Genomic DNA, 40,596 nt, shown 5'->3' with positions numbered 1-40,596 from the left:
ACACTGCCACTACCGCCTCAAACAACCCGGCGAAACAGCCAGCACCCGCCACCACCAACCCGCCACCATCCGCCTCTTCCCGCTACCCACCACACCCACAAGATCGACTTAAGCTACGTGGCATTGCGCCTGGGGGCTGGCCAGGCGGCACGCCGAGAAGCTGCGCCGCCTGCACGCCGCCGCCCCGGCAGACGACTGCCGGACGGGCTCGGCGCCCGAACCGGCGCCATCGGCCATTGCGCCTGAGCAGGTCGAACCGCTCGCGACCGACACCAGCCCGAGCGAACCAGGGCCGGGCGAGGGCGACGTCTCGCCGGACCGGGTGCAGGGCTCTGATCGACCTGGGGTGGTCGTCGGACGCCGGTTCGCGCCCGCTGCGCGACGACCGCCTCGGACCGTCGGCGCGCCGCCGCGTGGATCTGCGGGGCGCGGGAACATAAAACCGCCGGCAATTGTCAGAGGCAAATGTGTCCGCCGGCAACTATCCGAACGGACCGCCGATTGCTCAGAGCGTGTTTGAGAAAGCGCGCCGGGGCCGGTGGCCGCGGTGCTGCCCCGCACGGTCTGAGACCGGCGCGCCGGCACGCTAGCGCGTCTAGGTCTGGGTTCCTCCGCCGTAGACAAAGCGCTCCGCGTTGGCGGGGATCCAGGGCCTGGCTGAGTCGCCCAGCCGGCGTCGTAGCGCCGCACCACCTCGGCGAACTCCGCCGACGGCCGGTACTCGTGCGCGGTCACGTAGCGCCGGACCAGCGCCGGCGCCGCGAATATCACGCCCGGCCCGGCCGGCACCCGGATCTCGTGGTAGGCCAGGAAGCCCTTGCCCGGCCGCGGATCGACGATGGCGTGGCTCTCGCCGGGCGGGCAGAACGGGACCCGCCTGCACCCCTTCCACCCATTAGGATGCCGCGATGACGCTCCGGATCGCCACCACGCAGCCGGCGGGAAGCGCTGACGCCAGGGACAACGGTGGGAAGGCTCGTGCGCTGATGCGCCATGCCGCGGCCCAGCACGCCAGACTGATCCACTTCCCCGAGGGCTTTCTCTCCGGCTACGCCAAGGAGCAGATCGCCGACTGGGACGAGGTCGACTGGACTGCCGTCCGTGATGAGCTCGGCAGGATTGCACAGCTGGCGGCAGAGCTGCGGATCTGGGTCGTGATCGGGTCGGCACACCCGCTGACAGCACCGCACCGACCGCACAACAGCCTCTACGTGATCTCCGACCAGGGTCAGATCATCACGCGCTACGACAAGCGCTTCTGCTCGAACACCGAGATCACCCGCTTCTACAGCCCCGGCTTCGAGCCGGTGGTGTTCGATGTCGACGGCTACCGGTTCGGCTGCGCGATCTGCATCGAGGTCAACTTTCCCCAGCTGTTCGCCGAGTACGACCGTCTCGGGGTGGACTGCCTGCTGCTGTCGGCGTGGCCCGTCGACTCGATCTTCTTCCTCAAGGCCCAGGCCCACGCCGCGATCAACAACTACTGGCTCAGCCTGTCGGTCCCCGCGCAGAGCGCCAACCTGATGTCCTCGGCGATCATCGGTCCCGACGGCAGCCAGCTGACGTCCGTCGACGCGGATACCGAACTGGCCGTCACCACCCTGGACCGAAACGCTCCCGAGTTCCACATCGCGCTCGATCTCGCCCGTCCGTGGCGTGCCGAGGCGAACCAGGCAGACATCTACCGGACTCGTCGCGTGGGTGACCCCCGCAGCGCTGATCGAACCTGCATATAGCGAAGGTTCATGATGCAGCGCCCGGCGGCGCCGCTGTGGTGGCGATGGCGCCGGGGGCCTGTTCGCCGAGATCCGCGGCGACGTCATCGCCGGTGTCGGGTTCGACGCGGAAGACCGGGTGGCGCTCGGCGATGGCGGCGAACTCGGCCAGCGGTGCGTCCCGGTCGACCTGGATGTGGGGGCGTGCACCGGGAACCTGCCGGAGGTACTGGCGCAGCAGCGGTGCGCGGTCGGCCGCCGGCAGCTCGACGAGGCGGCACGCGCGCGCCCGACCGTGGCGCAGCACGGCCCGGCCGCCGTTCGCCCGCACGTTGCGGACCCAGTGGCAGTCCGCGCCGAGCATCGGCACCAGATACCACGCGCCGTCCAAGTCGGCGAGGCCCAGCGGGAACCGGGTGATCCGGCCCGTGCGCCGTCCGGGCACCTCGAGCGTGACCCAGCGCCGAGGTGCCAGACCGAGGCCGAAGACGATCGCCCACGCGCGTGCGAACCGGCGGGCGGCGGCGCCGGCGCGGCCGCCGGTGTACATGGCGCGGAGCCGGCGATCGGATATCAGCATGCCCATCGGTCCTCCCCGGAGTCGTTGTCCGCGAGTTGGATGCTCCGCCGGGGCAAGCCGCCGAACCAGGGCGGATGGTCCCGGTGCCGCCAGGACCAGGGGCCCGGGCGCGCGAACGCCGGTCGGCGCGCCGCCAGGGGGAGGGTGACTATCCGCGGAGGGTGAGGCCCGGGAGTCACGGACCGTGCCCACGGCGGGCGTCGCGGTAGCTCGGTTCATCGGGGTTTGGCACGTCGGGACTTGCGACCTTGCCCGGTGCGGGACGTAGTGCCCTCGACTTCCATTACCGGGGGTTCGCGCGCCTGGGCGCCCGCGTCGAGGAGGACGGCGCCACGATCCGGATGAAGGGCGGCGACCTGCGCGGTGCCGAGCTGTATCTGGACACGCCCTCGCACAGCGGCACCGAGAACCTCGTCATGGCCGCCGTCGTCACGCCGGGCCGGACCGTCATCGAGAACGCCGCGCTGGAGCCCGAGGTCCTCGACGTCGTGGGCCTGCTCACCGCCATGGGCGCCCGGATCGGCGGCGCCGGCACCGGGCGCATCACCGTGGACGGCGTCGACGAGCTCCGCGCGGTGGAGTACACGGTGATGCCGGACCGGATCGACGCCGGCGTCCTCGCCATGGCGGCCGCGATCACCGGCGGCGCGATCACCCTGGTCGGCGGCGCCGTGCTCGACCATTTCGGGGTCGCCGCCCACAAGCTGCGGCAGATGGGCGTCGAGCTGCAGCCCGCCGGTGCCGTCACCACCGTCGCCCGCCGCGGTGACCTGAACCCGATCAACATCGTCACCGACCCCCACCCCGGCTTCGCGACGGACCTGCAGCCGCCGCTCATGGCCCTGGCCACGCAGGCCTCCGGGACGAGCTACGTCCGCGAGCGAGTCCACGACGCCCGCTACTCCCTCGTCGGGGAGCTGGTGAAGCTCGGCGCGGAGGTGGCCGTCGACGCCGACCTGGCCGTCGTGCACGGCGGCCGGCCGTTGCGCGGCGCCGAGGTTGTCGCGCACGACCTGCGCACCGGCATCGGCCTGGTGCTGGCCGGGCTGGTCGCGGGCGGGGAGACGGTGGTCACCAACGGCGCCATGATCGACCGCGGCCACGCCGACCTGGTCGGCCGGTTCACCGCGATCGGCGCGGACATCCGTCGCGAGGAGGTGTATCAGCGCAGTCGGTAGCCGCGGCCGACGACGGTGGCGATCGGGTCCGGGTCGCCGAGCTTCTGGCGCAGCGTCTTCAGGGTGGTGCGCACCGCCGTGGTGAACGGGTCGGCGTGCTCGTCCCAGACGCGGTCGAGCAGCCGCTCGGCGCTGACCACCTCCCCATCGGCCCGCAGCAGCTCGGTGAGCACGCCGAACTCCTTGCGGGTCAGCGTGATCGGGCGGCCGGCGCGGCGCACCTCGTGGCGGCCGACGTCGACGGTGAGGTCGCCGTGGTGCAGGACCGTCGCGATGCGGGCCGGCGCGCGCCGGCCCAGCGCGGTCACCCGGGCGATGAGCTCGGCGAAGGCGAACGGCTTGGGCAGGTAGTCGTCGGCGCCGAGGTGCAGGCCCTCGACCCGGCTGTCCAGCGACGCGGCCGCGGTGAGCATGAGGATGCGCGACGGCGAGCCGGCCCGGATGAGCGCCCTGGTGACGTCGTCGCCGTGCAGGACGGGCAGGTCGCGGTCGAGGACCACGACGTCCGGCGCCAGGGCGGCGGCGCGGGCGACGGCGGCGGCGCCGTCATGGACGACGTCGACGACCATGTCGTGCTCGCGCAGGCCGTCGGCGATCAGGTCGGCGAGGACCGGGTCGTCCTCCACGACGAGTACCCGCAGCATCGCTCACCCGGCCGGGAACGTGACGGTGACGGACAGGCCGCCCCCGGCGCGCGGGACGAGGGTCCAGGCGGCGCCGTGCGCGGCGACGACCGCCTCGGCGATCGCCAGGCCCAGGCCGGCGCCGGACGAGCCGGCGGTGCGCCCGCCGCCGCGCTGGAACGGGCGGCGCAGCGACGGCAGGTCGGCCGGGTCCACGACGGGGCCGGTGTTCTCCACGCACAGCCAGGAGCCGCCGGTGGCCAGCCAGACGGCGCCGCCGGGCACGTTGTGGCGGGCGGCGTTCTCCAGGAGGTTGCGCAGCAGCAGGTCCAGCTGCGCCGGGTCGGCCGCGCAGGGTGCGGGGGCGAGGTCGCGGTGCAGCGGCGGGGCGTCGGCCGGCCAGGACGCCGCCGCGCCGGCCGCCGCGCCGGCCAGGTCGACCGGCTCGAGCGCGGCGCCGCGCTGCGTGCGGGCCAGCTGCAGGAGGCTGGTCAGCATGGCGTCGCTGCGCGCCGCGGCCGCGGCGATCGTCTGCAGCGCCCGGCGGTACTCGTCCTCGGTGCGGCTGGGGCGGGCGAGCGCCTTCTCCGCGGCGGTACGGATGATCGTCAGCGGCGTGCGCAGCTCGTGCGAGGCGTTGGCGACGAACAGCCGCTGGCCCTGGAACGCCCGCGCGAGCCGGTCGAGCATCGCGTCGAACGTGTCGGCGAGGGTGCGGACCTCGTCGCGCGGACCGCGCAGCCCGATGCGGGCGTCCATGGTGTCGTGCGACAGCGCGGCGGCGGTGTCGGTGATGTTCCGCAGCGGCCGCAACGCCCTGCCGGCGACCAGCCAGCACAGGGCGAGGGACACCGCGGCCAGCGCCACGAAGACCCCGCCGGTCTCGAGCACGATCGTGCGCAGCGCATCCGTGCGCGCGACCGTCGTCGCCGCCTCCAGCGCGACCGCCGGCCCCGTGCTCGGCTCGAGGATCGTGCCGGGCACCGGCACGAGCGTGCCCTCGGCCGCGGTGACGCTCGCGAGCACCGCGTCGGTCGCGGTGAAGAACTCGCGCCGCACGAGCACGTACATCGCGGCGAGCACGGCCGCGCCGGTGGCCGCGAACACGGCCGCGTACCACAGCGTGAGCCGCCCGCGGATGGTGAGCCTGGTCATCACCCGATTGTCGTCCCGGCCATGTGGCATCCGCGTGTCGTCGCGCGGCACGGTGCCGCTACGTCGCTTGCGCCGGCTCGGGGAAGATCGCGCGGGCCCGGCCGCCGGCGAACCACACGCCGATGGCGAGGGCCGCGGTCGCCTCGAGGTAGGGCGCACGGGCGAGGCCGCCGCACGGGGCCGGGGTGCAGCCCATCGACGCGATCAGCGCCGCGACGCGTTCGCCGGCCTCCGGGGTGGCGGCACAGTAGGGCACTGCCAGCGGCAGGCCCTCGAAGTGCGGCGGGTCGAGCGTCCAGATGCTGTCGTGGCAGAGGTTGAACGCCTTCACCACCGCCGCCCCGGGCGCCGCCGCGGCGATCCGCGCGGCGACCGATTCGCCGGGTGGGATCATGAGCATCGGGCCGTCCGGGCCGGGCTCGAGCGGGTTGGTGCAGTCGAGGACGACCCGCCCGGCGAGCACGTCCGCCAGATCGGCGGCCAGTGGCGGGGCGACCTGGGCGGGGACCGCGAGGAGCACGAGCTCGCCGTGTGTCGCGGCGTCGCGGAGGGTGGCTCCGCCGGAGGCGGGGTTGCGGCCGCCGACGAGGACGTCGTGACCGGCCCGCCGCCAGGCGCCGCCGAGGGTTGCGGCCATGTTTCCGGTACCGAGAATGCCGATGCGCATGACGATCGAGGCTAGGCGGCCCGATGCACACCGGACGGTGTCCATCGGGCGGGCACAATCGGGGTGTGGAGGACGAGTTCACCGCGGATTGCCAGGCCCGAGTCGCGTTCGAGGTCCTGGCGAACCGCTGGGACAGCGTGGTGGTGTTCACCCTGGGCGCCTACGGCCCGATGCGCCCGCACGCGCTCACGGCCCGCATCGGCGGCATCGCGCCGAAGGTCCTCAACGACGCGCTGCGGCGGCTGGAGTACCACGGCCTGGTCCACCGGCGCGCGTACGGCGAGGCACCCCCGCGCGTCGACTACGCGCTCACCGAGGCCGGCACCGCACTCCTGGAGCCGATGCGCGCGATGGGCCAGTGGGCATTGCGCTACGGCGACGCCGTCCTCGACGCGCAGGAGCATTTCACCAGCGAGCGCGCTCATCGAGCGTCCTGAGACCGGTCTCCGAAGGCATCTACGCCTAGCCGCGCGGAGATGTCAGCTTGCTTGCCAGGCGATAGACAGCGGCAACGTGGGTACCGATCTCGGGATCATCCTGCGGATACCGGTCGTTGATACTTCCCATCCCACCAAACGCCTGCCGGAGGTGGGCCAGACCACTCAGGTCGCCCGCCGCGATCCGGTCGTGATCACGCTGAAGCCATTCTGCCCAGTGCTCGTCGCCGACAGCGCGGAGCCGGCCGATCGCAAGTCGCAGCATCGTCAGCAGCAGTTCCCTCAGCGCCTCGGGCGTCGGCATGGTCATCAGAGGAGGCTAACCATCCACGCGTAGCCGAGCTACGGAGCGACATCGCGCTCCGCGTTGGCCGCACCGCCTCGACGATTTCCGCCGGCGGCCGGTACTCGTGCGCGGTCGCGTAGTGCCAGACCCGCGAACATCACGCCCGGTCCGGCCGGCGCCCGGATCGCCCAATAGGTGTCCCGCAAGGTGGGGCCGCGGCCACCCGCCATCAACGCTGACGCTGGCCCGACGACAATTCGGACCACTTCTCAAACACGCTCTGATTAATCGGCGGCCCGTTCGGATAGTGGCCGCCGGACACTTCACGAGCCGTTTTTAATTTATGTCTGCCAATTGCCGAGGGTTGTATGTTCCGGCGCCCGGCAGATCCCCGCGGCGCCGCGCCGGCGGTCCGAGGCGGTCGTCGGGCGGCGGGCGCGAACCGGCGCCCGACGACCACCCCGGGTCTGTCAGAGAGCTGTGCCGGGTCCGTCGAGACGTCGCCCTCACCCGGACCGGATTCGCTCGGGCTGTTGTCGGTCGCGAGCGGTTCGGCCTGCTCAGGAGCGGGTTCACCAGGACGAGGGGCTGACAACCGACGCTCGGCCGATGGTGGAGGGCGCCTTCGGCCTGCCCTTATCAACGGGGCACAGTGGTCCAGGCCAGACCTGGCCTACGGTGATTCCTCCAGGCCGTCTGCCGCGGCTGGGTCCGTGCGGGTCATCAGTCGGTGGTCCAGGCCGTCAGCGGCAAGGTTGATCTCTGTCTCAAGGTCTGCGGCTTGCCTTGCGGCCGGAAACATGACCGCGCGACGGTGGCGGGCCCTCTGTACGGTCGTGGGCATGGTGGGCCGCGCGAAGGGTCCAACCGGCCGGCTTGCGACGGTCGCCGGCCTCGCCGCTGTGCTCGCGGTCATGGCCGGGCTGTTCTGGTACGGCACCATCCATACCCACCACCGCATCCGGGAAGCGGTGGCCTATGACGCCGCGGGGTTCTGCCCGCAGGCCGCCGGTGGGGAATGTGTCGAGGTCGTCGATGCCGTCGTGCACGACCGCGTGGAGTCCGAATCCAGCGACTCCACCCTCTACTACCTCGATGTGAACACGCCCGATGGAAGTCGCGAACGGGTGCGCGTGAGCCACGAAATGTACGACGGCGTCGAAGTCGGCAGCGAGGTGCAATTGTGGCGGTTCCGGGACCGGACCGTCGCCGTCGAGCACGGGGATCTGCACTCGGGCACCTACCTCTCGCCGGGGCCGCCGTACCTCGCCGGCCTCGTGGGCACGCTCTTCTGGGCCGTGGTCTTCTGGGTCGCCGCCATGTTGTCCGTGGCGATGCTGCGACCCGACCGGGGGCAGACCGCCTTCGACGCGGGGTTGCCGTTCTTCGCGGCCGTCGCCGGGGTCGTCGTCCTCGTCGTCGGGTTCGTCCTCGACGAGATCGCCAACGTGGCGCAGTTCGATCCGCGCCTGGTGTACGTGAGCATGCTGCTGGCGCCCGCGGCCGCGATCGTCGTCGTGGTGCGCGCGCTGCTCCGCGCGGCGACTGCCGGGCGGGTCGTGCGCTAGGCGCGCTCGGCCAGGTCCGCGAGCCGGTCGAGCGAGGCCCGGAGCTTGTCGGCGGTCGTCGCCCTCGCGCGCGGGACGCGCTGCTCGTCCGTCAGGTGCGTCCAGTCGTAGGTGTGCGTCACGCGGGTGTGCGACACGTCGATCGGCTCCAGGACCCACCGCCACAGATGCCCAGGCGCCGGTTTGCCCGGCTCGCTCGGCCGCCACGCGATGCGTCGCTGCTCGACGAACTCGACGACATGGTTCTCCCGGACACTGCCCACCGTGAGCGTCATGACGAAGACGTCGCCGACGGCGCGGACCCGTTGCCCGCCCGGCGCTTCCGCCAGGTTGTCGTTGCCGTCCCAGCGCGGCTGCTGCGACGGTTCGGCGATCAGCTCGAAGATCTCCGCGGCCGGCGCGGCGATGTCGCGGCTGGCGGCGACGACGCGCTCGGATTCGTCAGGACCGGTCATCTGCCGATCGAACCACACTGTCGTGGCCGTCACGTGGCCGCACGCCGGCGGCCGCCCGCCGATGGCACGCCGGGGCCGTGGCGTGGTGGAATGCCGGATGCATCTCACGCAGGCGCTGCACACGGCCGTGCAGCAGGACCCGGGCCGGCCGCTGACGATCTTCGGGGATCGGGTTCGGTCGGTCGCGGAGTCGGCCGACCGGGTCGGGCGCCTCGCGGCGGGGCTGCGGGCGCTCGGGGTCGCGCGTGGGGACCGCGTAGCGCTGCTCGGGGGCAACTCGGATCGCTTCCACGAAAGCCTGCTGGGCGTCGCCTGGGCCGATGGCGTGGTGGTACCGCTGAACCACCGATGGACGCCCGCGGAGATCGGCTTCGCGGTGCGGGACTGCGGTGCGACGGCCCTGATCGTCGACGAGGCGCTCGCCGAGGGCGTCCGCGGGCAGGCCGGAACGCTCGCGGCCGTGGTCGTCATGGGCGATGAAGGCGGGTCGTTCGAGGAGCTGATCGCGCGGCACGCGCCGATGCCGGACAGCCGGCGGGGCGGCGACGAGCTGTTCGGCGTGTTCTACACGGGCGGGACGACCGGGCGCCCGAAGGGGGCCATGCTCACGCACGCCAACGTGCTGGCGTCGGCGTGGGGGAGCCTCGCCACCGGGCGGTTCGTCACGCCGGGCGGGCGGCTGCTGCACGCGGCGCCGATGTTCCACCTCGCCGACCTGGCGACGTGGGTCGCGGCGCTGCTCACCGGCGGCACGCACGTGATGGTGCCCGCGTTCACGCCCGAGGGGGTGCTTTCGGCGGTACAGCTGCATCGCGTGACCGACATGCTCCTGGTGCCGAGCATGATCCGGCTGCTGGCCGAGTTTCCGGGCGTGCGGGAGTTCGACGTGTCGAGCCTGGCGCACCTGATCTACGGCGGGGCGCCGATGCCCGGTGCGCTGCTCGAGCGGGCGCGGTCGGTCTTTCCGTTCGCCGGGTTCGTGCAGGCGTACGGGATGACGGAGCTGGCGCCGGTCGCGACGCTGCTGCTGCCGGAGGAGCACGAACACGGCGGGCTGGCCGGGTCGGCCGGGCGCGCCGCGCCGCACGCGCAGGTGCGCATCGTCGGCGAGGACGGCCGGGAGGCGCCGCGCGGGACGGTCGGAGAGGTGGCCGTGCGCGGCGACCACGTGATGCGGGGCTACTGGGGGCAGCCTCAGGAGACGTCCGCGGTACTGCGGGACGGCTGGATGCACACCGGCGACGCCGCCTACATGGACGAGCACGGGTACGTCTTCATCGTCGACCGCATCAAGGACATGATCATCTCGGGCGGCGAGAACGTGTACTGCGTCGAGGTCGAGGCCGTCCTCAACCAGCACCCCGCCGTCGCCGCGTGCGCGGTCATCGGGCTGCCCGACGAGCGGTGGGGCGAGCGCGTGCACGCGATCGTGGTGCCTGCTCCCGGCGGGGAGGTCACCGCCGGCGAGCTGGGCGAGTACTGCCGGGAGCGCCTCGCCGGCTACAAGGTGCCGCGCGGCTTCGAGATGGTCGCCGCCCTGCCCACCTCGGCCGCCGGCAAGGTGCTCAAGCGCACCCTGCGCGACGAGCGGCGCGTGCCGTGAGCGGCCCGGAGCTCGTCGGGCGCGACGAGGACGTCGCGGCGGTGCGCTCCTTCGTGGACCGGGCGTCCACCGAGGGCGGTGCGCTCGTGGTGTACGGCGACGCCGGCGTCGGCAAGTCCGCGCTCATCGAGGACGCCGCCGCCTACGCCGGGGCGAAGGGCGTGCGGCTGCTGCGCGCGACCGGCACCCAGTTCGAGGCCCAGCTGAGCTTCGCCGGGCTGCACCAGCTGCTGTACCCGCTGCTGGGGCGCCTCGACGAGCTCGGCGACGGGCCCCGCGCGGCGCTGCGCAGCGCCCTGGGGCTGCACGCGGGCGGGGTGCCGGACCGGATGGCGATCTCGCACGCGGCCCTGGAGCTGCTGGCCCTGGCCGCCGCGGACGGGCCGGTCCTCGCCGTCGTGGACGACCTGCCGTGGCTGGACCAGGCCAGCGCCCACGTGCTCGGGTTCGTTGCCCGGCGGGCGGCCGGCAGCGGCGTCGGGCTCCTCGCGGCCGCGCGCACCGGCGAGGACGGGGGCTTCGACCGGGCCGGCATCCCCGCGCGCCAGCTGCAGCCGCTGTCGGCCGTGTCCGCGCAGCTGCTCCTCGACAGCCGGTACCCGGACCTCGGCGTCCGCTCGCGCCGCCGGCTGCTGCAGGAGGCGCGCGGCAACCCCCTCGCCCTGCTGGAGCTGCCGATCGCGCTCACCGACCGGGCGGGCGCCGGGCCGTTGCCGCTCACGCACCGGCTCCAGGAGGTGTTCGCCGGCCGCATCCGCGGGCTGCCCGAGGCGACCCGCCGCGCGCTGCTGCTCGCCGTGCTCGACGGCACCGGCGACCTGCGGGTGCTGCGCTATGGGCAGCCCGGCTCCGAGGCCGGCGACCTGGCCGAGGCGGACCGCACCCGGGTGGTCTCCATCGACGGCGCCGCCGCGCGGCTCACGTTCCGCCACCCGCTGATCCGCTCCGCCGTCGTCGAGCTCGCCACCGCCGAGGAGCGCCGCGCGGCGCACCAGGTCCTCGCCGAGCGGCGCGCCGGCGAGCCCGCCCGCCGCGCCTGGCACCTCGCCGAGGCGTGCACCGGGCCGGACGAGGAGGTCGCCGCGCTGCTGCAGCAGGTCGCGCACGCCAACCTGTTCCGCGGCGACTCGGTCGGCGCCATCACCGAGCTGCTGCGGGCCGCCGACATCAGCCCGGCGGGTACCGACCGCTCCAGCCGCCTCGCCGAGGCCGCCTACCTGGGCGCGATCGTCACCGGCGACCTGCGCGAGGTGCCGGCCCTGCTCGACGCCGCGCGCCGGGCCGACCCGCGGCACGGTGGGTCCCTGGCCGGGGCGGTCGCCGGGGCGTATCACCTGCTCAACGGGGCGGGCGACGTCGACAGCGCGCACCGCCTGCTCGCCGGGGCCATCGAGGCGCTGCCCCGGCCGAAGGACGCCGGGAACAAGACGCTCGTCGAGGCGCTGTACACGCTGCTCATGGTCGCGTTCTTCGGCGGGCGGGAGGAGCTGTGGCCGCCGTTGCACGCCGGCGTCGCCCGGCTGCGCCCGCGCCCGCCGCAGCTGCTGTCGGTCCTCGCCGGCACGTTCAGCGACCCGGTGCGCCTGGCCCGCCCGGTGCTCGGCCGGCTCGACGCCGCGATCGAGCGGCTGCGCACCGAGACCAGCCCGGCCCGCATCGTGCGCACCGCCATCGCCGGCAGCTACCTCGACCGCCTCGCCGGTTGCCGCGAGCCGCTGTGGCGGGCGGTGCGCCACGGCCGCGAGGGCGGCGCCGTCACCTCCGCGATCGAGGCGCTGTTCCTGCTCGGCAACGACGCCTACTTCGCCGGCCGCTGGGACGAGGTGATGACCCTGACCGGCGAGGGACTCGAGCTGTGCCGCTCGCACGACTACTCGCTGCTGCGCTGGGTCGGCGAGTTCCTGCGGGCCCTCGTCGCCACCGGCCGGGGCGACCACGCCACCAGCCGGGCGCTCACCGGCGAGATGAGCCGCTGGGCGGCGCCGCGGCGCATCGGGGTCATCTCGGCGTACGTGTCGCACGTCAAGACCTTCGACGCGCTGTCGCGCGGCGACTTCGACGCCGCGTACCGCCACGCGAGCAGCGTCAGCCCGGCCGGGGCCTTCGCCTCGCACGTGCCCAACGCGCTCTGGCTGATCATGGAGCTGGTCGAGGCGGCGGCCCGCTCCGGCCGCATCCTGGAGGCCGCCGCGCACGTCGCCGCCGCGAAGCGGGCCCGCATCGGCGAGCTGTCGCCCCGCCTGGCCCTCACCGTCGCCGGCGCCGCCGCCATGGCCGCGCCCGACCGCGACCACCCCGCCCTGTTCGAGCGCGCGCTGCGCAGCCCCGACGCCGACCGGTGGCCGTTCGACCTGGCCCGCATCCGCCTGGCCTACGGCGAGCGGCTGCGGCGCACCCGGACGCCCTCGCAGGCCCGCGCGCACCTCGAGGCCGCCGCGGACGCCTTCGAGCAGCTCGGCGCCCGCCCCTGGGCGGCCCGGGCCGCGAACGAGCTGCGCGCGACCGGCATCCACCGCGAGCGACCGGTCGAGCTCGCCGCCGGCCTGACCGCGCAGCAGCGCCAGATCGCGCAGCTGGCCGCCGCGGGCCTGACGAACAAGCAGATCGGCGAGCGGCTGTTCCTGTCCGCGCGGACGGTCGGCTACCACCTGTACCAAATCTTCCCGAAGCTCGGCATCACCTCCCGCGCCGCCCTGCGCGACGCCTTGGGCGACCCGCCGCCCGAGTGACCGGTCATGTGACAGAGGCCGCCGCCCCGTGCCAGGGTCCGGATCCGCCGGTCCGGGGCGGGCGTTTGACCTGGGCTGGGGTGGGTACGGCAATGCGGGCCGCAGCCAGAATGACGCCCGCAACAGGGGGAGAAGGACCGACGTGTCGGACAGCAAAGATGCCACCCGGAGTGTCAGCGAGAGCGAGAACCCGGCGATCCCCGCGCCGAGTGTGAAGGCGACCCGGCCGCGCGGCAACCGCGACTGGTGGCCCAACCAGGTGGACCTCTCGGTGCTGCACAAGCCCTCCTCGCGGGCCAACCCGCTCGGCGCGGACTTCGACTACCGGGCGGCCTTCCGCCGGCTCGACGTCGAGGCGCTCAAGCGGGACGTCATCGCGCTGATGACCGACTCGCAGGAATGGTGGCCGGCCGACTACGGGCACTACGGGCCGCTGTTCATCCGGATGAGCTGGCACGCGGCCGGGACCTACCGGATCGCGGACGGGCGCGGCGGTGGCGGCAGCGGGTCGCAGCGGTTCGCGCCGCTCAACAGCTGGCCCGACAACGCCAGCCTCGACAAGGCCCGGCGGCTGCTGTGGCCGGTCAAGGAGAAGTACGGCCGCAGCATCTCGTGGGCGGACCTGCTCGTGTTCGCCGGCAACTGCGCGTACGAGTCGATGGGGTTCAAGACCTTCGGCTTCGGCTTCGGCCGCGAGGACATCTGGGAGCCCGAGGAGGTCTTCTGGGGGCCCGAGGACACGTGGCTCGGCGACGAGCGCTACAGCGGCGACCGCGAGCTCGCCGGCCCGCTCGGCGCCGTGCAGATGGGGCTGATCTACGTCAACCCGGAGGGGCCCTCCGGGAACCCGGACCCGCTCGCCTCCGCCCGCGACGTCCGGGAGACGTTCGCGCGGATGGCGATGAATGACGAGGAGACCGTCGCGCTCATCGTCGGCGGGCACACCGTCGGCAAGGCGCACGGCGCCGTCGACGCGCAGCACCTCGGGCCGGAGCCCGAGGGCGCGCCGATCGAGCAGCAGGGCCTCGGCTGGAAGAACAGCGCCGGCACCGGCAAGGGCGCCGACACGCTGACCAGCGGCCTCGAGGGCGCGTGGACCAACGCCCCGACGACGTGGGACAACGGGTTCCTGGACAACCTCTTCCGGTACGACTGGGAGCTCACGACCAGCCCGGCCGGCGCGAAGCAGTGGACGCCCAAGGACGCGGACGCGCAGGGCACCGTGCCCGACGCGCACGACCCGTCGAAGCGCCACGCCCCGATGATGCTGACCTCCGACCTCGCGCTGCGCCTCGACCCGATCTACGAGCCGATCGCGCGGCGCTTCCACGAGCACCCCGAGCAGCTTGCGGAGGCGTTCGCCAAGGCCTGGTACAAGCTGCTGCACCGCGACATGGGGCCGATCTCGCGCTACCTCGGCCCGTGGGTCGCGCAGCCCCAGCTGTGGCAGGACCCGGTGCCCGCCGCCGACCGCGACCTCGTCACCGCCGGCGACGTGACCGCCCTGAAGGCGAAGCTGCTCGACTCCGGCCTGTCCGTCGCCCAGCTCGTCGCCACGGCCTGGGCGGCCGCCGCGAGCTTCCGCAGCACCGACAGGCGCGGCGGCGCCAACGGCGGGCGCCTGCGCCTCGCGCCGCAGAAGGACTGGGCGGTCAACGACCCCGCCGAGCTCGCGAAGGTCCTGCCGGTGCTCGAAGGGGTACAGCGGGAGTTCAACGCCACCGGCCGGAAGATCTCGCTCGCCGACCTGATCGTCCTCGGCGGCTGCGCGGCGGTCGAGAAGGCGGCCCAGGACGCCGGTTTCGACGTCACCGTGCCGTTCGCGCCCGGGCGTACCGATGCGTCACAGGCCGAGACGGACGTGAACTCCTTCGCCGTGCTCGAGCCGCGCGCCGACGGTTTCCGCAACTACCTCGGATCGGACGAGTTGCTCTCGCCGGAGACGCTGCTGGTGGACCGCGCCTTCATGCTGAACCTCAGCGCCCCCGAGATGACCGTGCTGGTCGGCGGCCTGCGCTCGCTCGGCGCCAACACCGGCCGCGCCCCGCACGGCGTCTTCACCGACCGCCCCGGGACGCTGACGAACGACTTCTTCGTACACCTGCTGCGCTCCGGCACCGAGTGGAAGCCGTCGGCGACCGAGCACGTGTACGAGGGCCGCGACGCCGCCACCGGCAAGCTGCTGCACACGGCGACCGCCGCCGACCTGGTCTTCGGCTCCCACTCCCAGCTGCGCGCCATCGCCGAGGTCTACGCGAGCGCCGACGGCCGGGAACCGTTCGTCCGCGCCTTCGTGGCGGCCTGGGACAAGGTCATGAACCTGGACCGCTACGACCTCGCCTGACCCGATCGACATCGGCCGTTTTCCGGGCCCGGCGGACGGGTACCCAGCGATCCGTGACCGATGTCGTCGAGCCGGCCCGCAGGTGGCGGCCGAGCCTGCTGCTGCGCGGATACGCCCGCCTGCTGGTGCTGCTGCGCTGGCCCGTCGTGCTCGGCTGGCTCGCCGCGGCCGCCGCGTCGGTGGTGTACTTACCGGCGGTCGGGCAGGGCGGCAGCGATCTCGAGCAGCTGGTGTCGGCCGGGAACCCCGCCGTGGCCAGCGAGGTCCGCTCCTACGCGCGGTTCGGCTTCCCGCTGCTGAGCCGCGTCGCCGTGGTGCAGCGCCGCGCCGACGGCCTGCCGCAGGAGGTCCAGCGCCGGGCGGTCGAGCGCGCCCGCGCGGTCAGCGACGGCACGGACACCGCCGCCGGGCCGATCCGGGCCGCGGTGCCGGTGACGAACACCCTCGGGCTGTTCCCCGGCTCGGCCGAGGACGGCACGACGATCGTCACGCTGCTGTTCACCGACCCCGACGTGAGCTTCGCCGACCAGGTCGCCGCGGCGCAGCGATTCGTGGCCGGGCACTACGACGCCGCCGACGCGGTCGTCGGCATCACCGGATCGGTGCCGGCCCGGGTCGAGCAGACGCGCATCGTGCAGTCCTCGGTGCCGGTGCTCGAGGTGATCACGATCGCGGCCGTGTTCCTGATCGTGGCCATCGCCTTCCGCTCACCGGTCGCCTCGCTGCTCGCGCTGGTCGTCGCCGCCGTCGCGACCCTGCTGACGCTGCACGTCGGCGGCGCGCTCGCGCTGCGCCTCGGCGTGCCGGTGCCGCAGGAGACCCAGCCGCTGCTCGTGGCCCTGCTGCTCGGCGTCGTCACCGACTACGTCGTGTTCTACCTGTCCGCCGCGCGGGGCCGGCTCGCCGCCGGCGACTCCCGCCTCGCCGCCGCCCGGCACGCCACCGCCCGGTTCACGCCCATCATCGCCACCGCCGGCGCGACCGCCGCCGCCGGCACCGGCGCGCTGGTCGTCGCCGGCGCACCCACCTTCCGCGCGTTCGGCCCGGGCATGGCGCTGGCCATCCTCATCGGCGTGGTGGTCGCCCTCACCCTGGTGCCCGCGCTGCTGGCGATCCTCGGCCCGGCCGCGTTCTGGTCGCCGCTGCGCCGCCGCACCGCCGCCGAGCCGTTGCCCGCCCCCGCCGGCGGCCGATGGTGGGCCCGGCTGCTCACCCGGCGCTGGTTCGCGCTGCCGATGCTGCTGTGCATCGCCGCGCTGGCCGTCGCCGCGCTGCCGATGCGGCACATGCGCCTCGGCGTGTCGTTCGTCGAGGCGCTGCCGCCCGGCAACCCGACCCGCACCGCCGCGGCCGCCGCGGAGACCGGGTTCGCCGACGGCATCCTGTCCCCGACCGAGCTGCTCGTCGAGGGCGACGGCGTCGCCGGCCGGACCGCGGAGCTCGCCCGGCTGCAGCAGGCCCTGTCCCGCGAGCCCGGCGTCGCCGCGGTCATCGGCCCCGGCACCAAAGGTCTGCCCGACGGCCTCAGCGTCTTCGCGGCCCGCGACGGCGGCGCCGCCCGCTTCCTGATCATCCTGGCCGACGAGCCGCTCGGCGCCCGCGCGGTCGCCACCGCCGGCCGGCTCGACCGCGACCTGCCCGCCCTGCTGCACGCCGCCGGCCTCGACGGCGCCCGCGCCGGCCTCGGCGGCGACACCGCCGTCGCGCGCGTCATCGTCGAGCAGACCGTGCACGACCTGGGCCGCATCGCCCTCGCCGCGCTGCTGGCCAACCTGCTGTTCCTCGTGCTGTTCCTGCGCGCGCTCGTCGCGCCCGTCGGCCTGCTGGCGTGCAGCGTGCTGGCCATCGCCGCGACGCTGGGCCTGACGACGTGGCTGTTCCAGGACCGGCTGGGCGGCGACGGCCTGACCTTCTATGTGCCGTTCGCCGCCGCGGTACTGCTCGTCGCCCTCGGTTCGGACTACAACATCTTCGGCATCGGCCCGGCGTGGCGCGAGGCCCGTTCGAGGCCCCTGCGCGAGGCCCTCGCCCTGACGCTGCCGCATTCGGCCCGCGCGATCCGCACCGCCGCCGTCACCTTGGCGGTGAGCTTCGGCCTGCTCCTGATCGTCCCGCTGCGCCCGTTCCGCGAGCTGGCGTTCGCGCTCGCCGCCGGCGTGCTCCTGGACGCCTTCGTCGTCCGCTCGCTGCTGGCCCCCGCACTGCTGAGCGTCCTGGGCTCGAGCGCCGCGCCGCCCGTTCAGCCCCGCTCGACCGGCGAGGGCAGCAGCTCCTCGACGGTCCCGGCGGCCCTCGAACCGGCCGCACCGAAGAACCCGATCTGAAAACGACGCACCGGCGCCGGCCGCACGCATTGCCCCGGTCCCGACCTCGGCCACCACCGCCATATGGCCGCCTGCCCATCGGCGTTCGTCGTGCCGGGTTCCACCGGTTCGCCCGGTGCCGCCCCGGCGGCCGTGCGCCTATCGTCGCGGGGATGGTCTGAGGCGGCGGAGGACACGGTGGCGCAGTGGGTGTTGCAGTGCAACCCGACGCGATGGCGGATCTACGACTTCTTCGCCGCCGGGCACGAGCTGACGTCGTGGACCGTGACCCGCCACGTCCAGCAGGCCGGCCCGGGTGACCTGTTCGCCCTGTGGGTGACCGGCCGCCCCGGCGGCGTCGTCGCCCTGGGCGAGGTCACCGACACGGCGGTCCCCGCCGCCGAGATGGCCGACGAGGACGACGACGGCTACTGGACGGACGTGGCCGACCGCGGCCGCGACCGCTACGTGCTGCCGGTCCGCATCACCCGGCTGTTCCTGCACGACCCGCTGCCGCGGGACGTGCTGAGCGCCGATCCGCGCTTCGCCGCCGCCGCGGTGCTGCGCGAGCCCGGCTCGGGCAACCTGTTCGCCGTCACCGACGACGAGTGGGCGGCCCTGCACGAGCAACTGGACGGCCGTGCCCTTGCCGGAACGACGACCGCCGACGGCGCCGGTGCGGAACAGGTGTTACGGCGGCGGCTGTTCGGGACGCGTGGGGAGGCGCTGTGCGCGCTGTGCGGGGACGTGTACCCGGTCGGGCTGCTCCGCGCCGCGCACATCAAGAAGCGCGCCGCGTGCACCGAGGTCGAGCGGCGGGACCTCGGCAACGTGGCGATGGCCGCGTGTGTCATGGGGTGTGACGCGCTCTACGAGGCCGGCTACCTCACCGTCGACGCCTCCGGGCACATCGTCACCGCCGCCGGGCCGCACCCGCGGGCCGTCGGGCAGCGGCTCGAGCAGCTCGCCCGGCGGCGTACCGCCGCGCACAACGCCGCGACCGAGATCTACTTCGCCTGGCACCGTGACAACACATTCCTCGACGGGCCGGCCGCACGGCAGGCGACGGCACCGCCCACGGCGTGAGCGCACGGCGTGAGCGAACGAGGCACAATCGGGCGGTGAGCGGCATCGCGCGGTATGACGAAGTGCTCGGACCGCTGCGCCGGGCCTACGACGCCCGCGCGGATTGGCGCGACGGGCTCACCAAGGAGCCGTGGAAGGTCGCGGAGCGGCGGGCGTTCCGGGAGCGGCTCGCGGCTGGCGCGCGGCTGCTCGAGGTGGGCGCCGGCACGGGGCAGGACGCCGCGTACTTCCTGGGGGAGGGGTTCGACGTCGTCGCGACCGACCTGTCGCCCGCGATGGTCGAGCGCTGCCGCGCCAAGGGGGTCGAGGCGCACGTCATGGACCTGCTGCGGCTGGAGTTCCCGGCATCGTCGTTCGACGCGGTGTACACCATGAACTGCCTCCTGCACGTGCCCGACCGGGACCTGCCGGCGGTGCTGGCGGCCATCCGCGGCCTGCTGCGGCCCGGCGGGCTGCTGTTCCTCGCCGTGTGGGGCGGCGCGGGCGGCGCCGAAGGGCCGATCGAGGGCGACGACCACGACCCGCCGCGGTTCTTCTCGTTCCGCACCGACGAGCGGCTGCTGGCCTTCGCCCGCGCGAGCTTCGACGTGGTGGACTTCCACCGGGTCGAGACCGGTGACCGGCAGTGGCTGCAGTCGCTGACGCTCGTCAGGCCCGCTGCAGGCGGGTGATCGCGGCCGCCAGGTCGGCGTTGGTGATCGGGCCCGAGGTGGCGCCGGAGCGGGCCTCGCGCATCGCCTTGTCCAGCTGGGCGCGGCGCAGGGCCTCCTTCAGGTCGGCGCCGGTCAGGCCCGAAGCGGCGGCGCCCAGCGACTCGGTGTCGACGTCGTCGGCGAACATGCGGAAGCCGGGCGTCTCGTGGCGGGCGATCAGGGCGCGGACGAGCTTGGCCAGGATGTCGGCGCGGGCGCGCGGGCCCGGCAGCGGCACCGCCAGCTTGAGGTCGAAGCGGCCGGAGCGGGTCAGCGAGGCGTCGACGCGGTCGGGGAAGTTGGTCGTGGCCACGACGATGACGTTCGGGTTGGCCTCGATGAGGGTGTTCATCTCCTGCTTGAAGATGCCGGCGACCGCGTTGATCATCTGGCCGGCGGCGTCGAACGCGGCGCCGGTGTAGGTGATGATCGAGTCGAACTCGTCGAAGAGCAGGATGGCCGGCGAGCGCAGGGCGCGGGCCTCGGTGAAGATGCGCTGGATGTTCTTCTCCGAGTTGCCGACCCACTTGTCGAGGATCTCCGGGGTGCGGATCTCGCGCAGCTCGGCGCCGATCTCGTTCGCCAGGGCCTGCGCGAGCATCGTCTTGCCGGTGCCGGGCGGGCCGTAGAGCAGGATGCCCTGCGGGCGGGTGGCGCCCCAGCGGGCCATGACGTCGGGGTGGCGGAACGAGACGGCGACGTCGCGGAACTGGGCGACGACGTCCTCGAGGCCGCCGACGTCGTCGAGGCGCACCCCCTCGGAGGCGGCGCCCAGCGCGGCGGGGCTGACGGTGACGGGGCCGGCGGCGCCGGTGACCTGCATGACGGCCAGGACGAGCGCGGCCAGCGACGGCGAGCTGAGCACCAGGTCGGGGCCGTCCTCGCGGACCGTCACGGCCGGGTCCTCGACGTCGGCGGGGCGCGCCGGGCGGCCGGCGCGGGCCAGGCCGACCGCGATGATGGTGCCGAGCGCGGCGCCGGGCAGGCCGAGGAGGCGGAACAGTGCTCCGCCGGCCGCACCGCCGGCGAAGAGGCGGGCGAGCGCGCCCAGCCCGAACGGCGCCCGGGACCAGCGGGCCTGGTAGCCATCGGCGACGACGACGAGTTCGATGCCGCGATTGGGCAGGTCGTGCCCGATCGGCCGGGGTCCACCGGCCTCGGGCGCCAGGAGATGCCCGTCGACGATCCGCACGACGCGCCCGCCGACGTCGACGACCTCCACCGCGGGCCGCAGCCCCATTTCGGCCATGCGTACGAGTCTGCCACGGCCTGAGTACAATGATCGACCGTGCTCACCAGACGTCAACTGCTGCTCGCCGGCCTGGCCACCGGGGTTGCCTCGATGGCCGGGTGCTCATCCGGGTCGAAGGAGGCCGGCAACGGCCGGCCGGTCCGCGAGTTCGGCATCGCCTCCGACCCGTGGAAGGCCGCCGACTGGGGCCAGGCCGTCGGAGCGAAGCCGACGATGGTGATGGAGTTCGAGTCGTGGGACCGCAACCGGACCCTCGACGCGCATTTCCAGGCGGCCAAGGACGGCAAGATGGAGTCCTTCGCGATCACCTGGGAGCCGTGGACGCCGGTGGACCTGGCGGCAAACGCGGATGCCCAGAGTGCGGTGCAGCCGAAGTTCAGCAACCAGGCGATCGTCGCCGGGTCGCTCGACGGCTACATCCGCAACTTCGCCACCGCGGTGAAGAAGTCGGACCTGACGGTGTACATCCGCTACGCACACGAGATGAACGGCGACTGGTATCCGTGGTACCACGACCCCGCCGTCTATGCGCAGGCGTGGAGGCACATCGTGGACGTCTTCCGCTCGGTCGGGGCCAAGAAGGCGAAGTTCGTCTTCGCGCCGGCCGTCAACCTCTACCAGGCCGATGACTCGGCGTGGATGGCCGGGGTCCAGCAGTACTGGCCGGGCGCGGAGTACGTCGACCAGGTCGGCACCACGATGATCAACCTCGGCAGGTCGAAGGCCTACTACGTGAAGGACTTCAAGCCGCGGCTGAAGCTGCTGCACGAGACGTTCGGCAAGGGCGTCGTGCTGGCCGAGGTCAACAGCGCGTCCGAAGGGCGGCTCAAGTTCTTCACCGAGCTGCGCACGTGGCTCAGCACGCCGGAGGCCGACTACATCCGCAGCGTGATCCTGTCGCAGCTGCCGTCGCACGGCCAGGCCAGCCTCGGCGACCAGGTCGGCGACCTGAGCTGGCAGGTGCCGACCGACGACGAGACCAGGCCGGTCATCAAGGCCCTGATCAAGGACATCACACCGGTGGCGTGACTCAGTGCCGGGGCGGCGGCGCCAGCTTCACCGACTTCAGGCCCTGCCCGACCGCCTCGGCGATCGGCGGGTGGTCGGTGAAGCGCCAGTCCGACCGGCCGCCTTCGCTCTTGCTGTAGTTGAACCAGATGAAGCCAGCCATGTCCGGGCGGGTGCTCATCCACTTGAAGAAGTCGGCGATCCACGGCAGCTGGCGCGGGCCCTTCTCCACCGCCGTCTCGGTGATGACGAACGGCTTCTGCGTGAACTTGCGGATGGCGTCGAGCGTGGACTGGTACACCTGGGCGGCGGTGCTCTCCTGGATGGCGTAGCCGACCATCCCGACCCAGTCGACGTAGTCGTCGCCCGGGTACAGCGGATCGAGCTTGACCTGCGGCATCGGCGTGATGACGTTCGGGCTCCAGATCCAGATCACGTTGGTCGCGCCGGCCGCGACGAAGATGTCGTGGACGTGGCGCCACATCTTCACGTAGTCGCCCGCGTGGTTGCCGGAGTTGCGCTCGGCCCACGGGTACCAGGTGCCGTTCATCTCGTGTGCCAGCCGGATCGCGACCGGCCAGCGCTGGTCGCGCACGCCGGCGGCGAAGCGGGCGATGTAGGAGTCGTACTGGCCGCCGATGATCTTCTCGAGGGAGTACAGACTCTGGTTCGGGCCCTTCTTGACCCCCGCCCAGGGCTCCCACGAGATGACCGGCAGGGCGCCCTGCTTGTAGGTCTGCGGCACCGAGTCGGGCCGGAACTCCTCGGTCCACTTCACGAAGTACTGCACCATCGTCGGGTGCGCGCCGACCGCCTTCGCGGCCTTGTCGATCTCGGCCGACGACCACGGCGCCTGCGGCGTGCTGACGCCGAACCGGATGCCCGGGATGGCGAGGATCTCCTCCTTCGTCGGGGCGGGCCGCTCGGCCTGGCGGCGGTTCTCGGCCTGCACGACGGCGTTGGCGGTGGCCTGCGTGGTGTCCGGGTCCTGGGCCGACGGGCTGAAGATCCAGACGGCCAGCCCGACGACGACGACGGTGTTGGCCGCCATCCAGACGCGGAAGGTCCGCGGCGACTCGTACTGATGCCTAGCCACCGATCAGCACCGCCCCACACATCATGATCGCCCCGAGGATGTAAGGCACGACGAGCAACGGGTTGCGCCTGCGCTCGCCGGCGAAGCCGCCCGCGCGGGTGCCCCAGCCCGCGTTGTGCGCCATGCGGAAGAAGCCGAGCACGCGCACCGGCATGAGGACGACCGTGTTGATGATCATGAAGATCGGCAGGAACGCGATGTCGTTGGCCCGGTAGGCGAAGTGCCGTCCGAAGCGCAGCGCCAGGGACGCCAGGGTCATCAGCGCGGTGAGGCCCAGGATGATCGAGATGCGCTGCCAGGACACGTCGGGCAGCATCAGCGCGCCGTACAGCTCCGCCTTGCGCCCGGTCGCGATCGCCACGCCCCAGTTGATGAAGCAGCCGGCGAGGATGAACGGCACGAGGATGTCGGAGAGGTACATCACCGCCAGCACCGGCGCTTTGCGCAGCATCCACGGCAGCATCCGCAGGGTGTTGTACTGCGACCCGCGCGCCCACCGGTACTGCTGCTTGGCGAGCTTCCCGAGCTTCGTCGGCGCGTCGGTGAACACCAGCGACGTGGACTGGTAGACGGTGCGGTAGCCGGCCTGCAGTGTGTAGTTGGTCAGCGTCCGGTCGTCGCTGACCTCGAGGAACACTCCGAGGAAGCGCTCGGACAGGAACCGCTCCATGTAGCGCACCAGGATCTCGCGGCGAAACGCGATCGTGCGGCCGGGCAGGCAGCCGACGGTGCCGAGCACGCTCATCGCCGGCATCGAGTACTCGTTACGGACGTTCTCCAGCCAGTCGGCCCATCGGGTGAGCACGGTGCGGGTCGGGTCGATGATGCGCTGGCGGGTGGTGACCCCGCCGACCTTCGGGTCGCGGAACGGCTTGATCAGCTCCCGCAGCGTGCCGCCGGTCCACATGGTGTCGGAGTCGACGAGGACGATGACGTCGCTGCTGGACATGCCGACGCCGACCCGCACGGCGTTGCGCTTGCCGGGGATTTCGGTCCATACCCAGCGCACGTCGAGGTCGGCGCAGATCTTTTCGAGGATCTCGTTGCGCGGCCCGTTGATGACCACGATGACCTCGTCCGGGTGCTGCTCGCGGATGCGGGTGAGGACCTCGCGGAAGAGGTCCTCGGGCTCGTCGACGACCGGCACCACGACCGATGTGCTGACGTGGTGCGCCGCCTGGTACGGCCGGTACTGCGCGGCGAGGGTGACCCGCAGCAGCCAGAGGATCCACACCCAGAGCATGAACACCGCGAACGGGAAGACCTGCCCGCTCTTGACGAAGGCGTTGATCTGCAGGAGGAAGGCGAGCATCGGCCGCTACGCGCCCGGCTTGAGGGTGAACAGGGTCAGCGTCAGCCCGGTGAGGTTCCAGGTCTGCGCCGCTGTGTAGCGCACCCGCAGCGCGCCGTCCTTGCCGGCCTCGAGCCCGGACAGCGGCGAGTCGAGGGGGCCGACGCGGACCAGCCACACCCGTGCGGTGCGCCCGAGGCAGGCGTCGGCGTCGAGGCACTCCCTGGCGTAGAGGTGCCCGTTCTCGCGCGGCTTGGACTGGGCGAGGATGTCGCGGGGGCGGTGGCCGGCGGTGAGGTACCGCTCGACGATGTCCCGCCCGGCCGGGCCGTCGCCGTCGGCGGGGCCGTAGACGACCGCGTCGCCGGGCTGGCCCTGGCGGTACAGCACGTTGGCGAGCTCGTGGCTGGCCTGCCCGTGCCCGTCGGGGCGGCGGATCGACAGCTGCTCGGGCACGCCGATCGCGGCGATGGTCAGCACGATCGCCAGGCCGCGGACGACCAGCGCCCGGCCGAGGAACATGCCGGCGAGCCCGACCCAGCCGAACAGCGACACGATCGCCACTTCGTCGATGTCGATGGTGGTGAAGCGGATCACGGGGTACAGCAGGAGCAGCGGCACGATCGCCCAGGCGGTGAAGACGATGCCGGGCTTGTGCACCGACAGCGCGAGGATCGCCAGCCCCAGCAGCACGCCGCCGGCGAGCACCGAGCCGAACGTCTGCTGGCTGAGCGTCGACACCGACGGGAACCCCGGCAACACGGCTCCGGTCTCCGGCAGCGGCGCGCCGAAGAGCACGACGAGCGTGGCGGCGGGCAGCGCGCCGACGAGCAGCGCGGCGAACCAGGCGCCGATGAGGCGGCGCTTCATCGCCACCACGACCGCGCCGTGTGCGAGGACGACGAGCAGCCCCGTCAGGTGGGTGAGGCCGGTGAGCGCGACGGCGGCGGCGTAGCCGGCGAACTGCCAGCCGCGCGGGCGGTCCAGGTAGTTGACGAGGGCGAGGGTGGCCAGGGCGGCGCCGAGCAGCGTGAACGCCTGCGGCCCGGCCTCCTGCGCGTAGCGGCTGGTGACCGGCAGCGTGGCGACCAGCAGCCCGGCGAGCAGGCCGACCCGCGGGTTGACCAGGCGGGTGCCGACCTTCGCCACGAGCGCGGCCGCGCAGGCCATGGCGATGACGGACGGCGCCCGCAGGGCGAAGTCGGTGCGGCCGAAGGCGCTCGCCCAGCCCTTGAGCAGCAGGTAGTAGGGCGCCTCGGCCGGGTTGACCTCGTGCAGCACGTCGAACACGCGGGCCTTCGGCACGAGCGTGAAGCTCCACGCGGCGAGCTCGGAGACCCGCATGCTGGGCCAGTTGAGCCGCACCAGCGACAGCGCGGCGGTGGTGACCATGGTGACGACCCAGGCGAGGGTGCCCAGGGCCCGGTGGGCGGCGAAGGGCGAGCCCTCGATCGCCGCCTCGCCACGGGCCGGCGGCTCGTCGTCCCACTGGGCGACGCGGGCCTTCTCGTGCGCGGCGGCGAGCTCCCGCTCGGGCACGACGACGGTCTCCTCGTCGGCCACCGGCGGTGCCGGCGGCTCGTCGTCGAGGGCCGGCCGCTGCCTCGGCAGGATGAGGGTCTCGTCTGGGCTGCTCACTGCGCTCATTTCCGGCTGTTGGGCGGTCACGGCAGCTGCGCACCCAGCACGGGTGCCAGCATGGTCGCGTACTTCGTCGTCATGTGGCTGTCGTCGCGGTACACCAGGATGTTGCCGACGACGACCGGGCAGGTGCGCGCGGTGCAGAACCAGGCGGTGGGGTCGATGACCGTGGCGCCCTCGGCGGCGGCCGCGGTGGCGATCATCTGCCGCCGCTTCGGCAGCACGAGGGCGGTGTCGGCGTCGCGGACGCACTCGGCGAGGTCGTCTGCGTGCTGCGAGACGCAGTCGGGCACGTTGGACTTCGGGTAGGGGGTGTCGCTGAGCACGATGAGCTTCGTGCCGTCCTGCTTCACCTTGCGCAGCGAGGCGACCCACGCGTCGGTCCACGCCTTGTCGGGGTCGGCGGGCTTGTCGACGAGGCCGCCGGTGTCGGTGCCGTTGTTGGTGAGCACGACCATCGCCGGCTTGGCCGCCCTGATCGAGTCGAGCGTCTGGTCGCGCCACTGCACGCACTCGTTGTAGGCCCGGTTCAGCGCCGACTGGTACACCAGCACCGACGCGGCCGGGCAGGCGCTCTTGGTGTGCACGACGAGCCGCCAGTGCCGCTGCTGCGCGATGAGCTCGAACGCGGGGAACCACTGTGCGGCGTGCGAGTCGCCGACGAGCGCGACGGTGGTCTTCGACGCGGTGTCGCCGTAGGCGCACTCGGGATTCTTGGTCGCGGTGAAGCTCAGGTGGCAGCCGTTGGCGTAGATCGCCGGGCTGTCCTTGGCCACGGCGGCCAGGCCCGGCGTGAGGTTGCCCGGCAGCGCGGCGGTGCCGGTCGAGTCGGCGATGAGCTTCGCCAGCTGCGCGGCGGGGTCGCTCGCGGTGGCCATGACGGCGGCGGTGTCGGTGGCGTGGCCGCCGGCGCCGGGTCCGGGTGCGAGCCGGCCGCCGCCGAAGGCGAGGGCGGCGGCGCACAGCGACAGCGCGAGGCCGAGGGAGATGCCGCGCACCGGCCGGGCTTTGAGGGTCCTGCGGTTGCGGACCGGGTTCTCGATGAGGAAGTACGAGCCGGCGGCGACGGCGAGGGAGGCGCCGGCGAGGGCGAGGTTGAGCCCGAGGTTCCCGTCCTGGTGCAGGGCGGCAGGTGCGATGACGAGGATCGGCCAGTGCCACAGGTACCAGCTGTAGGAGAGTTTCCCGAGCCATTGCAACGGTGCGAGGCGGAAGACCGCGACGACGCCGCCGGCCGCGGCCGCGCAGCCGCCGGCGATCATCAGGCCGGAGCCGCCGACGGGCAGCGCGGCGGCGTAGCCGGGGAACGGCGTCTTGTCGGTGAACAGCAGCGCCGAGGCGACGACGGCGGCGAGGCCGAGCCAGGTCAGCACGGCGGCGAGGGCCTTGGGCATCCGGGCGAGGGCCGGTGCGAGGATCGCGACGAGCGCGCCGAGGGCCAGCTCCCAGGCGCGGGTGTGCGCGCCGAAGTACGCCCACGGCGCCGCGTCGCGGGTCTGCTGCACGCCGGCGTAGAAGGAGAGGCCGCCGGCGGCGAGCAGGGTGAGCACGATCGCGGTCCGGCTGAGCTTGGTGCGCCGCCACCGCCAGGCCAGGGACGAGGCGAGCAGCAGCAGCGGCCAGGCCAGGTAGAACTGCTCCTCCACGGCGAGGGACCAGAAGTGCTGCAGCGGCGAGGGCGGCGCGCCGGCGTTGAGGTAGTCCACGCCCTCGGCCGCGAGGCGCCAGTTGATGCCGTAGAAGGTGCTGGTGAGCGCGTCGAGCGCGGTCGAGGGGAAGCGGGTCGGCGGCAGCCAGAAATAGGCGGCGACGAGCGTGGCGACGAGCACGGTGATCGACGCGGGCAGCAGGCGGGTGGCGCGGCGGGCATAGAAGCGGCTGACCGAGATCGTGTGGTGCGCCTGGAGCTCGCCGTAGAGCTGCGTCGTGATGAGGAAGCCCGAGATCACGAAGAAGACGTCGACGCCGACGTATCCGCCGCCGAGGACGGTGACGCCGGCGTGATAGAGCACCACGAGCACAACCGCGACGGCCCGCATGCCCTCGATGTCGGGGCGAAATCGGGACGGCGCATCGGGGGAATCGGCGCCGGTGACGATGAGTCCCGGTTTGGCCGGCTTTCCCCGTGAAACGTAAACCGTGGTGGAGGTCAAGTGCTGTTCTCCCTGTACGGCGAAGCGCAGCGCTCGCCCCCGTGCAGCGCATGAGCCTAGCAAAACCGACGCTGCGCCGCTCCCGGCGTTCGCCGGGGGTTTGTCCGGTATTACGGATCGCTAGGGCATTTGCGACCCTGGCAGTGGCAACGAAGACGGTGAAATGCCGCACGTTGCGGATGCGTGCGAATTAGGCGTAACGGCGCTGAAATCCCCCCGTGACGATCCGTAGTCAGATTGGCGGGCGCGATGCCTCAGCCCGGGTTGGCGACGATTGCCCAGAACGCCGGTTTCGGGGCCAGATCGGTGCCGAACAGCAGCGGCGCGTCGACCCTGGGGATCGGGTAGGTGCTCAGCCAGGTCTGGTTGTCCGCGACGCCCCAGAACGTGACCGAGCTGATCTGGTCGCGGTAGCGCAGGAGCACCGCGAACAGCGCCTTGTACTGCGCCGCCTGCTGGGCGAGCAGGCCCGGCGGCACCGTCGGGTAGGACGAGGTGTTGTCGGTGTACACGCTCATGTCCATCTCGGTGATCTGCTGGTCGACGCCGAGCTTGGCGAACTTCTCGATCGACGCGGCGAGCGCCGCCGGGCTCGGCACCGAGATGTTGACGTGCGTCTGGCTGCCGATGCAGTCCACCGGGACGCCCTCCGCGAGCAGGTCGGCGACCAGGTCATACATCGCGTCGCGGCGGCTGGGCCCGGTGAGGTTGACGTCGTTGATGCACAGCTTGGCCGCCGGGTCGGCGGCGTGCGCGACGGTGAACGCGGTCCTGATGTAGTCCAGGCCCGCGATCTGGTACCACCGGCTCTGCCGCAGCGTGCCGTCGTCGTTGATGACCTCGTTGACGACGTCCCAGGCGGTGATCTTCCCGCGGTACCGCTCGACGAGCGTCCTGATGTGGTCGCTCATCCGGGCCAGCAGCAGCGCCTTGTTCTGCGGCGTCGGGGTCATCGGCTGCCCGTTGTCGTCGGTGAAGACCCAGTCGGGCGTCTGGTTGTGCCAGACCAGCGTGTGGCCGCGGATCTTCATCCCGTTGGACGTGGCGAAGTTCACGATCTTGTCGGAGTCGCCGAACGTGAACTCGCCCGGCCTGGGCTCGGTGGCCGTCCACTTCATCGCCGCGGTCGGGGTGACCGAGCCGAACTGCCGCTTGACCAGGTCGGCCTCGGGCCCGGTCGCCTGCTGCGTGCTGATGGCGGCGCCGACGTCGAAGCTGCCGGCGAAGATCTCGCGCAGGGCGGGCACCGAGCGCGGCGGCGGCGCGTGCTGGGTGACGGTGAAGTCGTCGAGGAGGAAGTCGGCGGCGCCGCCGGCCGGCTCGACCCGGACGCTGAGCAGGTCGACGGCGGTGACGGGGGAGTACTGCGCCTCGAGGCGGGCCCAGGTCGCGCCGTTCGCCTCGACGGTGGCCACGACGTCGTCCTGCACCGCGGAGGCCCAGCCCCACGAGACCGTCATGCGCAGCGAGGTCGCCGGCCCGTTGCCGGTCAGGCGCACCCACGTCGTCAGCGTGTACCCGGCGTCGGGGCTCAGCTTGCCCTGCAGGTTGTGCCAGGCGCCCTGCTGGCCGTTGCCGCGCCGGGTGACCTGCAGGCTGTGCCGGCCGGTGTGCGCGGCGGCGGTGGTGCCCTTGATCTTCGCACCGGCCCCGGCCACCCAGTCCTGCGCCGAGCCGTCCTCGAAGTCGCTGGTCAGGATCGTGTTCGGCGGCGGGCTCACGGTGGCGACGGTGCTGCTCGGGGCGCGCGCGGCCAAGCTGTCGCCGGACGGGCCGGAGAACGCGCTGACGGCGAGCACCACGGCGGCGGCGACGACGGTGATGAGCACCCCGGTGGCCATCGCGAATATGTGGGTCCGGCCACGCGGCGACCACAGCCGTGCCCCTGTCAGCGGGTCCTCCCTCGTCGTTGCCTCGAACCGCAAGCGTATGGCCTCGCGCAGAGCCGGGGCGAAGGGGGCACGGAGCCGGGCACGGCGCAGCGCGGCCGCGCAGCGCGGCACGGCCCATTGCCACAGCTCTTTGCAGCTGTGGACGGCCACCCAGGACCACAGTTCGACGAAGCGCCACACCGCGGCCCAGGCGCGTCGCATCACGGCGCGACGTCCAGCGGGATCTCGGCGGTCACCGTCGAGCCTCCGTCCCCCGAGTCGACCGTGAGACTACCGCCGATCTGTTCGACACGCTCGCGCATGGAGGTCAGGCCGATGCCGGGCCGCCACGGGCCCGTCGCCGGCCCGTCGTCGTGGACGGTCACGCGCAGCGCCCGGTCGCCCAGCAGGGCCAGGTCGACGCCGGCCGCGGCGACGCCGGCGTGCCGGGCGACGTTCGTCACCGCCTCCACCGCGACCCGGTACGCGGCCACCTCCACCGCCGCCGGCAGCTCCGGCAGCCCGGCCGGCGCGGTGATCGTCACCGCCAGGGGCGAGCCGTCGGCGCAGCGCAGGTGCGACACCTGCTGCCGCACGGCGCCGACCAGCCCCAGCTCGTCGAGGGCGCGCGGGCGCAGGCCGTAGACGATGCGCCGGACCTCGGCGATCGCGTCGCCGGCGTCGGCGCGCAGCTGGCGCAGCAGCCGGCCGGCCTCGTCCGGGTCGGCGCGCAGCAGGTTGGCCGACGCGTCGGCGCTGTATGCGATGCCGGTCAGCGTCGGGCCGAGCCCGTCGTGCAGGTCGCGGCGCATCCGGCGGCGCTCCTCCTCCAGCGCCGCGACGACCCGCCCGCGGGAGGCGCGCAGCTGCTCGGCGAGCTCGGCCGCGTGCAGCGACTGCGCGAGGGGCGCGGCGACGAGGTCCAGCACCGCGGCGGTGCGCGGCGGCAGCCGCAGCTGGTCCGGCGGCAGCGTCACCACCAGGTCGCCGACGCACCGGCCGCCGGCGCGCAGCTCGGTGACCGCGGTCGCCGCCCCGGCCGCGGCGTCGTGCGTGCCGGCGCGGGCGACCACGCCGCCGTCGGCGCCGCGCAGCTGGACCGTCGGCACGCCCAGCGCCGCCCGCAGCGTGTCCAGCCACTGCGGCGGCGCCGCGCCGACCGCGAGGTGGCTGCCGAGGCGGGCCAGGGTGTCGAGGGGGTCGGGCGGCGCGCCGAAGAGCAGCTCGTCGATGGTGCCGCGGATCCATCCCATCGCCGGGCGGAACCCGGCCGCGATCCCGAACACGGTGAGCACCCGCACCCACCGCGCGGGCGGATCCCCGGTGGCGATCTCGGCGAAGGTCTCCACGCCCACGTACACGGCGCCGACGAGCGCGAACATGACCACCAGCAGCGTGGCTCGCCGGGCCACGGCCCGTACGTCGAACGCCCGCGGCCACACCAGCGCGAGCACCGCGCACGCCGGCAGGGCGAGGGTCAGCGCCGCCGTCGCCGCGCCCACGGCGACGTTGTGCACGCCCGGCTCGTCGAGGGCGACGAGCAGCAGCATGCCGGTCGGCCCGGTGACGGAGGTGCCGAACACCACCCACAGCACCCGGCGCCGGTCCTCGCCGGCGGTGAGCTCGAACAGCAGCCAGCCCGCGCACAGCGCGACCGTGCCGGCCGCGGTCACGGCGCTCAGGCACAGCTCGAACCGGCGCAGCGCCCCGGCCGTCACCGCGACCGCGCCCGCCGCGACGATGGCGAGGTCCGCGCCGGCCAGCAGCCGCGGCGCCGGTCGCGGTTCGACAACCCGAAGCAGCGCCAGCGGTACCAGCACGAGCCCGGCCCCCGCCACCGCGCCCGACGCCGAGGCCGGCCCGGCCAGCAGCAGCACGCCGCCGCCCAGCAGCAGCCAACCGGGCGACCGGCGCCCGCCCTCGGCCAGCACCACGACGCCGGCGGCGGCAAACCCGGCCCCGCCGACGAGCTCCCAGACGACCGCCCACACGTCGCCCCCGTGCGGCGCCGACCGCCAGATGCCCGCGACCGACGCCAGGAACGCGGCGGCGGCGAGCGGCACAGTCGCCCACGCGCGGGTCACGGCGCGCCCCGGCCGAGGCCCTCCTCGCGGGCGCGCACGATCGCCTCGGGCCGCCCGGCGACCCGCAGCTTCGCGAAGATCGACGAGACGTTGTTGCCGATCGTCTTCGGGCTGACCCCGAGGGCCGCCGCGATCGCGCCGTTGCCCTGCCCCTGCGCGATCCGGTCGAGCACCTCCCGCTCCCGCGGCGTGAGCTGCGGGAACGGCGTGCGCGGCGGCGGTGGCGCGCTCAGGTGCGCGATCAGGCGGGCCGCGACCCCGGGCCCGATCACCAGCTGCCCGGCCACGACGGAGCGGATCGCGGCGAGCATGTCCTGCTGCTCGGCGCCCTTGAGCAGATACCCCTTGGCGCCGGCCCGCATCGCCGACAGCACGCTCTCGTCGTCCTCGAACATGGTCAGCACCAGCACGGCCACGTCCGGCAGCAGGGTCGCGAGCCGCCGCGTCGCCTCGATGCCGTCCATCTCGGGCATCTGCAGGTCCATCATGACCACGTCGGGCCGGGTCAGCTGGGCCTCGCGGATCGCCTCGGCCCCCGTGGTCGCCTCCGCCACCACCTCGACGCCGTCGAGGGAGCCCAGCAGCGCCCCGATCCCGCGGCGCACCACGAGATGGTCGTCGGCGACGAGCACGCGGATCGACGGGGGCGCGGTCACGGCTCAATAATGGACGCCGGGGGAAACCACGCGCACTGCCTCGTTCCCGGCGCGGCCGGGCAGTTCTCCCGGGGCACCGGGAAGCACTCCGGCCCGGCGCGGGACCGCGCCCCCTGCTCGCGGGCGGCGGCGGCGCCGATGCTGGCGTCTGCCGGGGATGGCCCGGCGCCGCACACTTCCGAGGAGCACGCCATGACCGCACAGGCCAGCCCCGTCACCGTCCCGGCCCGGGCTCCGTCCACCCGCAACAAGATCGGCCTCGTCCTCGCCGCCCTCTTCGGCCTGGGCGACCTCAGCAGCCCGTTCACCCCGGTCGGCGCCGACGACGGCCAGGCCGGCCCGCCGATGCCGGTCCTCGTCGCCGACGCCGTGCTGGGCGTGGTCACGCTCGTCGCCGTCGTGTTCGCCTGGCGCTCCGCCAGCCGGGTCGCGGCCCGGATCGTCGCGGGCACCCGGATCCTGTCCGCGCTGACCGCCCTGCCGGCATTCTTCGTCAGCGGCGTGCCGGCCCCGGTCGTGGCTCTCGTCGCCGTCACGGTGGTCCTGACCATCGTCTGCGTCGTGCTGGTCCTCGCCCCGCCGCGGGAGCGCACCGCCTGATCCACGCCGCTCAATTGCAGACGCCCGGTGGTCCGATCGACGGACCGCCGGGCGTTCGCTGTTTCCGCGCTCTCGCATCGCGGTTGCGGACAAAACGCGGATACTGGACATGATCCCAAAGGGCTGGACATGAAACATCCCCGGAGTACTGTCCCGGGGATACGAGAGGGGTGTCATGCTCGATCGGTTCAACGGCCTCGCTGCCGAGGCCGCCGAGGAGGCCCTGCTCGCCTGCTGTGCGGCGCCGGCCTGGGCCGCCCGCGTGGCCGCCAGCCGGCCGTATGTCACCGAGGCCGACCTGGTCGTGGCCGGCGTCAGCGCCTTCGACGAGCTTGCCTGGGCCGATCTGCGCCCGGCGCTCGCGGCGCACCCCCGCATCGGGCACCGGCCCGACGGCGACGGCGCCGAGGCCTCCTGGTCGCGGCGGGAGCAGGCCGGCGTGCAGGGCTCGGTGAGCGAGCTGGACGAGGTCAACGAGGCCTACGAGCGCCGCTTCGGCCACCTGTTCCTGATCTTCGCCAGCGGCAAGTCGGCCGAGGAGGTCCTCGCCGCGGCGCGGGGCCGGCTGCGCAACGACGAGGAGACGGAGCGCACCGTCGTGCGGGGCGAGCTGCGCAAGATCGTCGAGCTGCGGCTGGAGAGACTGGCGGAGGCTGCATGAGCGTATCGACGCATGTCCTGGACACTGCGCGCGGTATCCCGGCGGCCGGGGTGCCGATCCGGCTGGAGACCGCCGAGCGGCTGTTCGTGGGGGACGGCGTCACCGACCTGGACGGGCGGCTGCGCTGGGAGGAGGTGGGCACCGGGCGGTACCGGATGATCATCGACACCGCCGCCTACCTCGGCGACGACGCGTTCTTTCCCGAGGTCGCGATCGCGTTCACCGTGGCCGACGAGCGCCACCATCACGTGCCGCTGCTGCTGAGCCCCTTCGGATACTCGACCTACCGGGGGAGCTGAGCGCGCGGTGCCAACCTTTGAGCTGGGGCCCAACCAGTACGGGAAGGCCGAGACGCGCCTGGTGCGCGTGGAGCGCGGGCCCGCGGGCGACCGGATCACGGACCTCAACGTCAGCGTCGCCCTGCGCGGCGACCTCGCCGCCAGCCACCTCACCGGCGACAACGCCGGCGTGCTGCCCACCGACACGCAGAAGAACACGGTCTACGCCTTCGCGCGCGAGTTCGGCATCGACGGCATCGAGGCCTTCGCGGAGCGGCTCGCGGAGCACTTCGTCGCCTCGCAGCCGAGCATCCACGAGGCGCGGGTGTCCATCCAGCAGTACCCCTGGCAGGACGTCGACGGCGCGCACACCTTCCGCCGCGACGGCAGCGAGGTGCGCACCGCCACCGTCCACCATGGACACTATGGGACACAGACCGTCTCCGGCGTCACCGGCCTGGTGCTGCTCAAGACCACGGACTCGGAGTTCCACGGGTTCGTCCAGGACCGCTACACGACCCTGCCGGAGACCCGCGACCGCATCCTCGCCACCTCCGTCGACGCCACCTGGCGCGCGGTGCAGGGGCGCCCCGACCCGGCCGCGGCCCGCGCCGCGCTCGTCGAGGCGTTCGCCGACACCTACAGCCTCGCCCTGCAGCAGACGCTGTTCGCAATGGGCTCGCGGGTGCTGCAGCGCTGCCCCGAGGTGCTCGAGGTGCGCCTGTCGCTGCCCAACCGCCACCACTTCCTCGTCGACCTGGCGCCGTTCGGCCTGGACAACCCCAACGAGGTGTACTTCGCCGCCGACCGCCCCTACGGGCTCATCGAGGGCGTCGTGCGCCGCGACGGCGTGGCGATCCCGGAGGAGGTCGCATGGACTTTCTGAGCCCGGCCACCTGGGACGAGGCCCTGGCCGCCAAGGCCGAGCGCCCGGAGGCGGTGCCGATCGCCGGCGGCACGGACGTCATGGTCGAGCTCAACTTCGACCGCCGCCGCCCCGGCGCGCTGCTGGACCTCACGCGCGTCGCGGACCTCGCCGAGTGGGGCGCCGACGGGGACCTGCTGCGCATCGGCGCCGGGGTGACGTACCGCCGGATCATCGACGAGCTCGGCGGCCGGCTCCCGGGCCTGGCGATGGCCGCCCGCACGGTCGGCTCGCCGCAGATCCGCAACCGCGGCACCGTCGGGGGCAACCTCGGCTCGGCCTCCCCGGCCGGCGACGCCCACCCGCCGCTGCTCGCCGCCGGCGCCGCCGTCGAGGTCGCCTCCGTGCGCGGTGTGCGCCGCATCGACGCCGCCGACTTCTTCACCGGCCCCAAGCGCAGCGCCCTGGCCCCCGACGAGCTCATCGCCGCCTTCGTCGTCCCGCCCGCCCGCGGCGCGCAGCAGTTCGCCAAGGTCGGCACCCGTAACGCCATGGTCATCGCCGTGTGCTCGTTCGCGATCGCCCTCGACCCGGACCGCCGCGCCGCCGGCACCGGCATCGGCTCGGCCGGGCCGACCCCGCTGCGCGCCCCCGAGGCCGAGGCGTTCGCCGCCGAGCTGCCGTGGCAGGAGCGCGCGCCGCTGCCCGAGGCGACCCTGCGCCGCTTCGGCGAGCTCGTCGGCGCGGCGGCCCGCCCGATCGACGACGTGCGGGGCAGCGCCGCGTACCGCCGGCACGCCCTGAGCGTCCTGGGTGCGCGGACCCTGCGGTGGGCCTGGGAGGAGTACCGATGCGGCTGAACGTGACCGTCAACGGCGAGGCGATGTCCGCCGACGACGTCTGGGAGGGCGAGAGCCTGCTCTACGTGCTGCGCGAGCGGCTCGGCCTGCCCGGCGCCAAGAACGCCTGCGAGCAGGGCGAGTGCGGGTCGTGCACGGTGTACCTGGACGGCACGCCGGTGTGTGCCTGCCTCGTCGCGGCCGGACAGGCACAGGGCCGCGTGGTGCGCACCGTCGAGGGGCTCGCACCCGGCGGCGGGCTGCACCCCATCCAGCAGGCGTTCCTGCAGGCCGGCGCCGTGCAATGCGGCTTCTGCACCCCGGGGCTCATCGTCGCGGTGCACGACCTGCTCGAGCGCCACCCGGACCCCGCCGACGCGGACATCCGCGAGGCCCTCGCCGGCAACCTGTGCCGCTGCACCGGCTACGAGCACATCGTGGCCGCCGTGAAGCTGGCGGCCCGGCGATGATCGTCATCGAGGGCTGCGCGATCGCCACCGTCGACGCCGCCGGCACCGAGCACGCCGACGGGCACGTCGTCGTCTCCGGCGACCGGATCGTCGCCGTCGGCGCCGGCCCCTACCGCGGCGCGCAGAGCGCCACCCGCGTCGACGGCCGCGGCTGCCTCGCCACCCCCGGCCTCGTCAACACCCACCACCACCTCTACCAGTCGGCGACCCGCGGCTACGCCCAGCAGGAGATCCTCTTCGGCTGGCTCACCGAGCTGTACCCCGTCTGGGCCCGCATCGACGCCGGCATCGTCCACGCCGCCGCCTCCGCCGGCCTCGCACAGCTCGCGCTGTCCGGCTGCACGACGAGCACCGACCACCACTACGTCTTCCCGCGCGACGGCGGCGACCTGCTCGCCGCCGAGATCGACGCCGCCGCCGCGGTCGGGCTGCGCTTCCACCCGTGCCGCGGCTCGATGGACCTCTCCGTCAAGGACGGCGGCCTGCCGCCCGACTCCGTCGTGGAGGACACCGACGCCGCGCTCGCCGCCACCAAGGACGCGATCGACCGCTTCCACGACCCGTCGCCGGGCGCGATGGTGCGCATCGCGGTCGCGCCGTGCAGCCCGTTCTCGGTCACCCCGCGGCTCATGCGCGAGGCCGCCGACCTGGCCCGTTCCGAGGGCGTCCGCCTGCACACGCACCTCGCCGAGACCGTCGAGGAGGAGCAGTACTGCCGCGAGGTGCACGGCTGCACCCCCGTCGAGTACGCCGAGCGGCTCGGCTGGCTCGGCCCCGACGTGTGGCTCGCGCACGCCGTGCACCTCGACCCGGCCGCCGTGGCCCGCCTCGGCGCCACCGGCACCGGCGTCGCGCACTGCCCCAGCTCCAACGGCCGCCTCGGCGCCGGCATCGCCCCGGTCCGCGACCTGCTCGACGCGCGCGTCCCCGTCGGCCTCGGCGTCGACGGCGCCGCCTCGCAGGAGGCCGGGCAACTCGGCGCCGAGCTGCGCCAGGCCCTCTACCTCGCCCGGCTGCGCGGCGGCCCGGCCGCCCTGACCGCCCGCGAGTCCCTGGCCCTGGGCACCATGGGCGGCGCCCGCTGCCTCGGCCGCGAGGACGAGCTCGGCTCGATCGAGCCGGGCAAGCTCGCCGACATCGCGCTGTGGCGCCTCGACGGCCTCGGCCACGCCGGCATCGCCGACCCGGTGGCCGCCCTCGTGCTCGGCCCGCCCGCGCCGCTGCGGCTGCTGCTCGTCGGCGGCCGCGCCGTCGTGCAGGAGGGCGCACTGTCCACGGTGGACGAGGAGAGCGTCGCCACCGCGCTGGCCCGCGCGGCAAAGGAGCTGCGATGACGGTCGAAGTGAAGAGCGGCACCACCGGCGGGATCGGCACCTCGCCGGTGCGCCCCGACGGCACCCTGAAGGTCACCGGTGAGTTCGCCTTCTCCTCCGACCTGTGGGCCGACCGGATGCTGTGGGGCGCCACGCTGAGGAGCCCGCACCCGCGGGCCCGCATCAGCGGCATCGACCTCACCGCCGCCCTCGCCCTGCCCGGCGTGCACGCCGTGCTCACCGCCGAGGACGTCCCCGGCGCCAAGCACTACGGTCTCGAGCACCGCGACCAGCCGGTCCTCGCCATGGGCCAGGTCCGCTACGCCGGCGAGCCGGTCGCGATCGTCGCCGCCGACCACCCCGAGACCGCCCGCCGCGCCGCCGCCCGCATCGCCGTGCAGTACGAGGTCCTGCCGCCCGTCGTGGACGGCGAGGCGGCGCTCGACCCGGCCGCCGAGCGGGTGCACGAGGCGGGCAACCTGCTGCGGCACGTGCCGATCCGCAAGGGCCCGCAGGACCTCACCGCGCCGGTCGTGGTCGTCGGCGAGTACGAGGTCGGCATGCAGGACCAGGCGTTCCTCGGCCCCGAGTCCGGCCTCGCGATCCCGGCCGAGGACGGCGGCGTCGAGCTGTTCATCGCCACCCAGTGGCTGCACGGCGACCTCGGCCAGGTCGCCGACTGCCTCGGCCTGCCGCCGGAGAAGGTGCGGCTCACCCTCGCCGGCGTCGGCGGCGCCTTCGGCGGGCGCGAGGACGTCTCCATGCAGGTCCACGCGTGCATGCTGGCGCTGCACACCGGCCGGCCGGTGAAGATGGTGTACTCCCGCGAGGAGTCGTTCTTCGGCCACGTGCACCGCCACCCCGCCCGGCTGCGCTACGAGCACGGCGCCGACGCCGACGGCCGGCTGCTGTACGTCAAGGCCCGCATCGTGCTCGACGGCGGCGCCTACGCGTCCACCTCGATGGCCGTCGTCGCCAACGCCACGACGCTCGGCATCGGGCCGTACCGCGTCCCGTCCGTCACCATGGACGGCTACGCCGTCTACACCAACAACCCGCCGTGCGGCGCGATGCGCGGCTTCGGCGCCGTGCAGGCCTGCTTCGCCTACGAGTCCCAGATGGACCGGCTCGCCGCCGCCGTCGGCCTCGACCCGGTCGAGGTGCGCGTGCGCAACGCCCTCGAGCCCGGCGACACCATGCCGACCGGGCAGGTCGTCGACGGCCCGGCCCCGGTCGCCGAGCTGCTGCGCCGTGTCCGCGATCTGCCGCCCTTCGAGCGGGCAGACCCGGACCCGCGGGAGCTGCCCGGCGGCGTCGCCAACACCACGCACGGCGAGGGCGTGCGCCGCGGGGTCGGCTACGGCATCGGCATCAAGAACGTCGGCTTCTCCGAGGGCTTCGACGACTACTCCACCGCCCGGGTCCGCCTCGAGGTCGTCGGCGGTGAGCCGGCCGCGGTCGTGCACACCGCCGCCGCCGAGGTCGGCCAGGGTCTGGTGACGGTGATGGCGCAGATCGTCCGGACCGAGCTCGGGGTGCAGCGGGTGACGGTGGCCACGGCGGACACGACCATCGGCAGCGCCGGGTCGTCGTCGGCCTCGCGGCAGACCTACGTCACCGGCGGCGCGGTGAAGGCCGCCTGCGAGGCCGTGCGCCGGGAGCTGCACCGCCGGTCCGGCGGGGCCGCGGGCGCCGACCTCGTCACCGTGCTGGGCGAGGGGCCGGTCGACGAGACTGTGGAGTGGCGGCACAAGCCCACGTTCCCGCTCGACCCGGGCACCGGGCAGGGGAACGCGCACGTGCAGTACGCCTTCGCGGCGCACCGGGCCACCGTCGACGTGGACGTGGAGCTGGGGTTGATACGGGTGGTCGAGATCGCCACCGCGCAGGACGTCGGGCGGGCCCTGCACCCGCAGTCGGTGCGCGGGCAGATCGCCGGCGGCACCGCGCAGGGGCTCGGCCTCGCCGTCATGGAGGAGATCCAGGTCGTGGACGGGCTGATCCGCAACCCGTCGTTCACCGACTACCTGATCCCGACCATTCTCGACGTACCGCCGATGCACATCGACGTCCTCGAGCTCGGCGACCCTTCGGCCCCGTACGGCCTGCGCGGCGTCGGCGAGCCGCCCACCATCTCCTCCACGCCGGCGATCGTGGCCGCGATCCGCGCCGCCACCGGCGTGGACCTGCGCCGCGTCCCGGTCCGCCCCGAGCACCTGACCGGGACCTGAGCATGGCACTGACCCAACGCGACCTCGAGGAGCTGGAGGCCAACGCGGAGCACGTTGCGCCGTTTGTTGTTGAGCGCCCCCAGCGCCAGCCGGTGCACACCGTCTACGTGCCCGCGGACAAGTTCTCCGCCGAGACGCCGGGGGAGTGGGCGACGGCCGCGCGGACCCTGGTGCGCGACCACGGCCGCCCGCCGTTCCCCGACGACATCGTCGAGCTGGTCCTGGCCAAGCTCGTCCTCGAGCCGATCGAGGACCTGCGGGTCGACTTCGAGGACGGCTACGGCACCCGCCCCGACGAGGAGGAGGACGCGCACGCCGCCGCGGCGGGCGCGGCCCTGCGCGAGTATCGGCCGCCGTTCTTCGGCCTTCGCGTGAAAAGCCTCGAGCCGGCGACGGTACTGCGGGCAGCCCGCACCCTCGACGCCTTCCTCGGCGCCCTCGGCCCGCCGCCCGCGGGCCTGCGGATCACGTTCCCGAAGGCGGGCTCGGCCGCGTACGCCGACGCCGCCGTCCTGCTGTGCCGGCAGCTGGAGCACGCGCACGGCCTCGACGAGGGCCGGCTGCGCTTCGAGCTGCAGGTCGAGACCCCGCAGGCGATCCTCGGCCCGGACGGGCGCTGCCCGCTGCCGGAGATGATCGCCAGGGCACACGGCCGCCTCACCGGCCTGCACTACGGCACCTACGACTACAGCGCCGCGATGGGCGTCGCCGCCGGCTACCAGAGCCTCGAGCACCCGGTCGCCGACCACGCCAAGGCCGTCATGCAGGTCGCCGCGGCCGGCACCGGCGTCGCGGTCAGCGACGGCTCCACCAACGTCATCCCCGACGGCGCCACCGACGATGTCCACCGCGCCTGGGCCCTGCAC

Annotated in this window: 34 protein-coding genes and 1 pseudogene (1 of these 35 running past the window's edge); 20 read left to right on the top strand and 15 right to left on the bottom strand. The window is 73.6% G+C overall.

The window, feature by feature from the left end:
- Positions 1 to 108: 108 nt before the first annotated feature.
- Positions 109 to 888 (bottom strand): annotated as a pseudogene (locus ABD901_RS59545) (DUF7919 family protein); the annotation flags it as partial.
- A 20-nt stretch (positions 889 to 908) separates the two neighbouring features.
- Between ABD901_RS59545 and ABD901_RS37365 the strand changes: the two are divergent.
- On the top strand, positions 909 to 1,736 hold the full coding sequence (locus tag ABD901_RS37365; protein ID WP_345134510.1) for a carbon-nitrogen hydrolase family protein: 828 nt from the start codon (positions 909 to 911) through the stop codon (positions 1,734 to 1,736).
- Between the two features lie 7 nt (positions 1,737 to 1,743).
- On the opposite strand, the gene ABD901_RS37360 is transcribed toward ABD901_RS37365, so the two are convergent.
- Positions 1,744 to 2,295, bottom strand: a complete 552-nt coding sequence (locus ABD901_RS37360; protein WP_345134508.1) for a nitroreductase/quinone reductase family protein — start codon at positions 2,293 to 2,295, stop codon at positions 1,744 to 1,746.
- A gap of 248 nt (positions 2,296 to 2,543) precedes the next feature.
- On the opposite strand from ABD901_RS37360, the gene ABD901_RS37355 reads away from it, so the two are divergent.
- Complete coding sequence (locus ABD901_RS37355; RefSeq protein ID WP_345134507.1) at positions 2,544 to 3,473, top strand: UDP-N-acetylglucosamine 1-carboxyvinyltransferase; 930 nt, start codon at positions 2,544 to 2,546, stop codon at positions 3,471 to 3,473.
- On the opposite strand, the gene ABD901_RS37350 is transcribed toward ABD901_RS37355, so the two are convergent.
- From ABD901_RS37350 to ABD901_RS37340, 3 genes are read right to left on the bottom strand one after another with little or no spacing between them, the layout of a single operon-like run.
- A complete protein-coding gene (locus ABD901_RS37350; protein ID WP_345134525.1) occupies positions 3,458 to 4,114 on the bottom strand; it encodes a response regulator transcription factor in 657 nt (218 codons plus the stop codon). The two genes, ABD901_RS37355 and ABD901_RS37350, sit on opposite strands and share 16 nt — an antisense overlap.
- 6 nt (positions 4,115 to 4,120) lie before the next feature.
- On the bottom strand, positions 4,121 to 5,251 hold the full coding sequence (locus ABD901_RS37345) for a HAMP domain-containing sensor histidine kinase (protein WP_345134506.1): 1,131 nt from the start codon (positions 5,249 to 5,251) through the stop codon (positions 4,121 to 4,123).
- Positions 5,252 to 5,309: 58 nt separating this feature from the next.
- Positions 5,310 to 5,918, bottom strand: a complete 609-nt coding sequence (locus ABD901_RS37340) for an NADPH-dependent F420 reductase (protein ID WP_345134505.1) — start codon at positions 5,916 to 5,918, stop codon at positions 5,310 to 5,312.
- 65 nt (positions 5,919 to 5,983) lie between these two features.
- On the opposite strand from ABD901_RS37340, the gene ABD901_RS37335 reads away from it, so the two are divergent.
- On the top strand, positions 5,984 to 6,355 hold the full coding sequence (locus tag ABD901_RS37335) for a winged helix-turn-helix transcriptional regulator (protein ID WP_345134503.1): 372 nt from the start codon (positions 5,984 to 5,986) through the stop codon (positions 6,353 to 6,355).
- 25 nt (positions 6,356 to 6,380) lie between these two features.
- On the opposite strand, the gene ABD901_RS37330 is transcribed toward ABD901_RS37335, so the two are convergent.
- The gene (locus ABD901_RS37330) at positions 6,381 to 6,665 is read right to left on the bottom strand and encodes a DUF6966 domain-containing protein (RefSeq protein ID WP_345134501.1); all 285 of its coding nucleotides are present in this window, start codon (positions 6,663 to 6,665) and stop codon (positions 6,381 to 6,383) included.
- 818 nt (positions 6,666 to 7,483) lie between these two features.
- Here ABD901_RS37330 and ABD901_RS37325 point away from each other — a divergent pair.
- Positions 7,484 to 8,209: a hypothetical protein gene (locus tag ABD901_RS37325; RefSeq protein WP_345134499.1), complete on the top strand. Its 726-nt coding sequence runs from the start codon at positions 7,484 to 7,486 to the stop codon at positions 8,207 to 8,209.
- Here the strand turns inward: ABD901_RS37325 and ABD901_RS37320 are convergent.
- Positions 8,206 to 8,664 (bottom strand): SRPBCC family protein, encoded by a 459-nt coding sequence (locus tag ABD901_RS37320; protein WP_345134496.1) that lies wholly within the window; start codon positions 8,662 to 8,664, stop codon positions 8,206 to 8,208. The two genes, ABD901_RS37325 and ABD901_RS37320, sit on opposite strands and share 4 nt — an antisense overlap.
- A gap of 97 nt (positions 8,665 to 8,761) precedes the next feature.
- On the opposite strand from ABD901_RS37320, the gene ABD901_RS37315 reads away from it, so the two are divergent.
- From ABD901_RS37315 to ABD901_RS37290, 6 genes are all read left to right on the top strand, one after another.
- Complete coding sequence (locus ABD901_RS37315) at positions 8,762 to 10,267, top strand: acyl-CoA synthetase (protein WP_345134494.1); 1,506 nt, start codon at positions 8,762 to 8,764, stop codon at positions 10,265 to 10,267.
- A complete protein-coding gene (locus tag ABD901_RS37310; protein ID WP_345134492.1) occupies positions 10,264 to 12,996 on the top strand; it encodes an ATP-binding protein in 2,733 nt (910 codons plus the stop codon). The genes ABD901_RS37315 and ABD901_RS37310 overlap by 4 nt, the downstream gene beginning before the upstream one ends.
- A 142-nt stretch (positions 12,997 to 13,138) precedes the next feature.
- The gene (gene katG / locus ABD901_RS37305; RefSeq protein WP_345134490.1) at positions 13,139 to 15,340 is read left to right on the top strand and encodes a catalase/peroxidase HPI; all 2,202 of its coding nucleotides are present in this window, start codon (positions 13,139 to 13,141) and stop codon (positions 15,338 to 15,340) included.
- 53 nt (positions 15,341 to 15,393) lie between these two features.
- A complete protein-coding gene (locus ABD901_RS37300; RefSeq protein WP_345134488.1) occupies positions 15,394 to 17,664 on the top strand; it encodes an MMPL family transporter in 2,271 nt (756 codons plus the stop codon).
- 177 nt (positions 17,665 to 17,841) lie between these two features.
- Positions 17,842 to 18,729 (top strand): EVE domain-containing protein, encoded by an 888-nt coding sequence (locus ABD901_RS37295; RefSeq protein ID WP_345134486.1) that lies wholly within the window; start codon positions 17,842 to 17,844, stop codon positions 18,727 to 18,729.
- A gap of 35 nt (positions 18,730 to 18,764) precedes the next feature.
- Positions 18,765 to 19,400 carry a class I SAM-dependent methyltransferase gene (locus ABD901_RS37290; protein WP_345134484.1) on the top strand — a complete coding sequence of 212 codons (636 nt, stop codon included), beginning with the start codon at positions 18,765 to 18,767 and terminating at the stop codon, positions 19,398 to 19,400.
- Here the strand turns inward: ABD901_RS37290 and ABD901_RS37285 are convergent.
- The gene (locus tag ABD901_RS37285; RefSeq protein WP_345134482.1) at positions 19,378 to 20,670 is read right to left on the bottom strand and encodes an ATP-binding protein; all 1,293 of its coding nucleotides are present in this window, start codon (positions 20,668 to 20,670) and stop codon (positions 19,378 to 19,380) included. The two genes, ABD901_RS37290 and ABD901_RS37285, sit on opposite strands and share 23 nt — an antisense overlap.
- Positions 20,671 to 20,709: 39 nt before the next feature.
- Here ABD901_RS37285 and ABD901_RS37280 point away from each other — a divergent pair, with 39 nt between their 5' ends.
- Entirely contained in the window at positions 20,710 to 21,702 is a 993-nt protein-coding gene (locus ABD901_RS37280) for a glycoside hydrolase family 26 protein (RefSeq protein ID WP_345134480.1), read from the top strand.
- A 1-nt stretch (position 21,703) separates the two neighbouring features.
- Here ABD901_RS37280 and ABD901_RS37275 read toward each other — a convergent pair whose 3' ends face one another.
- From ABD901_RS37275 to ABD901_RS37245, 7 genes are all read right to left on the bottom strand, one after another.
- Positions 21,704 to 22,777, bottom strand: a complete 1,074-nt coding sequence (locus ABD901_RS37275) for a glycoside hydrolase family 26 protein (protein ID WP_345134478.1) — start codon at positions 22,775 to 22,777, stop codon at positions 21,704 to 21,706.
- Entirely contained in the window at positions 22,770 to 24,089 is a 1,320-nt protein-coding gene (locus tag ABD901_RS37270; RefSeq protein WP_345134476.1) for a glycosyltransferase, read from the bottom strand. Before ABD901_RS37270 ends, ABD901_RS37275 begins: the two co-directional genes overlap by 8 nt.
- 6 nt (positions 24,090 to 24,095) lie before the next feature.
- Entirely contained in the window at positions 24,096 to 25,706 is a 1,611-nt protein-coding gene (locus ABD901_RS37265) for a glycosyltransferase family 39 protein (RefSeq protein WP_345134474.1), read from the bottom strand.
- 26 nt (positions 25,707 to 25,732) lie between these two features.
- Positions 25,733 to 27,748 carry an acyltransferase family protein gene (locus ABD901_RS37260; RefSeq protein WP_345134472.1) on the bottom strand — a complete coding sequence of 672 codons (2,016 nt, stop codon included), beginning with the start codon at positions 27,746 to 27,748 and terminating at the stop codon, positions 25,733 to 25,735.
- Positions 27,749 to 28,116: 368 nt separating this feature from the next.
- Positions 28,117 to 29,703: an endo-1,4-beta-xylanase gene (locus ABD901_RS37255; protein WP_345134470.1), complete on the bottom strand. Its 1,587-nt coding sequence runs from the start codon at positions 29,701 to 29,703 to the stop codon at positions 28,117 to 28,119.
- A 251-nt stretch (positions 29,704 to 29,954) separates the two neighbouring features.
- Positions 29,955 to 31,817 carry a sensor histidine kinase gene (locus ABD901_RS37250; RefSeq protein ID WP_345134468.1) on the bottom strand — a complete coding sequence of 621 codons (1,863 nt, stop codon included), beginning with the start codon at positions 31,815 to 31,817 and terminating at the stop codon, positions 29,955 to 29,957.
- Positions 31,814 to 32,473 (bottom strand): response regulator, encoded by a 660-nt coding sequence (locus tag ABD901_RS37245; RefSeq protein WP_345134466.1) that lies wholly within the window; start codon positions 32,471 to 32,473, stop codon positions 31,814 to 31,816. Before ABD901_RS37245 ends, ABD901_RS37250 begins: the two co-directional genes overlap by 4 nt.
- A 192-nt stretch (positions 32,474 to 32,665) precedes the next feature.
- Between ABD901_RS37245 and ABD901_RS37240 the strand changes: the two genes are divergently transcribed.
- From ABD901_RS37240 to ABD901_RS37200, 9 genes are all read left to right on the top strand, one after another.
- Positions 32,666 to 33,073 carry a hypothetical protein gene (locus ABD901_RS37240; RefSeq protein WP_345134464.1) on the top strand — a complete coding sequence of 136 codons (408 nt, stop codon included), beginning with the start codon at positions 32,666 to 32,668 and terminating at the stop codon, positions 33,071 to 33,073.
- Positions 33,074 to 33,248: 175 nt separating this feature from the next.
- The gene (gene uraD, locus ABD901_RS37235) at positions 33,249 to 33,734 is read left to right on the top strand and encodes a 2-oxo-4-hydroxy-4-carboxy-5-ureidoimidazoline decarboxylase (RefSeq protein ID WP_345134462.1); all 486 of its coding nucleotides are present in this window, start codon (positions 33,249 to 33,251) and stop codon (positions 33,732 to 33,734) included.
- Entirely contained in the window at positions 33,731 to 34,033 is a 303-nt protein-coding gene (gene uraH, locus ABD901_RS37230; RefSeq protein WP_345134460.1) for a hydroxyisourate hydrolase, read from the top strand. The genes uraD and uraH overlap by 4 nt, the downstream gene beginning before the upstream one ends.
- A 7-nt stretch (positions 34,034 to 34,040) precedes the next feature.
- Positions 34,041 to 34,898 (top strand): factor-independent urate hydroxylase, encoded by an 858-nt coding sequence (gene pucL, locus ABD901_RS37225; RefSeq protein WP_345134458.1) that lies wholly within the window; start codon positions 34,041 to 34,043, stop codon positions 34,896 to 34,898.
- Positions 34,886 to 35,737 (top strand): FAD binding domain-containing protein, encoded by an 852-nt coding sequence (locus tag ABD901_RS37220; protein WP_345134456.1) that lies wholly within the window; start codon positions 34,886 to 34,888, stop codon positions 35,735 to 35,737. The genes pucL and ABD901_RS37220 overlap by 13 nt, the downstream gene beginning before the upstream one ends.
- On the top strand, positions 35,728 to 36,186 hold the full coding sequence (locus ABD901_RS37215; protein WP_345134455.1) for a (2Fe-2S)-binding protein: 459 nt from the start codon (positions 35,728 to 35,730) through the stop codon (positions 36,184 to 36,186). Before ABD901_RS37220 ends, ABD901_RS37215 begins: the two co-directional genes overlap by 10 nt.
- Positions 36,183 to 37,520, top strand: coding sequence for an 8-oxoguanine deaminase (locus ABD901_RS37210; protein ID WP_345134453.1), 1,338 nt, complete (start codon positions 36,183 to 36,185; stop codon positions 37,518 to 37,520). The genes ABD901_RS37215 and ABD901_RS37210 overlap by 4 nt, the downstream gene beginning before the upstream one ends.
- The gene (locus ABD901_RS37205; protein ID WP_345134451.1) at positions 37,517 to 39,730 is read left to right on the top strand and encodes a molybdopterin cofactor-binding domain-containing protein; all 2,214 of its coding nucleotides are present in this window, start codon (positions 37,517 to 37,519) and stop codon (positions 39,728 to 39,730) included. Before ABD901_RS37210 ends, ABD901_RS37205 begins: the two co-directional genes overlap by 4 nt.
- 2 nt (positions 39,731 to 39,732) lie before the next feature.
- Positions 39,733 to 40,596: the 5' portion of a DUF6986 family protein gene (locus ABD901_RS37200; RefSeq protein WP_345134449.1), read on the top strand. The gene runs 285 nt beyond the window's last position; 864 of the gene's 1,149 nt are visible here — the first part of the coding sequence; it begins with the start codon at positions 39,733 to 39,735; its stop codon lies off the right edge, out of view.

The sequence above is a fragment of the Dactylosporangium darangshiense genome, assembly GCF_039537565.1.
In the GTDB taxonomy this organism is placed as follows: Bacteria; Actinomycetota; Actinomycetes; order Mycobacteriales; family Micromonosporaceae; genus Dactylosporangium; species Dactylosporangium darangshiense.
Note: the sequence above shows the minus strand (reverse complement) of the source record. Positions and strands in the feature narration are given on the sequence as shown.

What these genes read in the sequence shown, in the direction of transcription:
- ABD901_RS37365 (WP_345134510.1), top strand. Translation starts at nt 909, where the DNA reads ATGACGCTCCGGATCGCCACCACGCAGCCGGCGGGAAGCGCTGACGCC.
- ABD901_RS37360 (WP_345134508.1), bottom strand. Translation starts at nt 2,295, where the DNA reads ATGCTGATATCCGATCGCCGGCTCCGCGCCATGTACACCGGCGGCCGC.
- ABD901_RS37345 (WP_345134506.1), bottom strand. Translation starts at nt 5,251, where the DNA reads ATGACCAGGCTCACCATCCGCGGGCGGCTCACGCTGTGGTACGCGGCC.
- ABD901_RS37340 (WP_345134505.1), bottom strand. Translation starts at nt 5,918, where the DNA reads ATGCGCATCGGCATTCTCGGTACCGGAAACATGGCCGCAACCCTCGGC.
- ABD901_RS37330 (WP_345134501.1), bottom strand. Translation starts at nt 6,665, where the DNA reads ATGACCATGCCGACGCCCGAGGCGCTGAGGGAACTGCTGCTGACGATG.
- ABD901_RS37325 (WP_345134499.1), top strand. Translation starts at nt 7,484, where the DNA reads ATGGTGGGCCGCGCGAAGGGTCCAACCGGCCGGCTTGCGACGGTCGCC.
- ABD901_RS37320 (WP_345134496.1), bottom strand. Translation starts at nt 8,664, where the DNA reads ATGACCGGTCCTGACGAATCCGAGCGCGTCGTCGCCGCCAGCCGCGAC.
- ABD901_RS37315 (WP_345134494.1), top strand. Translation starts at nt 8,762, where the DNA reads ATGCATCTCACGCAGGCGCTGCACACGGCCGTGCAGCAGGACCCGGGC.
- ABD901_RS37285 (WP_345134482.1), bottom strand. Translation starts at nt 20,670, where the DNA reads ATGGCCGAAATGGGGCTGCGGCCCGCGGTGGAGGTCGTCGACGTCGGC.
- ABD901_RS37270 (WP_345134476.1), bottom strand. Translation starts at nt 24,089, where the DNA reads ATGCTCGCCTTCCTCCTGCAGATCAACGCCTTCGTCAAGAGCGGGCAG.
- ABD901_RS37260 (WP_345134472.1), bottom strand. Translation starts at nt 27,748, where the DNA reads ATGCGGGCCGTCGCGGTTGTGCTCGTGGTGCTCTATCACGCCGGCGTC.
- ABD901_RS37255 (WP_345134470.1), bottom strand. Translation starts at nt 29,703, where the DNA reads ATGGCCACCGGGGTGCTCATCACCGTCGTCGCCGCCGCCGTGGTGCTC.
- ABD901_RS37240 (WP_345134464.1), top strand. Translation starts at nt 32,666, where the DNA reads ATGACCGCACAGGCCAGCCCCGTCACCGTCCCGGCCCGGGCTCCGTCC.
- uraD (WP_345134462.1), top strand. Translation starts at nt 33,249, where the DNA reads ATGCTCGATCGGTTCAACGGCCTCGCTGCCGAGGCCGCCGAGGAGGCC.
- uraH (WP_345134460.1), top strand. Translation starts at nt 33,731, where the DNA reads ATGAGCGTATCGACGCATGTCCTGGACACTGCGCGCGGTATCCCGGCG.
- ABD901_RS37220 (WP_345134456.1), top strand. Translation starts at nt 34,886, where the DNA reads ATGGACTTTCTGAGCCCGGCCACCTGGGACGAGGCCCTGGCCGCCAAG.
- ABD901_RS37215 (WP_345134455.1), top strand. Translation starts at nt 35,728, where the DNA reads ATGCGGCTGAACGTGACCGTCAACGGCGAGGCGATGTCCGCCGACGAC.
- ABD901_RS37210 (WP_345134453.1), top strand. Translation starts at nt 36,183, where the DNA reads ATGATCGTCATCGAGGGCTGCGCGATCGCCACCGTCGACGCCGCCGGC.
- ABD901_RS37205 (WP_345134451.1), top strand. Translation starts at nt 37,517, where the DNA reads ATGACGGTCGAAGTGAAGAGCGGCACCACCGGCGGGATCGGCACCTCG.